This is a genomic window from Gloeocapsopsis sp. IPPAS B-1203 (assembly GCF_002749975.1).
Lineage (GTDB): Bacteria > Cyanobacteriota > Cyanobacteriia > Cyanobacteriales > Chroococcidiopsidaceae > Gloeocapsopsis.
Window position 1 is genome coordinate 230,687 of record NZ_PEIG01000004.1, and the last position, 57,671, is coordinate 288,357.

Sequence of the window (57,671 nt, forward strand, 5' to 3'; positions counted from 1 at the left end):
ATGCAACACGGGCAGGAGATTTTGATAGGGTATAAGCGTTTTGTTGGGCGCGTAAATTATCACAAAATCTACCTGAAGGTAATTCTACATCGTTGTAAGTAAGCACTTGATCTTTGGGGATATCTCGCAGCAAGCGACATCCTTCGGCTAAGCCCATAGGTAGTAAGTTTTGCTGTAGAGTAATGTTGGAGTTTTCACATTGCCCATAAGTCATATAGTAACCAATGCCATCAAGTACGTCTCCAGCTTTTAAGTTAGTTTTGGCAGTTGCAACGACATCTACTAAAGGTCCGCTGAGTGGAGTCATGACGGCATCTTGAAATATAATAGCCCTCGCGACTGACAACGGCACTTCAAAGTGACACAAGTGATACGGCGTGTAGAAGCTATAAAGTGGACCTTCACCTAACTTATACAGGTTTAAATAGTGACATTGCTGAGGATCGTTATGAGTAGCAAACACAAATACACCAGGACTCGGTTTCGCACCAACAACATAATCTACAATTCCGCCCCATTCGAGTAGTTGCTCAACATTGTATATTTTGGTCATCTCATCAACATGACCATGGTAGTTGTAGCCCAGCATACCGCGCTTAGCTACTTTCATGCCTGTTGCATTAGCAACGATCGCTTGCTCAAAAGAAATTTTAGTACCATCAGCAAAACTCGTTACCATATGGTTTTTTTGCCCCCAGCGCTGAGCAAACGCTTCTTGGGTTGTCGGGTTGCGGTAAGGGTCTTGGAGTCCTTTGATGTTACCGCATAATAGTGGAGTGAGACCGATGCTTTTGACGAAGCGGTAGAGATTCATTTGGAAGCCAGGCTGATCGCCATCACATGCACTGAGAATAACTCCAGCACGATCGGCATACACTTTAAGAATTGGACCAATTGTGCCGTCAAGTTCTGCATTCATGAGAATAATTATGTTTGCGATGGGCGATCGCGGACATCACGATCTGCGCAGCAAACTCAATTGTGCCAGTTACTTCAATGAGTGCATCAATCCCTTCCGCTTGACACAGCAATAGTGCATCTTCAGTGACTGCATATTGTCCACCAGCGATCGCATCTTCTAACTTACTAACACATGAAACTACTTGGACATCCTCTACACCAGCCTCAGTATAAGCTTGTTGAGCGCCTTCTAGATGGCGATTAGCAATAGCGACTATCTCCATTCCAGGAACAAAGTTAACGATCTGATTGGTAATTCCTCGCCCCATAAAGCCAGCGCCAATCATACCAACTCTAATTGGATTATCAGCAGCAGCACGGGCTTGCAGCGCCCTATCGACAATCATCACGATTTAACTCCTATAAAAAAAGATTGAAATAAACACCAAGCCATATCTTTCTGGGAAATTTCACTAACAGGGAGAGGCCATGCAATACTAAAGGTTGGGTCGTCATAGCGCAGACCACGCTCATGGTTTGGAGCATAAAATCCACTAACTTGATACACTACCTCAGTGTTATCAACGAGAGTTTGATAGCCGTGGGCACACATTGCTGGTACATATAAAGCCCGACGATTTTCAGCGGTTAGTTCTACGCCAATATGTTCTAAAAAAGTTGGAGAATCAGGACGCATATCGATAATGACGTCATAGATCGCACCCTGAGTACAGCGAATCAACTTTACTTCGCGGGCTGGAGCAATTTGATAATGCATTCCCCGCACTGTTCCCTTTTTATAGTTGAAAGATAAATTGCCTTGTGCAACAACTGGTTTAAGACCATGTGCTGCAAATTCCCGCGCACAGAAGGTTCGTGCAAAAAAACCTCGATGGTCTTGTCGTTGTTCTATGTCAATAATGAATGCATCTTTGAGCTTCGTTTTGATGAATTTCATGTGTGTAAAATTTATATACTAACTCTGACTTTTAAATGAGATTGTTCAATAATTTGCCTAGCGTTAGCGAAGATGTCGCTGCGGGAGAAGGTGCATTGCAGACATGGATTGCGTGTTGACTTTTCACAATCAAGAAATCATCGCTGTCTTAGTAAACGAGTGAATCATTTCTGCAATAGCTTGATCTGCATACTTTGCTGCTAGTTTCCAAAGACCTGGGTAGGTGATAATTTCAGTAAAATCGCGTAGGTCAAAATCTGTTTTGATGTAACGCCCAACTATTTTCTTTTTCTAAAACTAGAATGCGTACACTTGGGTAGAGTTGACCTATACCAACAATACCTCCACCTATAATTGCGAAATCATACATTATTCCCTTTCCTTTGACATATTCTTCCCTAAATACAGATGACGTTTTGATTCTTTAGGTACTTGAGAATTAAACCTCAATAAACTCATAATCAAGACAGAAAGTATAAACGAACTGATAAAAGCAGTAGCAAAACCAACCAAGAACCCTGTTATAAACATTGAATTTGCCTGCTAAGTTTAAAAGAAATGAGATCGCTTTATTAAAACTAAATCTTAAGATAGTGGTACTTTACTACCAAACTTTCCAAGGAGCTTGACCATTTTTCCAGAGATTCTCTAAGTAGTTTTTATCTCGTAACGTGTCCATTGGTTGCCAAAAGCCAGTATGTTTAAAAGCAGATAGCTGTTGCATGTAAGCTAATTTTTCTAGTGGTTCTTTTTCCCAAACGGTAAAGTCATCTGCAATATAGTCAATAACTTCAGGTTCTAAGACAAAAAAACCACCATTTATCCAAGCACCATCCCCTCCAGGCTTTTCTTGAAAACTAATGAGTTCTTCAATATTGACACTGCTGACTCCATCTCCATAAGTGAAACAAAATGTTTGGTTGCCAATATGTTCTCTGACTCGAAGAAGTCGTCCACCAGTCATCGTTAGTTCACCCGTATCTACAAGCGTGCTTCGCCAAGGTTCAGCATAACCACAGTGAATATTCATTTGATTGAAACGTACATCGAGAGTAATATCAGACATATGCAAAAAGTAATTTGCAAAGTATTCCTTAATTACATAGCCTTTGTAGCCACAGCAAATAATGAAATCATTAATGTTATAGGTGGAATATATTTTCATAATGTGCCATAAAATAGGACGGCTCCCAATTTCTACCATGGGCTTTGGCTTAAGTGAAGTTTCTTCACTAATGCGAGTGCCAAGTCCGCCAGCAAGAATGACTGCTTTCATAAAACAAAAAGATTTAAATGAGTAGAGTTTTTTGTAAGTGGTATATTCAAAGTTTATAAATTTCAGTTCAAATAAAAAAAAATGTATCTCAGCCATTACAAAGTTACATGAAATTAATAGCTCGACATCAAAAATGAAGTTACAACGAGCAACCTGTCATGTATTTATAGAGTTAAGATATTTCTATTTACAGTTCAAGTTTATCTAGCTCTAAGTTAAGATTAACAAAAAAAATCTCCTCCTTGACTACGTAGAAGCTTTAAATTATTCTATGTTGTTAAATTCCAACAGAATAAAGATGAAAATGATGAGTAGATGTGAGCTGCCTAAAAATTGTTTTTCATTCAAAAGAAACTAAAACTGAGTTACCAATAATAGGTCAGTCAATATTCTTAGAACATCACTATTGCTACCAAATACTGTTTCTTACTTGAATTAGCATCCTCCTTTGTACATCTCGGTTAGTAGTACTCTTAACGATTCAAATCTAACCGGAAATCATTGCTCACATACTCTTTGAAAAACTGAAGCTTGTCGATACAGATAAGTTTAGGTTTTATTCAGTCCGAATAATCTTTTATGACAAAAGCAGAGTAAAACGACCTTAACTATGCCAAAACGTTTAACACTTGCACCACATCTCAACTTAGAAGAGTTGGAACGTCACTATCGCCAAGCTTCAAATGTTACTGAAAGCCGTCACTATCAAGTAATTTTGCTACTAGCAAAAGGCTGGAAAAGTGAAGCAGTTGCTGCTGTAACAGGATATACTCGTACCCGTATTTATGGAATTGTCAAAGCCTACAACGATCGCGGTGCTGAAGCCTTAAGCGATCGCCGCCAACAAAACTCTGGTGCACCTACACTAATTAGTGATTTTCAGCAAGCACAGCTTTGGCAAGTTCTTCAAAGCAAGTCTCCTGACGAAAAATTGTGGAATGGGCGTGAAGTAGCCGATTATCTCAGTGAGTTAACTGGAAAACGGATCAGCCGTCAACGGGGATGGGAAATCTTGCGTCGCATAAACTTTGCGCAGACATCGACGCAGCAAAAACAGTGGAAAAAAGCGAACAAGCACAACTGCACAGATCAAGAAAAGCTTATTTAGAGTTAGCGCTGCGATACTTCTTTTATTTTACTTACAAATTTACAAGCTTAATTACAAATAATTTACCGGACTTTATATGTCCTCGAAGCTAATTTCAATTTTTTTTACATAAGTATTATGATCTTGCAAGAATTAACTATCAATGGTGTTTCCACAGTCACTTAGTTTTCGTTCTGTATTAAATAACAGATTTTGTTTGAGAAAGTGTGATTCTATTAGTGCCCAACTCTGTTAAATCTCAATTCAAAAGTTATTAAGTTTTTATGCTTCTGTCTTGTGACAAGGTTGGGCTACCTCTATGCTCTTTTGTAGAAGGCGTAAATACTCCCACCCTCGTTGAACTGCAACAGGACGCTTGAGAAGTTTGCTCATCCATTCAGCTACCCTACGGCTATTCCATGCTTCTCCATCAGGCGCAGGTTTTTGCAAAGCTTGGGCTAGTTGAGCTTGTTGCCCTTTTGTGAGCAAAGTGGGTGCCCCAGGTTGGTTACGACGGCGGTTTCTGAGCACCTCTGGTCCATGTTGATTATACTGACGAGTAAGGCGACGAATTGAATTAGGAGTATAACCAACTACAGCGGCAATGTCTTTTGTCTGCTTACCTTGTGCTAGTAACCAGATAGTTTGATAACGCGTTAGTTCGACACCATCTCGCGCTTGACGATAGCATCTTTCTAGTTCTTCTAGGGTGAGGTGGGCTTTTACAGTTAAGCGTTTCGGCATAAAAGAAATTGCGTTCTTTGTCAGATGGCTGCACCAAAGTAATACTTCAATCTACAGTACTACTTCAAACCACATTGTGCTTGTGATCGTCAAAATTTGTCGATACGGATTTATTCAGGAGTAGCGGATGAGCTACATTCACGCGAATCTAGCTTTGCGATCGCCTATTGACACAAAAAATGTATTACTCACTGCATTTTTATTCTTGTACTAAACTTAAATTCAGCAACATTGGCTGAATAGGGTTAGCTTCAAGATTATGGCAGGTAAACTGACTACTCATGTTTTAGATACAGCCCACGGCTGTCCAGCTGCCAATGTAGGTGTTGAACTGTGGCTGGTGGATACTCAGTCTGGACAAAAAACACTGCTCAAAGCGATCGCAACTAACCATGATGGTCGCACCGACGTACCATTGTTATCTGATGAAGAACTCAAAGTCGGTACTTATGAGTTAGTTTTCGTAGTACACGATTATTTTGCAAAAATTTTAGATAATTTACCAAATCCGCCTTTTCTCAATCGTATTCCTATTCAATTTGGTATTGCTGACCTTGCAGCACATTATCACGTTCCCTTACTAGTTTCTCCTTGGTCATACAGTACTTATCGCGGTAGCTAATTTTTGAAAATCAATGCCAATGACGATAAAGTCTTAATAATTTTCAAGCGATCGCAATTCCAATGCTTCGCCGAGGTAGTCGCTTCTAAACAACGAATTGCTATATCAGTCTTGAAATTAATTTGTTAGTTGGTTTGCTAGTATCTCTAAGCACTACTTCTAGCAAGGATTTGCACAATTAGTTTTATGAAGCAACGCAAGTTTTGTTATTTTAAATACAAAAAAATAGGCAAACATAGTTATAACTTATGATCTGTACTGTTATAGCAGTATACAGAATACATTAAAACTTAAATCTGTTAAGTAACTTAATGATATGCATGCTCAGCAGAAAGTTCAGCACTGCTAAACATTGCTGACATTCAAATTACCATAATTTTGTAGATTTACAAAGTCAATAATTAGCTGAAAAATATTTTTTTTGTAACCCAAAAATGCTAACAAAGCTACTAACATGTAGCCAATTAACAAAAAAAATCTCAATTTTGTTTTGATACATTGATTAATTTAAAATGACAAAAGCTGAAGTTAGATCAGAAGAACGTGTTGACGTCAAACCTACGCACGGATTAATTTATGGTCTAAATGATAGACCTCCATTCGTTGAAGCTGCGTTAGCAGCAGCACAGCACGTATTAGCTATCTTTGTCGGTATCATTACGCCACCACTATTGATTAGTAGCGCGTTGCAATTAAATCCAGTCGATACTGCTTATATCGTTAGCATGTCGCTGTTTATTTCAGGAGTTGCAACATTTATTCAGGCAAAAAAAATTGGACCTATTGGTTCAGGTTTACTAAGTATTCAAGGCACAAGTTTCTCGTTTTTAGGGCCAATTATTGCTGCAGGAACAGCAGTCATTGAAGCTGGCGGTACGCCTGAGAATGCACTGAGTTTGATTTTTGGTTTATGTTTCTTCGGTTCATTTATTGAAATTTTCTTGAGTCGCTTCCTGCATTTGGTAAAAAAAATTATTACTCCATTGGTTACTGGTACGATTGTCAGCATCATTGGTCTGACGCTAATCAAAACAGCCATAATTAGTATTGGAGGAGGGGTAGTAGCGCAGCAGAATAATACATTTGGTAGCCCTCAAAATTTGGGAGTTGCAGTGCTGGTACTTTTCACAATTATTGTGCTCAATATCAGCAAAAATCCGATGTTACGCATGAGTTCTGTTGTAGTGGGACTTATCGTAGGTTACGTTGTTGCTAGTTTCTTGGGAATGGTTAACTTCAGTGGTTTGCAAGGACTACCTGTGATTGCAGCGCCCATTCCCTTTCGATACGGGCTAAGTTTTAACTTTGCCGCATTTATTCCATTCATTCTGCTTTATCTCATTACAACAATTGAATCGATTGGCGATTTAACTGCGACATCGGCGGTATCAGGTGAGCCAATTAAAGGCAGCCTCTATATGCGTAGAATCAAGGGTGGAGTACTAGGAGATGGAGTCAATTCCCTAATTGCTGCGGTATTTAATACATTTCCAAATACAACATTCAGTCAAAATAATGGTGTCATTCAAATTACAGGAGTCGGTAGCCGCTACATCGGTTATTTTATCGCTGCTATTCTAGCCTTACTAGGGTTGTTTCCATTGGTTGGCGGTATCTTTCGCAGCTTACCTCAACCTGTCCTAGGTGGCGCTACTATCATTATGTTTGGCTCAATTGTGGTTGCAGGTATTAATATTCTTTCGTCGGTTCAGCTTGATCGCCGTGCGTTAATCGTCGTGGGAACATCTTTAGCAATTGGCTTAGGCGTGACGTATGTGCCTGAAATTCTTGATAATATGCCAACGCTAGTTAAGAGTATCTTTTCTTCGGGAATTTCAGCAGGTGGACTTACAGCGATCGTATTGAATTGGGTGCTTCCCCAAGAAGTGAACGAAAGTAGTGCAGAAGAAATGAGTTCTGAAGACTTAGCTTCAGAAGCTTAGAACTTCATAAAGAGGATACCCGACGCGATCGCACCCGAATTCAATCATATAGAGACTACAAGAACTCATTGTCAGCGGAGGCAAACACAATGTATAACCTCAAGGTTGTCGTTATTGGTGCAGGAATCGGTGGTTTAACGACAGGAATTGCACTACGTCAAGCAGGATTCGAGGTAGAAGTTTACGATCGCGTTAGGGAATTGCGTCCTGCAGGTGCAGGAATCTCGCTTTGGTCAAACGGAGTCAAAGTCCTTAATCGTCTTGGTTTGGGTGAGAAAATGGCTCAAATCGGCGGACAAATGGATCGCATGCAGTACCTAACTAAAACAGGAGAATTGCTCAACGATATCGATTTACAACCCTTAGTTGAAGAAGTCGGACAGCGTCCTTATCCTGTTGCGCGGACAGACTTGCAACAAATGCTGTTAGATGCCTATCCAGGTGAAGTGAAGCTTAATCACAAGTGCATTGGAGTAGAAGAAGATGCGCAAGGTGTCACCGCCATCTTTGAAAATGGACATCGTGCTACTGGCGATCTGCTTGTTGCTGCAGATGGCATTCATTCAATGTTGCGGCAGTATGTCTTGGGAGAAGAAATTCAACCCAAGTATGGCACTTACGTTAACTGGAACGGTTTGGTACCTGCTAGCGAAGATTTAGCACCTAAGAATAGTTGGGCGATTTATGTAGGAGATCACAAGCGCGTGTCGATGATGCCTGTAGCACGCGATCGCTTTTATTTCTTTTTTGATGTACCTCTACCAAAAGGCACGCCCGTCAACCCAGACTACAATAGTGACCTAGCAGAACACTTTCAGGGATGGGCAAAACCTGTTCAGTTACTCATCGAGCGATTAGATCCAGCAAAAACAAACCGCGTTGAAATTCATGATGTTGGACCGATAAACGGTATGGTGCGCGGTAGAGTGGCTCTTCTAGGAGATTCTGCTCACGCAACCTGTCCTGATCTAGGGCAAGGTGGTTGTCAAGCAATGGAAGATGGACTTGTCTTAACGCAATATCTGCTCACAACTAATATGGGTGTAGAATATGCCTTGCAGCGATACGAAGCAGAACGCAAGGAACGAACAAGCTCTGTTGTTCAAAAGGCGCGCAGACGAGCAGAAATGATTCACGGTGTCGATCCTGATATTACTCACAAATGGTATCAACAACTCGCGCATGAAGACCCAACAGATGTCACCAGTGCAATTTCTAAGGTGATATTGGCAGGACCATTACATTAAATTGCCTTGTTCCCTATGGTCGAGTCAACCAAAATAATTTTTGCTCGAACGCACAAAATCCAACATAGAATTACTTCAGTAATAGACTACTTTGAGAACCATTGCTATTTTGTTGTGAGTTGAAATAGTAGAAAATCCCAAGACCTAGCAAGCTGACTATTGCAATAGCAAGCATGATGAGCTGCCAATCTAGACCTGACGTAGTAGGTGGAACAGATATCGGATCGCTACTCTCCACAGGTTGAATGTAAGGTTGTGCCTCATTTTGTGGTCGATATTTCACTTGAGAGTAATTTTGGCTTGATGCATCGGATGTTGCTCCTTGCGGACTAGCAGCCATTTCCGTATTTAGTTGAGGTACATTTGGTGATATCAATATTTTTTCAGTAGCTTCTGCTCCTTCCAACATCATCTCAGCAAGTACTCCATAAGCATCTGCCCACGCCTGCTTGACCTCTGGTGTCCAGTCTGTGCCCAAGTAAGATTCAAAGGTTTTTAACAGCGCTGCACCTACCATAGGATAGTGTTGCTGTAGTGTGCCATAACCTACGTGCCTTTCACCCAAGTTTTTGAGCGTGATCTTTAAATATTCGGGGTTACGAAGATTTCCAATCACTAATATCAAAGACATAATTAATTTTTGGTGCTGCTGCTCCATATCAGTTTTGGCAAACAAATGCTGAAGTTGAGGATAGTCAGTCAGCAGATTATTATAAAAGCTAGCAGCAAACTCATTAGCATGAGGTTTAACACGTTCAAAACTTTGTTCTAAAACTTCAACCTGAAGAGACATAGTTTATCACCAAACTTTATTTTTGTTAAAAAAATGGAATTATTTCAGCAAAAAGATTCTGTCAAATAAGCAATTAGGTTAAATCTAAATAGCCTTAATGTTTAGATGTCAATTTACCTATTTTAGTAATACCTCGATAAATTACTAATAACCTCCTGAATTTTACGGATAAATTTTAAACGGTACGAATAAGAAAGCAAAATAACCGTATAAATAGCCACATGCAACACTAAATAAGTAAAAAGTCTCAGTATAATTCGCAAGACAAAGGCAAGCTTTTATGACTTAAACAACGCAACAGCGTAACAACGTTGTTAAGATATGAGTCAGTTGAGACGCCCGAAAAACAAGTTTATCAGTTGTAAGTGTGACTAGCTCAAGTAGAAAGTTATGAAAAATGCCACTGTAATTAGACATCTGGCTTTTGAAGATTTAGGAACTTTAGAATCAGCTCTACATCAGCACAACTATAAAATTAAATATGTAGAAGCTGGAATCGATAATATTAGCAGTATTGATGCAAATACTGATTTATTGATAGTTTTGGGTGGTCCCATCGGAGCCTATGATGAACAAGATTACCCTTTTATAGTTGATGAATTACACCTACTAGAACATCGTCTTCAAGCAGATTTACCGACATTGGGGATTTGTTTAGGTGCTCAATTAATGGCGCGATCGCTTGGTGCAAAAGTCTATCCTGGCGATTATAAAGAAATTGGTTGGTCTCCCTTAAAACTCAGTGTTGAAGGGATGAATTCGCCTCTAGCTCATTTAGCAGCAGAGCATACTTTTGTTTTACACTGGCACGGAGATACGTTTGACTTACCTACTGGTTCTCTTCACTTAGCTGCTAGCTCAAAATACCAGAACCAAGCTTTCTCTTGGGGTAAATGTGGCTTAGCACTACAGTTTCACCCTGAAGTCACAGTTTGTGGGCTAGAACGTTGGTTTATTGGTCATGCTTGCGAAATTAGTACAACTTCTGATGTCAGTGTTGCTCAGTTGCGTCAAGACACAGCACGATATGCTAAACAATTAGAACAACAAGCCGCTAAGCTATGGCAAGCATGGTTGGAATCCTTTTAAGACACAACAGCTTTCAAACACATGAGTAAGTCTACGGAGATAGACTTTGTTTGTATAGTAGCGAATTCATTCGCACTCGCATCCTTCTTAATTAAGCTACAGCAGCAACTGCTTCCTGTCCGTGTCTGCGCAGTAACTCCATCAATTCGTCGCGGTAATCATGGAAGATTGAGTGGCGTTTTACCGTGTGGCTGCGATTGGGTAGGTTGATGACCATTTCTTTACGTACAGTACCAGGACGCGCACCTAGAGCATAGATGCGGTTTGAGAGAAAGACAGCCTCTTCGACATCATGGGTAATCATAAAGATTGTCAGATTTGTTCGTTGCCAAAGATCGAGCATAAATTCGTGCATCGATTCTTTAGTGTGAATATCCAACGCACCGAAAGGTTCATCCATCAACAAAACATCAGGTTCAGAAGCAAGCGCACGGGCGATCGCAACTCGCTGCTTCATACCTCCTGAGAGTTCTTTGGGTAAAGCTCTAGCAAACTGTGTTAGTCCCACAACATTAAGATAGTAACTAGCTTGTTCGCGGCGTTCTTTTTTGGGTACGCCTTGTAGTTTCAAGCCAAACTCTGTATTTTCCTGGACGTTCATCCACGGGTAAAGCGTATAGTGCTGAAACACCATACCGCGATCTGGTCCAGGTGATGTCACTCGTTTACCATCAATTCTCACTTCTCCTGTGGTGGGAGTATCAAGCCCCGCAATCTGGCGCAACAATGTAGACTTACCAGAACCTGATGCACCGACAGCACAAATAAATTCACCACGCTCAATTGCCATATTAATGTCTTTAAGAACAACTAAAGCGCCTTCTTTTGTACCAAAGTGCTTATTTAGATTATGAATTTCCAAAAACATAGATTGAATTTCCTTATTGTATCTAGATAAATAAAACTATCGTTTTTGACTTGCCCACCTACAAGAAACTCGCAATAGATATTGAAACAGCAAGTCGAATGCTAACCCGATAACTCCAATCACAATCAATCCGACAAAAATTTCATCAGTTCGTAAGAATCGTCCCGCTACACTGATCCGACGTCCTAAGCCTTCATTTGCTGCAATTAATTCCGAGACAATCACAAGTTGCCACGCAGCTGCTAAGTTAATACGGCAAGCATCGATAATTCCTGGTAAAACATGAGGTAAAATGACTTGAGTCAGAGCCTCCCAGCGAGTACCTCCTAACATATAGGTAGCTTCAATCAGGTCTTTGGGGACGAACTTTACCGTATCCATCACCATCAACGAGTTAAAGAAAAACACCCCGATAAAAATGAGTGTAATTTTTGGCTCCTCGCCAATGCCCAGGTATAAAATGAGTAGAGGAATAAACGCTGGAGCAGGCATGTAACGCATTAAGCCAAAGAGTGGTTCGAGCAAAGCGCGAATACTCGGAAAGCTGCCCATCAGTACCCCAACCGGAATCGAAAGCAGTGCAGCAAATAGAAATCCGACTCCGACTCGCCATAAACTTGCTACTGTGTCTTTAAGCAGTTCGCGAGTACTCCAAAGTCGCCCAAAGGCTTCGAGGACATCCGCAGGCGAAGGTAAAAACGTAGGCTCAATATTGCCTAATGTTGTTACTAACCACCATAGTATTAATGGCAAGGCAATTGATGTAACCATTAATACAGTACTCAGGGATTTGGGAATGTCCTCAGTTAGTCGCCAGAAAACCGTGGGGCGCATTGTTTTAGGCTTGATTAGCGAGCGAATGGAGCGGTGATTAACGCTTTGACTCATGGTTTTCCAGTGGTGAAGAGTGGATGATTAGGATCTGTTAACTTGTGCAGCGTGGGCTTTGACAAAGCGATCGTCAAATAACCTGCTGGTATCAGGTGAGGCTGCGGCTAAACCAGTTTCGGTGAGAAATTCACTAAGTTGTTCTGCTGCAAACTGCAGCGAAGTCATGTCGTTTCCTGGTTGAAAGGCTTGTAAGTTTTCCTCAATCGTGAATAACTTAGTGCCATCGGCGTATTCTTTATATTCTTCAACACTGACACCAGCGCGTTGTGCCATAATTTCGTATGCTTCGTCTTGATTTTTTTGGATGTAATCTAATGTGGCAAACCAAGAATCGACAACAGCTTGTACGCGATCGGGATTTTGCTCAACGAACTGACGTGTAAATACCAAATGATCCGAAATAGCCCCTGGAAAATCTGCGGAACTGAAGAGTTCTCTGCTACCTGGACGCTTTAATGCTTGGGTTGTAAAGGGCGCAAATACAGCAACAGCATCAACTTGTCCGGCGACAAAAGCAGCAGCAGCCCTTCCTGTTTCTAAGGGGACAAACTGAATGTCTTGTGCTGATAGTCCTTCTCTTTCTAGCCCCAAGAGTAACAAAAAGTGATCGACAGTACCTTCTTCAGCAGCAACTTGTCTACCTTTGAGATCGGCAACTGAGTTAATACCTTCTCGGACGATGACTTTATCATTACCAGTTGAGTTGTCATTAACAAGTACAATGACTTGATCGGCCCCACCGGATACTGAACTGACCGTATCGCCTAGCGTTTGACTGTTCGCATCAATTTGTCCAGCAGTTAAAGTATTAATAGATTCAAGATAGCCATCAAACCACCTCAAGGCTACGGGAACATTGTGTTTATCAAAGATTCCCTGTTCTTGGGCAACTTGCCAAGGAAACCAACCAGGCCATGCACTGAATCCTAAACGAACTGCACCCGCAACTGTTGAAGAGCCAGCATTACTTTCGGTTGTGGTTTTGATATAGATCGCAGGGTTGACGCATCCTACAACAATCAATGTGATGCAAAAGAGAATGCAATAGGATAAGAGCGATCGCTTCTTCATGAGCTTTTTAATAAAGAAATTAACAATCAGTTATTCAGAACTTTTATTAACTGCAATTAAGCTTTAATTTTGATTAATATACCTCTCGCTACCTGTACTTAAAAAATATTTCTCGTCATTATAATTACCCTCAAAAATTTACACTGTAATGATTGAATCAGGACGTAAATAACCCAAAGAGAAAACCCGAAAGAAAAAGTCAGTTGCAATAAACAACTACAATTTCTCCCAGGTTTTTCTCCCGCCGTGTGGCTAGCAAATTTCTAAATAAACTTGTGATATGGCACTAGCCTGCCTCTCTTGGACCAGACATTCAAATCACTAACTCAATACCATGAGTAGCTTGAATCGGAACCCTAGAGGCAATTAAGTTGTAGATATAAATAAGAGATACCAGTGGTTTAACTTCAAAGGTGTATCAACAGCTACGAAATTAAAGTTTGCTTAATAGTCTAGTCAAGATTTCCTGACACAATTGAATAATTTAAAACTCATTAAATTGTTTAGCTGAGTGATGTTTCTTATCTTGTCCTCAACAAACAAGATTCATTGGATTTAGATTTTCTCTAAGTACTTTTACTTCACCAATTATTTGGCAGTTAGAATAACCTAGTTTCTGCAATGCAACCATACACTCATTAGCTTTGTGCTTTGGTAATGCTGCTAAAAGCCCTCCCGATGTTTGCGGATCGAACAGTAAAGGATAACAACGATGACTCTCAACCCGATCCAGGCTAGAGATATAGCGCGAAACTCGCAAATTCTCTGAATGTAGCGAACTAACAATTCCTTGCTGTGTTGTTTCAATTGCACCATCCAAAACTGGAATCGCTGACATCTGTAATTCAACAGCAACGTGAGAAGCTTGCACCATTTCCATCAAATGCCCTAGTAACCCAAAACCAGTAATATCAGTACAAGCAGTTGCTTCGTGTTCTAAAAAACAAGTTGCAGCAGCAGCGTTAGACAATAGCATAGACTCCACTGCAGTATCGATCCATTTAGCTTTAGCTTGCTGGCGCATTTGTGCAGCGAATAACGTTCCTGTTCCTAATGCTTTGGTAAGAATGAGGACTTGACCAGGTTGCATCCCACTTTTACGTAATAATTTATCAGGATGAACTAGACCGTTACACGATAAACCAAATGCAAGTTCTGCACCTTCGGTCGTGTGTCCGCCTACTAAGGGTGTATTAGATTCTGCTAAAATTTTGAGTGCACCTGATAAAAGTTGAAACAGTGTTTCTGCGACTTTTGCTTCTAACGCATAGGGTAATGTAGCGATCGCCAACGCACTTTGCGGTACCGCCCCCATTGCAAAAATATCACTCAAGCAGTGATTTGCACTAATCTGCCCAAACAGGTAGGGATCGTTAATCAAAGCACGAAAATAATCAATTGTATGCACCATTGCCATATTTGCAGGAACTTGCACCACCGCAGCATCATCCGGCGCATCTAAACCAATCAAAATATCTTGGCGATCTACCTGTGGTTGTTCGTGTTGAATTTGCGCTAAAATACGCGCTAAAACTGTACTTCCTACTTTAGAGCCACAACCAGCACAGCGCATTGTAGAGGAGTGAGGGGAAGATAGAGTGAGTTCTGGATTCATTTGTGGTAAATCGCTAAAACGCTGCATAAAGCGGCGATCAATCCAGTCTTTCCAGTGCCATAGTAGTTGAGAAGGACCAAAGCCGAAAAGTCCTCTAGCGGCGATCGCTTTGCCATCACCTGTACCGATTAAACTTAAATATTGTTTTTGTGGCTTGTAAGGTTTTAGCGACTTCTGTTGTAAACTTCGCTGCAAGTTCTCAAACAGTGGTTTCCCTTGACGAACTGCAAACACGCCTGCTTTCGGGCGGGGATGATCAACCATTGTCGCCACATCACCAGCAGCGAAGACATCAGGATGCGAAATTGACTGTAAATTGTCATTGACTTGCACAAATCCATCAGCATCTGTTGCAATTCCTGATTCGCGCAACCATTTCGGGGCGGATGCTTGCGTTACCCAAAAGATGCGATCGCATTCTACTTTTGATCCCGACTCACAGACGACTTTGTGGAGTTGAACTTCTGAGACAGTTTCTTGTAGATGTAACTGAACTCCTCGCTGTTGCAAAATTTTGTGAAAATGACGCCTGACCCACGCGTTATAGGTAGACATGACTTCTGCATCGCGATGAAACAAGTGAATTTCTAAATCCAAGCCATGCTGCTTGAGAATACTTTGTAAATGACTTTGCAGCGAAAGTGTTAATTCCACACCACCCGCGCCCCCACCAACAACACCGATGCGAATGGGTTGCTGAGGATTTTGCTTGACATTTTCAACAAAATGATCCCAGTGTGCGAGTAAGTGCGAAATTGGCTTAGCAGGAATTGCGTATTCAGTTGCACCAGGTACAGATACAGTTGCTGGAGTACTACCAATATCAATTGAGACGACATCAAACGCCACAGGTGGACGATGTGCACAAATCACCTGCTTGTTTTCTAAGTCTAAACCGATTGCTTGGTCAATATATAGCTGTGCTTGGGAAAATTGCGCTAAGCGACGCAAATCAATATGGCATTCTTCTCGCGAGTAGAAACCGGCAACATGACCTGGTAACATTCCCGAATAAGGCGTATCCGATGCTTCTGTAAGTAATGTAATGCGGACTCCAGGAAGCGGTTTCATCCCAAACATCCTTAAGGCGATCGCATGGCTGTGTCCACCACCAATCAACACCAAGTCTTTGACAATCGGATGCGATGCTTGCATACTCTAATTCAATAGATTATCCCTGTACTTCCACGTTAAGACAATTTTCGGGTGGTTGACCTTGCGCTACGCGTAGAATATTTGCTACGACAGCCTTAGCAATTCCCGTTGCAGCAGTATCGGTGTGTCCGCCTAAATGCGGCGTCAGTGTTAAATTCAAGTTTGCTTGCAATAGTGGGGAATCGGGTGCTAATGGTTCTTGTTGAAAGACATCAAGTCCCGCACCTGCAATGACTTTATTTTGCAAGGCTTTTACCAATGCGTTTTCATCTATCCACGCACCGCGAGTCACGTTAATCAGATACGCATTAGATTTCATTTGTTGAAAGTCTTCCCAACCAAAAGGCTGCGTGACATTATCCGCTGAAGCCGCAATAATCACAAAATCGGAGTGTTGTAGTAAGTGCGATCGCTCTTTAGGTGTTCCCAACCACTCCAAACCAAGCGTATGCGCTAATTGTGGATCGAGTTGTCGCTTAATTCCTAATAATTGAACCTCAAAAGCCCGTAATCTGCGTGCAATTGCTTGTCCGATACCTCCTAAACCATATATACCAACCCTTTTTTTCCACAAACTTTGTCCTTCAGGTTGATTCCAGTCAAGTTCACTACCGCGATAGTTACGCGCTAAAGCTAGCATATGTAATATTACAAGTTCTGCAACTGATTCAGCATTACCCGTACCAGGTGAAGGAACATTGGCAATATAAATCCCGCGCTGTGTCGCCGCAGCAATATCAACGTTTTCGACACCAACTCCTGATCGCTGAACAAGACGCAACTGCGGTAAGCGACCCATCAGCGCAGCATCAACAGGTTGAATACCTGGAACTAAAACAAACGTATCTGGTGCATCGAGAACAACGCGATCATGCGGTAATGTAATGACAGTCCCAGGAGAAAAATGATCAGCAATCCGCTGTGCTAAGTCATCAGAAGATGTAACAACAACACGCCCAGGAAGATTTTCAGACTCGTGTATGCGATCGCTCATTGTTAATTTAGCAAGACTTAACTTAATTTACTATCATGATTGACTTGTATACCTTTACGACACCAAACGGACGCAAAGCTTCAATTATGTTGGAGGAAGTCGAACTTCCTTACAACGTCCATGTAATTGATATTACAAAAAACGATCAATTTACACCGGAATATGTAGCGATTAATCCCAATAGTAAAATTCCCGCAATTGTGGATCAAGACACAGGTATAACAGTTTTTGAATCAGGAGCAGTACTGATTTATCTCGCTGAAAAAACCGGAAAACTGCTACCTACAGATCAAAAACAACGCTTTCAAGTTTTGGAATGGCTCATGCTACAAATGGGAAGTGTTGGACCGATGTTTGGTCAACTTAATCATTTCAAAAAGTTTGCTCCCGAAAAAATTCCTTATGCAATTCAACGCTACGAAAAAGAAACTTTACGACTTTACGGAGTATTAGACAAACAACTGGCAAGTCATGAATTTTTTTGTGGTGACTACTCGATTGCAGATATTGCCACATATCCCTGGGTCGCTATCTATGACTTTCAAGGCTTAACGCTAGACAATCACCCGAATCTCAAACGCTGGGTAGAAACCATGCAACAACGTCCAGCAGTACAAAGTGGGATGTCAGTACCTTAACCAAAATTCTCCACACAACGCACAAAAATTTCTACGCCCATACCCAACGCCGTTTCATCAAAATCAAAACGGGGATGATGGTGAGGATACGCTAAATTTCGACTTAAATTTGCCGAACCTAAAAAGAAATAGCACCCAGGAACTTGCTGCAAAAAGAATGACATATCTTCGCCGCCCATCGTTTGACACTCAGGGACAATTCCTAAAGGCGTTTCCACAACTCTGACAGCTTGCGATCGCACAAATTCTGCCATGTCAGGATTATTAATTACTGGGGGATACAGGTGCGAGTAATTTAATTCATACGTTGCGCCATGACTTTGACAAATTCCCGCAATAATTTGCTCGATGCGTTGAGCAAAATATCCCTCTAACTTCGGGTTAAAATATCGTACTGTCCCACTCATGTTTGCTGTATCCGCAATCACATTGAGTGCTGTTCCTGCATGAAGTTTACCGACAGTCACGACGGCTGATTCGATTGGATCGACATTTCGTGCTACGATTGTTTGCAATGCATTGACAATTTGGGCAGCTACTACTATAGAATCAACAGTCTGATGTGGCATTGCACCGTGTCCGCCTTTACCCAAGATTGTGCAGCGAAAAGTCTCTACGGCTGCCATCAATGCACCGCTACGGATGCCTACTGTACCTATTGGTAAATTATTCCACAGATGTAAACCAATAATGGCATCAACATCGGGGTTCTTGAGCACCCCAGCCTCAATCATTGGCTTAGCGCCTCCTGGACCTTCTTCTGCTGGCTGGAAGATGATTTTTACAGTACCGCTAAACGTATCAGGGTGTTGCGAAAGATAGTAAGCTGTACCAAGGGCGATCGCGGTATGTCCATCATGTCCGCAAGCGTGCATGACACCATCATGCTGGGAACGATACGGAACCTCATTTTCTTCCTGAATTGGTAATGCATCCATATCCGCCCGAATCGCCAACACAGGTAATTTTGAGCTAGTTTTCTTCCGACCTCTAATAACAGCAACAATTCCCGTTTTAGCAATTTCTGTTTGATGCTCAATTCCCCATTCTTGCAGTTTTTCAGCAACAAATTTAGCCGTCAAGTGTTCTTGAAAACCGAGTTCTGGGCGTTGATGTAACTTGTGCCGCCATGCAACTAATTGCGGCTGTAAAGCTTGAATATCTGAGCGAATGCGAGATAAATCAATGCTGAGGGGTTGTGAAGGAGTAGAAACCATTACTACTGATTAATTAAATAAAATGTGCAAAGCATATAATTAATGCTGCTTACTCTATCTGTAGCCTAACCCATTCACGGAAAGCACGGCGCATTGCTTTTTTTCCTGAGGCTTGATGTTGCTGAATAAAAGGAATAATTTGCTGTACTCGAATCAGAGGAAAAGCAAGACTAATGTCTGTTTCAGTATATGTCTCGCCCTGAAGTTGATAGATCTTAATTTGTCCTTTGTCGTAACGCCAAATCTCAGGAACGCCTAATCTTGCATAAATAGGCATGCGATCAAGTGACTTGCTTGTAATGTCAATTTCTAAGACTAAATCGGGTGGTGGATCTTGGGTAAGATCAAAATCTAATTTACCGCGAATTTCTAACTCATGCTGAAAGTAAAAACAGTTATCAGGTTCTACTCCTGCTAGCAAATCTGGGCGTTTCCAAGTTGTCGAACCAAGCGTTTCGTAATCAACATCGAGGACATCTGCAAGATCTTTAACTAAATCTCCAACTGCTTCTTTGTAGTATTCATGTTCGGGTAATGGAGCCATAATTTCTAGAGTTCCTCGGTCATACGCAAGTCGAGCAGCACGATGATCGCCCAATTGAGTTAGTATTTTTTCAAAAGTCTGCCAGTCAACATTTTCTAATAAGACACTTTTTCCCGTTGGTACACTTAGCAGAATATCAGTGTCAGATGTTACGGTTGCTATGTCTGGAGTAACCAAGTATTTTAAGGCAAGCTGCATATCTTTGGTGGTAATGGGTAATGGGTAATGGGTAATGGATACATAGATATTCTTGCCAACTGCCAGTTACCAATCAACAGCTTTCAAGTTAACCTTATTCTCATTTACTTAATTTTTAGTATAATTTTCAACTTGGCAACATGAGATCTAAGTCTAAAGCTGCAGCAGCTTGTGATAATTTGTCCAAGTTGGTGGGGTCAGCAAAATAAGGTAAGCAACCGAGAACTGGGATATTTGTGAGCGATTGAATTAATTCAGGAGGAGTTAGATCTTCTATTTCTTGTGGCGATCGCGCTTGAACGCAATTAAGTATAATTCCTTTAAGTGAAACGCGAGCTTGTCGTGCTAAAGCTACATTTGCTACTGCTTGGGCGATCGCACCTAAACGTACAGGAACAACTAGCACAGTCGGTAAGCGCCATTCAGCGGCTAAGTCTGCAACAGTGAACTCGGCGGTTACGGGCGAACCTAACCCTCCCAAAGCTTCTATTAGAACAAAATCTCGCGACGCCCTTAAGTTTTGCAACGTTTGCCATACGAGTGCTAAATCGATATCGCGATTTTCCTTAGCGGCGGCGATTGGTGGTGCTAGCGGTGCTTCAAAGTAAAGTGGTGTGATTTCTGTTATCGATTGATTCAGCGATAGCTGCGAGTATAATTCGCGATCGCCTGTTCCCGATTGAATCGGCTTCATAATACCCAAATTGCGAAAATGTTTTCGCCAGTAAGCAAGCAACGCTGTTGTAACAACAGTTTTTCCTGCATCAGTATCAGTTCCCGCAATTAGTAATGCATTCACATCAATTCACTTGAGTAGTGGGTAATAGGTAATGGGTAATAGATCTTCTTGCCAATGACCAGTTACCAGTTAACCTATTGTAAATTTTCGATACCGATATTCACAGTAAACTCGATATCCTCGTTCGCCGTCGGAATCATGTCAATTTGATAATCACCGCTACGCGATACTTGCGATTGCCAGTTCAACAAATTGGTAGCGCCTTCAATTAATTGACCATCCGGATCGCGAATATCTAAAGTCACTGCACCTTGGGTTACTGCCACCGATAAAACTTGCCCTTCTTGTACGTTAACTAAGTAGCGTGTTATTTGCTGTGGTTCTGTGATCCCTGATGGTGTGACTACTTCTCCAGGATTGACACTAATTCGTTCGGGGACGACTGTGGGGATAACTGTTGATGGTGGCGTTTCTGTAGGCGTTGGTGTCGGTAAAACTGGATTTTCCAGTAAAACATCAAGTTGATAGTTGCTTTCCTCAATTCCTTGCACAGGGCTTAATTGAATCGTATATTCTCCAGTAAATGGCAATGTGCCTTGATAGCGCGTGACTCTTCGGGCTAATTCTTCGATGGGTGCTTGATTTGGTCCTAACACAGTCAACAGAACGCCTTCTTGTGCAAGAGCCGTACTAAGTTGTTGTCCTTGTTCGCCATTAAAGGTGTAGTTAGCTGTTCCGTTAGCTTGTAGTGTACCGGAAACACTTGCTGTTGCGCCAGGGACAAGATCCAACTGTTGACTAAAAGTTGTCGGTTCAGGAGAAGGTGTTTCAGTGACCGTTGGAGTTGGTGTCGGGCTTTCGGGAACTATAGGAGAGGGAAATGATTGTGGTTCTGGAGTACGGTTGCTCAAAAAGTAACTGACTAAGAACAATGAACCAAAGCCAGCCACCAAAGCAACACAAAGCCCAATTCCAATCACAGCCCAAGGATTTTCCCAAATTTCGCGTTTTCGCGGTACAGGAATTACTGGATCAGACTGTCTAGATTGACGAGAATTTGAACCAATTAAATTAGGACGACGACCTACAGCAATTGTTTGAATTTGCGATACTTCCGGCGTAACAGGTTCGGAAAGACTTGATGATTCTTCAGTATTGGCGATCGCCTTGCGGTGTAGATTGGGAAGTTGCGGATTTGTCGCGTTGAGACGATCAACTGAAGATAAAGCTTTCGCAACTTCTACCACTGATTGGTAGCGATCGCCTGGTCTTACACTCAACATGCGATTTAAGACTTCAGTAAATTCTGGCGTGATAGTTGCCCATTGTTGCCAGTTCCATGTCAGTTCGGTATCGTCAAATAACTCTTGAGGCTCTTTTCCTGTCAGCAGGACAATGGCAGTTACAGCTAAAGCATACAGATCGCTATTAGGGTAAGCTTTTCCTGTTTGCAGTTGTTCGCTTGGTGCATAACCTAATTTACCTACAGTTGTAGGTTGTGGTGAATTATTGGCTGATTGAAATTGCGTTGCTAATTCTTTGACAACACCAAAATCAATCAATACTGGTTTATTATCACTTTCGCGCAAAATAATATTGTCTGGTGAAATATCGCGGTGAATAATACCACGGGTGTGTAAATGTGCTAGTACAGGTAATAATTGTCGAATTAACTGTAAGACAGCCACCTCTGAAAAAGTTTGTCCCTGGGCAATGCGTTCTTCCAACAACTCGTGATAGGTTTTTCCTTCAACATAATCCTGCACCAGAAACAAACGTTGATCCTCTTCAAAATTGGCACGAAATTGTGGTACTTGAGGATGCTGTATCTGGTACAAAGTCGCTGCTTCGCGTTGAAATAACTCTTTTGATTTTTCAAGATGAAAATCGTCGTTTTGATTAGGTATTAATTCTTTTAATGCACATAGTTCATTGAAGCGTCCTTGATCTTGCGCTAAATAAGTACGACCAAATCCTCCCTGACCCAAAACTTGAATTATTCGGTAGCGGTTTTGTAGTACACTTTCCAGTGGAATAGGTGGTTGCATCGTTTTTGCTAAATCTTAAGCTATTCTGTAAAAGTTCAACGGTTCACTAACAATTAAGACCAAGTAATTTTACCTAAAAATTTCTCGGTCAACTGATAACTTCGCGATTAAATTCTTTGTTACTCGCTGGATTCAAGGAGTGGCAATTATTCAACATAGTTCCTACCACAGTTTGTGCTCCAAATCTGCCGACAAGTCAATCAAAAAAAATAGTTTAACTTGCTATTACTAAAAACTTTATACAAGCTTATAATTAAAATTCCCCGTTATGTCCAAGAAGTCACTAAAGCAGTGATGATAAGATTTTCATGAAGGTGCTCCGAGGGTCTGCCGTGCTCAGTTCTGCAACTTTGACACTTCAGTCAGCTCCTACTGCGGTTGCTGATAATAACCGTCTGCGTCTATTTTCTGGCTCTGCTAATGTACCGTTCTCCCAAGAAGTTGCTCGTTATTTGGGCATGGAACTGGGACCGATGATTAGAAAGCGCTTCGCAGATGGTGAACTTTACATTCAAATTCAAGAATCAATTCGCGGTTGCGATGTTTATCTCATTCAGCCGACTTGCCATCCCGTTAATGATAATCTGATGGAATTGCTGATTATGATCGATGCCTGTCGTCGGGCTTCGGCGCGGCAGATTACAGCAGTGATTCCCTACTATGGTTACGCGAGGGCTGATCGCAAAACGGCAGGGCGCGAGTCGATTACAGCTAAGTTGGTGGCTAACTTGATTACTCAAGCAGGCGCTAATCGCATTGTAGCGATGGATTTGCACTCCGCGCAAATTCAAGGTTACTTTGATATTCCCTTCGACCATGTTTATGGTTCTCCAGTTTTGATTAATTATTTAGCTAGTAAGCAGCTTGCTGACTTGGTGGTCGTTTCGCCTGATGTCGGAGGTGTTGCTAGAGCAAGAGCATTTGCGAAAAAGCTAGATGATGCACCGCTTGCAATTATCGATAAACGGCGTCAAGCACACAATGTCGCTGAAGTCCTCAATGTCATTGGTGATGTTGAAGGCAAAACTGCGGTACTGGTAGACGATATGATTGATACTGGCGGTACGATTACAGAAGGCGCCAAGTTATTGCGCGAACAGGGAGCGCGTCAGGTTTATGCTTGTGCAACGCATGCCGTGTTTTCACCACCAGCAGTGGAACGTTTATCGAGTGGGATATTTGAGGAAGTGATTGTTACTAATACGATTCCTGTCCCTGAAGATTATCGTTTTGCACAATTAACAGTACTCTCAGTGGCAAATCTCATCGGTGAGACTATCTGGCGCGTTCACGAAGATAGTTCAGTAAGTAGTATGTTTCGTTAGTTAGCAAGCAATCTGAGGGGCAATAAATGCCCCTATTTTGTGTCTTAAAAAAAGATGAATGTTCAAATCTAATATCAATAATATTGTGTAGCAACGTAGTCCCATGTCAATACCAAAGCACTTCACAGTTGCAGACGGGCGTAGGCTTCAATGCGTAGTATGCGAACATGACTTGTTTTGGCGTCGAGAAGCGCAGCTAAATACTGCGATCGCTACCTTCTTTAATATAGATTGGGCGAATTAAATCTGCTGTCTGTTTGGTTTGTGACTATTACGGCTATATTCATTGGTTCCTTCCCTCATGAATTAACATCAATGTTAATTGCTTTGAGTTTTAACCGCTTAGATCACCTCTAGTGAAATAAGTTAACAGTCGTTATAAATAATTGAGAAACACTTCAGGAACTAACTTGAGTTCTCCAGTTTTAAAACGATCGCACTCTACCCAAAGTGCAGTCTTTTTCCGTTTACCTTCTTTAAAATCAAGCGTATCTATTTGATAAAATTTGGGGTCTACAAAATCGCATTCATAGATAAAAAGAATTTCGTGACCTGGTTTATCGTTGTAAGTAAACAAACTTTCGTTACAGTCAAGGTAGCGAATATTGGTAATTTCCGCTTGAATTTCTTCGTAAAACTCCCGTTGTAAGGCTTCACGGCTAGTTTCTCCAAAATCAACACCGCCGCCCATCGCGCGATAAAAAGTTTGTTGCTTACCAGGATCGTAGCCTTGAGAAAGAAAAATGCGTTCGCTATCTCGCACCAATCCCAAGGCTAATACCCGAATTTCACCAGGTTTGTGCATTTTAGTTGTTACTACCGTCGTAGATAAAACCAGAACGATCGCTATCTTCTACTGTCCAGTCTTCGTTTTCACCACCAATGAATAAAGTGGCAATATTAACATATTCCTTGCTCAGCTGCTTTAAGGCATTGATGAGAATATCAAGGGCGATCGCATCACTCGTCCCTATGTCAAACCAGCAACGTCCCCATGTTCCTTCATATTCAAATTCTCCCATATTATGCATCAGTGCCATCAAACTGTTATCAGCCGTCTGCTCGTCGTAATGCATATAGCTGAGATCGAGTCCTTGTTCCTGCACTTGCAGGTTTTCCGCGTTGAATGCTCCAAGTTTACCTAAATAGAACCAAGAGTTAAACACTTCTTCGACATATCGTTTCTCCATTTCTGAAGGAACGGTAGCAAACTCTAACCAAATCCATACATCAAAAGGATCGAACTCACGGAACTGTACCTGCATTGTTTTGAGATTAACGAGCAACGAACATTGACAATACAATAATCTTAATCAATTATGAGATGCAGTTGTTTTTGGTAATAGGAACAGGTAATAGCAGGGTTAGCTACTGGCTTGACTTGCCTACGTTAGGGATGTGAGATTATCTAGCACTGCTGACACGCTGAAATGCCCTACTGCGTTCGCGTTCAATTTGTTTAACTAAACTAGATGGCAGTTGATCTTTCTTAGCAAGCGAGCGATCAAAATTTTCCACTGCGGCTTTGATTGCGGAGGGATTATTTTGCTTATTGCCCTGTTCGGCAAGAATTTGAGCTTTGAGATAATACAATTCAGGATTCTCAGGAGTTGCTTGTAAAGCTCGCTCTACATAAGTTAAAGCTTGGGTATACTGATCCAAATCGCGGTAGCCAATAGCCAAACCACGATCTGCTAAATACCGAGGACCTGCAAATTTTACCAGTCGATCAATGGCTTGTTGTGGGCTAGAAAATGGCAGATTGACTGCTAGCATCAAATCCATATAGCCCCGTAATAGATTCAGTTCTGGGTCATTAGGGGCAACGGCTTCTGCTTGATCTAAATAAGAGTAAACTTGTCTTAATTCTGATAATGCTCGTGGTGTACCGCGAACAGTTCCCTCCTGTGCTAAAGCGGCTGCACCTTGCAAAAAATGACCGACAGCAGCATATAAATTACCTCGCAGAGGATCTTGACTGATCAACTGCCTTCCAGTTTCTAAAGTTTGCTTGCCATAGTTACTGAATGCGTTAATATCATCGTTCAATGTATATGCTAGTGAAGCTCTCATCGCATAAGCTAAAGGTTCATTCGGTTCGCTAGCCTCAGCTTGATTAAGATAATTTGCAGCGGCTTGATAATTACCCTGCTCGAATATGGCTCTAAATGCTGCTTCTGTGTTGTCGCCAATTTGACGTGGGTTAGTAGCACGGAACGGATCTTGAGCTAGAGTTGGATTAAACCCCAAACTAAGTGTCACTAATGTTGTGCTAGCCAAAGCAGCGAACGCGTGTTGTACAGCTAAAAACCATTTTTTACGCATAATCAACCTCTCGATTGTTCTCTGACTAATGCCTCAGCCTCAAATCAGGACAGCAATGCCAGAATAAAAGCATCATGACAAAATGCGTTTGCCAAAATTACAGTACAAGAACTCATGAACTTCAAACTATTATCAGTGTTCCCTCTAAGGTGGAGTTTAGCTTGAGTAGATCAGAAGTTGAAAGCTCATATTTAGAAATTGGTCTGAATTCTTTGGTAATCTTAACGGATGCTCTACCTCAAAAATCTTATCTATCATCCTCCAGCAAGTCCCACTGCTATTCTCAAGTCAATTAATCTACAGTTAGCGCCCCAAACCTTGGGATTGATTATTGGGCGGAGTGGTTCGGGTAAAAGTACGCTATTAGAAATTTTATCTGGACTTGTTGAAGCAACGACAGGTCAAATCTCTTGGCGAGATCAAGAACTTACTACTGATTACCTACAACAATTAGCGGGCTTGGTTTTTCAATTTCCCGAACGTCATTTTTGTGGTGGTACAATTTTGGAGGAATTGCGCTTAGGACATCCTGAAATAGGCTCAGAACGAGTACGACAAGCTTTGCAAGAAGTTGGATTAGAGCATTTATCTTTACACGCTGCACCTCATGCTTTAAGTGGCGGACAGCAACGCCGTTTAGCATTGGCTGTACAACTGATTCGTCAACCACACTTACTGTTATTAGATGAGCCAACCGCTGGTTTAGACTGGTCAATGCGGCGACAGCTAGTTAATTTGTTGGCAAAACTGAAACAACACTGGACGTTGTTAGTGGTGACTCACGATGCTAGCGATCTAGTGAGTATCGCTGATAGTTGTTGGACGCTGAATCATGGAGTATTGGAAGCTGTACCCGATCCTGCTTTACTCGAAGCAAAAGCGCAAGGTGCGATCGCAATCAATAAAATCTCAGTTGACAAAATTGAGGAAGCTTCAGAAGCAGGATAAAGTTAGTGATGAAGAATTAGTTCAGGTATGGTAACATCACCACTGCTGCCGCAAATGTTGGATGTATGGCAGCAAATGAATTGGCAACCGACAGCAGCACAACAAAAGAAGTTTCAACGCCTTTACGAATTGATTTTGGCAGGTAATCGTCAGTTGAATTTAACGCGAATTACAGAACCAATCGAGTTTTGGGAAAAGCATTTGTGGGATTCACTGCGCGGAATTGCCCCCTTACTATCTACTCAAGACACTGATATTAAGATCATTGATATTGGTACAGGTGCAGGTTTTCCAGGAATTCCCGTGGCGATCGCCCTTCCCAATCACGTTACCCTCCTCGACTCAACACGCAAGAAAATAACTTTTCTCGATAACCTCTTAGCAGAACTTGATATCCAAAATGCGACTACCTTAGTGGGTAGAGCAGAAACGATCAATAAACTTCCTCAACATCATCAAAGCTACGATGTTGCACTAATTCGGGCTGTAGGTTCGCCATTACTGTGTGCTGAGTATACCTTGCCATTGTTAGAACCAAATGGTTTAGCCGTTCTCTATCGCGGACAGTGGACAACAGATGAAACTGAAGCTTTGCAAACTAAGGTTAAGCAGTTGAGTGGTGTAATCGAGAAGATTGAGGAGTTTGTTACGCCTTTAAGTAATAGCGTTCGCCACTGCGTGTATTTACGGAAAATTTTCTGAGTTGGGGTTTAGCAATGCCAAACCCCAAATTCTTATGTTGTTTTTGTAACTTGTGCTAATCGCTGATTAATCTCATTCCAATTAACCACATTCCACCAAGCATTGAGATAATCTGCACGACGATTTTGATACTTAAGGTAATAAGCGTGTTCCCACACATCATTACCCATAACCGGATAGTTGCCTTCCATAAAAGGACTATCTTGGTTTGCAGTACTGGTAATTTGGTAGTTGCCATCACGAGTACGGATTAACCAAGCCCAACCACTACCAAAACGCCCCTCACCAGCCGAATTGAATTGTTTTTTAAATTCTGCAAAGCTACCAAAATTTTGGTTAATGATTGTAGCAATTTGTCCTGTTGGTTCACCACCACCATCTGGACTCATAATTTGCCAAAACATTGTATGGTTGACGTGACCGCCACCATTATTGCGGATGGAAGTGCGAATATCTTCTGGAACCCGATCAAGATTGAATAAGAGTTGTTCTACAGTTCTACCTTTAAGTTCAGGATGCTTTTCTAGCGCTGCATTTAAGTTTTTGACATAGGTTGCATGGTGGCGATCGTGATGAAATCGCATTGTTGCAGCATCAATATGTGGTTCGAGTGCATTGTAGTCATAAGGTAAAGGTGGTAACTCGAAACTTCCACTGCTACTAGGAGGAGTTTCCGCAGCTAAAGCAGTCTTGAGTAAACTGTGCGGACGCAATGTATCAATTGCAACTGCACCAGCACTTGCTCCTAGTATAAATAGGAAATTTCGCCGATTAAGAGTCATAAGTTATAGATGCTACTCAACTAATCAGATATCTTCTCAGTTCATACACATAATACATCTATCGTTTACATGATTTTTAAATTAAGAAGAGGTCGGAGGTCAGGGATCAGAGGTCAGAATAGGAAAGCGGGAACTTAAAAAAGATGACTTATTGCGATAACCGCTTGACGGCAGCACCGCTTAATAATTGATGTGCTTCTTGTAAGATACTTGGAATATCTGCTGCGTGAGGGCTATTTCTCAGACAATTTTGTAAATTGAGTTGATTGATTTTGGCAGCATTCGCACCTGGAAACCAGCTACCACCATTGCCTAAGAGGTTGTAGCGCATTTTTGCATATTCAATCATATCGTAGGCGATCGCTAAATTTCGCAACCACAAAATCACAGGAATATTCACATCGCCTGGTGTTTCACTGTGTTTAGGTAAACCAACGTGCCAAGTTTTTGCCCAACTTTCTCCTAATGAAGCGATCGCAGCTTGTTCTAATCGTGCCAAAATGGGTGGTAACGTTTCATCAGCACGATCTAGTAGAGTCAAAGTTTTCAAGTGTTCGTCAAAATCCTGCGGACGTGCTGCACCAACACTCAGCGTATGTACTTGGGAATGACTTAGACAAAATAGATTGTTAAACACGATTGGACTTAAAGGGGCGCATAAATCTACGAGTTTTTGTGGTGGTTTATAGAGCATTCCGCCTTTATCTGACGGACTAATAATAAACACGCCCATGTCGTGACGATTCGCTGCTGCAATTGCCGCCCAGTTGTTTTGATTAATGTAGTACCAGTGTAGGTTAACGTAGTCGAATAAATTAGTTGCGATCGCTTGTACAATAATATCCGTAGGTCCATGTGTAGAAAAACCAAGAAACCTTACTTTCCCTTGGGCTTGTAACTTTTGCACAATTTCCACACAACCGCCAGGACAAACGCTTTGCTGCAATGTTTCAGGATCGTTAATGCCGTGAATCGCCAGTAGATCCACGTAATCTAATCGGAGATTTTTAAGTGATTGCTCAAATTTTTGCTGAAATTCTTTCGTGTTGTCACTCGGATTAATTTTAGTTTGAACAATGATTTGTTCGCGCTTAAGAGTCGGCAAAATTTTTCCTAGCTGAGACTCCGAAGTGCCATAACCACGAGCAGTTTCAATGTGATTAATGCCAACTTCTATTGCTCTACGAATCGTTGCTTCCAGATTTTTTTGATTATTCCTGGGAATTTGCCATGCTGGGACATCTTGCCATTTAAATTGATAGCGCATTCCACCGCAGGAAAACACCGGCATTTGGATATTTGTGCGCCCAAATCGTCTGTATTGCATCATTAACTAGGAGCGAGGAGCGGGGATTAAGTAATAGACTCACAATTACCCATTACCTATTACCCATTACCCACTTATTGTTACATCTCCTTCACAACTGGCTTACCATCTTGAACTTCACCAACAAGAACTAAATCTGTCACGCCGACAAAAATTCCGTTTTCTAAAACACCAGGGATGTTGTTGAGCGTTTTTTCGAGATCGGCTGGATCATCAATACTATCAAATTTTACATCTACCACCATGTTGCCTTGATCGGTGATCACAGGTCCAGCCTTTTTCACCCCCATACGCAACTCTGGTTTACCGCCAAGTTTCTCAATCGCCCGCATAACTGGAGAAATTGCCATTGGAATAACTTCGACAGGAACCGCAAAGCTAGAACCCAAGCGATCTACAATTTTAGAGCTATCAACAACAACGATAAACTGATCGGCAAGGTAATCAACAATTTTTTCACGGGTATGCGCCGCGCCGCCACCTTTAATTAAATTCTTTTGTGGATCGACTTCATCAGCACCATCGATCGCAATATCAATATGGTCAACTGCGTCTAGAGTTGTTAAAGGAATACCATATTGTTTAGCAAGAACTTCGGCTTGAAAAGAGGTAGGAATACCAATAATATCTTTGAGTTCACCAGACTTGAGGCGATCGCCTAAAAATTGAATTGTGTACGCTGTGGTTGACCCCGTTCCTAGCCCAACGATCGTACCAGATTGTACGCGATCGGCAGCAGCTTTACCGACTTCTTGCTTCATCAATTTTATGGGATCTACGCCTGCGGTCATTCGCCAAACTCCTCAAGATAAAAATGAGCTATAGTTCATCTTACCTGCGAGCGCGAGCAGGCAAAAGAAAATTTGTAGCGTAAGCTGCAGTTAAAAGCTATTTCAATTTTTCTGTGTGTTAAAGACACGCCACATGACAAAAACTGTGAACCCTATATAAGACAAAACTGTTAGCCAATCTTGCCAACTACCATAATCATTCATTTTTGCTACTTTAAGTTGATAAATAGAGTGTAAGCTGTATGGAACTTACACTACTTTTGTAGTACACAAAATTATGCTGCCATTTCGCGACAAAGTTGAGCGCAGCGACGACAAGATTCGGCACAACGTTGACAGTGATCGTCATCGTGCTGACTACATTCATTAGCACAGCGATCGCACGCTTCGGCGCACACACCACACATTTGCTTGTGCAGTTCCGATCTCCGCGACATCAAACGGGCGCAAAGGGCACAAGTATCAGCACAATCACGACATCGTTTAATACATTCAGCCATCATCTGCACCATATCTTCACTTAAGCAAGCATTGGCACAGTATTCACAATCGCGTAGGCAGTCTAGACACGCTTGAATACAAGCATCAAGTTTAGATTCTGCAGTAGTCATAATTCAACCTCCGATATGTTGCACTACCCTTTTAACTCAGATTGACATATGCACATGAAATCAGGATGAAATCATCCTATTTGATAACTTCACCCTGAGAAACTACGCAGGTAGATGAGGTTACTGAAAATGCTTGATAATCGCCTTAGCAAACTCAGAACACTTCAGTGGTTCAACGGGGGGTTCCATTAACCGTGCTAAATCGTAAGTAACTTGACGGTTTGCGATCGCATCACTAATTCCCTGTTTGATCAAATCTGCAGCTTCTTGCCAACCCAAATACTCCAACATCATCACACCTGAGAGAATCACCGAACCAGGATTGATCCGGTCTAATCCAGCGTGTTTTGGTGCTGTACCGTGAGTAGCTTCAAAAATGGCACACTCATCGCCAATGTTAGCTCCTGGCGCCATGCCGAGTCCGCCAACTACAGCAGCTGCAGCATCAGAAACATAGTCACCATTGAGGTTCATCGTTGCTAACACCGAGTATTCATCTGGTCGTGTTTGAATTTGCTGAAAAACGCTATCGGCAATTCTATCGTTTACCATCACCTTATCTTTCCATTGACCGCTACCGTGCGTAGACCAGATAGAATCAAGAACTGTTTCAATCTCTTGACAAATTACAGCTTTTTTCTCAGCAGTGAGAGCATTGTATCCTGGTTCAATCATCTGAGCATTTTCGCCAATAGAAATATCAGGATTAACTTCTTTGTTGCTCAAAATCCAAGACTCGCGTTCTGTAACGCATTCATTACGAAATTCAGTTGTTGCCAGTTCGTAACCCCAATCGCGGAAGGCACCTTCGGTATATTTCATAATATTTCCTTTGTGTACCAAAGTGACCATTTGCTTATTTCTCGGCAATCGAAGTGCGTGTCGAATTGCCCGACGAATCAGGCGTTGAGAACCTGTTTTACTAATTGGTTTAATGCCAATACCAGAATCGAGACGAATTTGCTTTTTACCATGTTCAGGGCTAGCAGGAATCAATTCATTGTTGAGTAAATTAATAATCCGTTCTGCCATTTCCGTACCCTGACGCCACTCAATCCCTAGATAAATATCTTCGGTATTTTCGCGATAGATAATGACATCAAGTTTTTCAGGATATTTGTGTGGGGAAGGTGTTCCTTCGTAATAGCGACAAGGACGCACACAGGCATACAAATCGTTAATTTGTCGCAATGCTACATTGAGCGAACGAATTCCACCACCAACAGGCGTAGTTAATGGTCCTTTGATGGCAACACCATATTCTTTGATAGCTTGTAACGTGTCTTCAGGAAGATATTGATAAGTTCCGTAAATATCACACGCTTCATCCCCAGCATAAACCTTAAACCAGCTAATTTGCCGCTTTCCTTGATAAGCAGTTTGTACAGCCGCGTCAATCACCATTTGACTTGCGGGCCAAATATCAACACCAGTACCATCGCCACGAATAAAAGGAATAATTGGATTGTCTGGTACTACTGGTTCACCATTCTTGAACGTAATGCGCGAACCGATATCTGGTGGGGTAATTTTCTCGTACATGATCTCAAACTCCTAGAGGGTGGCTGCTGTGATAGGTGCTGGGTGATTAACACCGTTACAAAAAATCCTTCTTTGGAAGGCTACCAGATTTCATCTTTGATGTAGTAACTTTTTTTCACAAAGTTCTGACAAGCTGCGTCAGACCTGTAAAGTCAAAATTTAGAATAAATAATTGATCTGGTAAGCGTTTAGAGCGATCGCATTCAGCTAATACTACGCTTTGATACGCGCTGTCAGGTTAAATTAATGATCGAGCTGTAACCGCAATCCTCAAATAAGGCATGACTGATCCCACTATCGTTGACACTAATTTTGACTCTGCTTTAGCTTTGCAGTTAACCACAGGGTCAGAAAAAGTACAAGCGCAAACCATTGAAAAACTCGCTACGCTTGGTACTGCGGGCGAAGAGCTACTCATGAAGTTTTTACTGCAACGCCAGTCTAACCCACCTACCTGGATTGATGGCAAAGCTTACCAAGTTCTCTACAGTGCTGATTCGCTAGAGACTAAGAATTTTCTCCAAACTAATTTCCCGACTGGCATTGTCCAACTCAACTCAGAGCAAGGTATTGACTATACTTCATTGCAAACACTACTTGCAAAGCAAGATTTTCAAGCTGCTGATCGTCTTACTCTGCAAAAACTTTGTGAATTAGCAGGAGCTGCTGCAATGCAAAGAAAATGGTTATATTTTACCGAAGTAGAAAATTTTACCAACACTGACCTACAAACAATCAATCAACTATGGTTAATTCACTCAGAGGGGAAATTTGGTTTTTCAGTTCAACGAGAAATCTGGCTTGCTGTCGGTAAAAACTGGGAAAAACTATGGTCAAAAATTGGTTGGAAAGCAGGCAACAATTGGACTCGCTATCCTGACGAGTTTACGTGGAATCTCAACGCTCCTAGAGGTCACTTACCATTATCCAATCAGCTACGCGGCGTGCGAGTGATAGCATCTTTGCTGTCGCATCCTGCATGGGAACGCCGAGGTTGTTAGTAAAACACCTTGAAAATGCCACTTCTTAGACTCCAAACCCTTGTCTGAACGTTCTCTCAAAGATTGTTCATCTCGATTGTAGATGGGGAATCTTAAAGGAAGTAGAAACCCTAATACCAGGGTTAGATCAAACACATTTCGTTCAACATTGAGCCAGGGGTAGTAACAGTGGAGCCTGAGAGAAAAACAGCACAAGAACTACAGCAGCTAAAAGTCTTCTCAGATATAGGGATCTTAGAAGCTCAAACAATTCCTATTTTTGACGCAGCTACGCAAACATCTGCCGATTTTTTAGAAGTACCAATTTGTATCTTCGGCTTTTTGAATCAAAATAGTTTTTGGTTTAAATCAGCTGTAGGTTTAGCGCGACTCGGATTGAGAAGTAAAATCGCCCAAGAGCGGCAATTATCAAGGCAAGAAGCTTTTATAGCTCATGTGGTAGAAAATCATAAGATTTTAGCAATTGATGACACTCTTAAAGATCCGGTATTTGTTAACAGTGACTTAGTGCAGCAGTATGGTATCCGCGCTTTTATGGGAGCACCACTGATGAATACATCAGGGCAATGCTTAGGAGCGATCGCTGTCATGGAACTGAAACCACGTAATTTTACACTCAGAGACATGAAGTTTATAGAACTCATGGCTTGCTGGAGTATGAGTGAACTTGAGCGCCATCAACTGCTCAAAGGTATCAATCCTAATAGTCCTTATTTGAATTCTCCCTTAGTACAAACAGATTCTGTTTTAAGCGGACATTCTGGCATCCTACCAAACAATAAGCATCCAAATCCTGTTGCTGCTGTTACCGATAACAATGACAAAATCACACATACAATTGCTACAGCCAGCGAATATCTTTCTACCAACCAAGTCAAAGTCGAACTTCTCTCCCAGCTCACTCAAGAATTACGAACGCCTTTAACTTCGGTTTTGGGTATGGCGAGTGTTGTCAGCCGCGAAATTTATGGCCCTCTCACCAATAAGCAAAAAGAATATCTAGAAATTATTGAAAATAGCGGACGTCACTTGTTAACACTCGTTAACGAAATTTCTGAGCTAGGAACATTAGATAGTAGCTTTGCAGCACTTAATCTCACTGCTGTAGAAATTGAAATGTTGTGTCAGCAAGTGATTAGTGCTCTATCTGAGACAACTAAACGGCGAGATCAACAAATTAATTTGTCTTTAGAACCAGGATGCAACCGACTTTGGGTTTTAGACAAAGATAAAGTTAAACAGTTACTCTATCAGCTTATTTTTTACATTACTCAAATTGCTGCAAATGGAAGCGTGATTCATATTCATGTTTCACATAAAAGTGATGGGCTACACTTTGCCATCTGGGCTTCTCATCCTTGGCTAGAACAAGGCTTAACCCTAGCAGAACCATTACTGTGCCAGTTATCACCGTTTGCTGCTGATAGTGGAACTCCACTCGATGGTCTTTGTGCTGAATTATCAAATTCAACTGCTTTACCTGTCTTAGCCACTCAAGTGTTAGATGTTGCTACTACCAATCCAGAAGTGACACAGCAAGATGCCAACCATCCACTACACAAGCACAATCCTTTAGAAGGTATCTACCACTCTAGCAATAGTCTACGTTTGCTATTAAGCTGCGATCTGGCAAAATTACATGGAGGAAGAATAAATCTGCAAGGATCGCCAGAATCAGGCTATCGTTATGTAGTTGTTTTACCTGAACTTGCGGCTCCTGCGGAGGAAACTGTCTAGCATTTGGTTGGGGGTGTTGTGTGCAAATAATATAGCTATCACAAAAAGATTTGTTTGTCAGCAAAACATTTACTATTGGTAATTTGGAATATCTTATTCAGCGGGCATGACGACACTGTTTGCTGGAGTATGAGTACACAGGAACCCTAACACCCTAAATGATTTCATCATGAATGCATGGCAACAATTTACGCTCACTCATGTGCCGTTGCAAGATTGGCGCAGTGGAAGTTACTTACACCGTTCAATAGTAGGAATACTACGTTCTTGGCGACAGAGTAGCTTGCTGATTCAGTGGGCAGATCAAATCGCAGCAGTGCTTCTCAGTTTGATATTTGTTTTAGCACCTTTTGTCTCAAGCACGCTGATAGGCTTACTTTTAGTGGCTTGTGGTGGATTTTGGCTATTGGTCACTCTCACAGATATCCGCGATCAAGCGAAGTTGACTTCTGTTCATCTACTCGTGTTGCTCTATTGGGGAATTGCTACTGTAGCGACAGCAGCGTCACCTGTAAAATCAGCAGCTTTTGTGGGATGGACAAAATTAACGTTGTATTTGTTGATGTTCGCCCTCGCTGCTAGAGTTTTACGCTCTCCTCGAATTCGTACCTGGATGATTGCTATCTATTTGCACGTAGCACTCCTTGTTAGTGTCTATGGGCTGCGACAATGGTTTTTTGGAGCAACTGCGCTAGCAACTTGGGTAGATCCCGAGTCGCCTCTATCGAAAACAACTCGTGTTTATAGTTACTTGGGTAATCCTAATTTACTTGCAGGATATCTTTTGCCAGCGATCGCATTTAGTGCAATGGCAATTTTTGCGTGGCGCGGCTGGATTCCTAAGGTTCTAGCACTAACCATGCTTTTAGTCAATATGGCGTGCTTAATCTTAACTTTTAGTCGTGGTGGCTGGATTGGTTTACTGGCGTTGGTTGTAACGCTGTTGGTATTACTAGTTTATTGGTTGAGTATACAACTACCACCGTTTTGGCGAATGTGGTCGTTGCCAATTTTGCTGGTTGGCATGTTGAGTGTTTTAATTTTGGCAATATTATTTGTTGAACCAGTACGCGATCGCGTGTTAAGTATTTTTGCAGGACGAGGTGACAGCAGTAATAACTTCCGCATCAATGTTTGGCTAGCTGTCATTGACATGATTCGCGATCGCCCAATTTTAGGTATTGGTCCTGGTAATACTGCCTTTAACAGAATTTATCCACTTTATCAGCAACCTAAGTATACTGCTTTGAGCGCTTACTCAGTTCTCTTAGAAATTGCTGTAGAAACAGGCTTAATTGGCTTTTTCTGTTTCGTTTGGTTGATTATTGTTATGCTCAGCCAAGGATTGACACAATTACAGAGGTTACGCCAGCACAATCACCGAGAAGGGTTTTGGTTAATGGCAGCGATCGCAATCGTAGTAGGTATGCTAGCCCACGGCACAGTAGATACTGTTTGGTATCGACCTGAAGTTAGTACGTTATGGTGGTTGACTGTTGCGTTAATTGCCGGTTATCTCAACGCTTCTGTCTCAGAACCAAATCCAGGCAATTCCACAGTAGCTACGCAACAGTATTAAGTCATTCTGTTCGCGGTAGGTATAAAACAAAGCCTTAAGCTGAAACACTTAAGGCTTTTGATTTTGCGATAATTTGGTAGACACCAATGCTTATGATCAACGCTTCTATGCAAATGGATTTTATTTAAATGCACCCAGATGAAAGGAGAGTAAACAATCTACGGTTCTCGATATGTAGAGGAGGAAGTTGTTCCTGTTGTTCCTACAGTATCTGGCTCTCGGTAACGTGTAGGTTCCGACTTATTACGACCCAATAAACCAGCTAAACCAATTAAACCAAGTAATCCTAACCAACCCCAATCAAAACCATCGTCTGTCTCAGTTGTCGTGGTGGTCGTTGTTGGTGCAGTAGTAGTAGTCCCAGGGGCAGTATCAGTTGTTGTTGCTGACGCAGGAAGCGCAGAAGGTAATGCTGCTAGGCTTAAACTTAATACACTAGCGCTAAACAATTTGGATAATTGAGAATATTTCATAGCCACAAGCTCCTTATCTCATCTCTTCATCCTCACCTTAACGATTGAGTACTTGAGTAAAATCACCCTTGAGCTAGAAACCTCGGTTCTCTAAAGTCCTACTGAAGAAATACTTGCATAATATTAAGCTACATTAATTTCTATCTCAAGAAGAGATATCCTTAATAGTTTTTCATAGCTCTTTGCATATCTCGCTGATCTTGACGGCGCTTTAAACTTTCTCGCTTATCGTGCAGCTTTTTCCCTTTACCAAGCGCAATACTAACTTTAACTAAGCCTCTTTTTAGATACATTTTTAAAGGTACTAAAGTCAAACCCTGCTGTTCTACTTTTCCTATCAGCTTGCGAATTTCTTCTTTGTGCAACAACAGCTTGCGTGTCCGGCGAGGTTCGTGATTAAAATACTGTCCGCTACCCGTGTACGGAGATATATTTACATTTATTAACCACGCTTCGCCATTACGAATCAAAGCGTAGCCATCTTGCAAGTTGACTTTGCCTTCTCGAATAGACTTTACTTCTGTTCCGGTTAGTTGAATACCTGCCTCATACGTTTCTAGAATTTCGTAGAGAAAACGTGCCTGTCGATTCTCGCTAATAACTTTATAACCGTCGTTGTCACTCATTGAACACTTATCTCACTGCCAATGGTAGATAATCCTACCTTTAACTGAAGTTAACATTTTTCTGCCCGTATTGGGCGTATTGCAGTAGGTTAAAGCCACAAACTGCATTGCTAGTGCCACTCTTTATACTGTAAGCCAATACAACTTAATAATTAAAAGCTTCTCTACTTTACTTATAAAAGTTTGAATAACATATTAATTCGTAAAAGTATGAAAGTTTTTTACGTCCAAAAAATGAATTTTTATTACAAGTCAAAACAGTAGGATTTCTTGCCTCTATATTTGGTGATGTAAAAGCTCTTTTACTAAGTTTCAATTTCTTGAATTTGAGAGTAATACCATTCAACAATCAACCAAAATTTAGTTTCACTTTTAAGCTTATCTTAAATGAATTTTTAGTTTGCATATTTGCAAGTTTAATAGATTGCTGCTCAGACGTTTTTAGAAGTAAACTCCGTTACTTGTACGGCTATTGCTTTGTTGCTTAACTAGAAAAATCAACATTGAGTTGCTGCTTTATTTTCAGTTGAATAAAACAAAAAAAATAATGTCTGTAACTTAGTTTCTATTATTTAATTTTTGCAAGGGAATAACTATGCTACGTAATTTTTTACTAAAATCTTCGACTTTTAGCCTTTGTTGCTTGTTTACTGTGTCAAACAGCGTTAGCGCCACACAAGTTATTCTATCCAATCCAGCAGCACAAACTACTACAAATACAGTAAAAAATCTGGAAGTATTCAATCCAGGAATTATCAATAACTTACCATCTGGTCAGAGATGGCTACGACATATAAACCAAGAGATTATGCCGTTTTGGACAATGCAATCAGCTCTTGGTAATCCTGTTGGTAATTTTCCTACTTTCCGCTGTAATAATGGTTTGCGTTGGAATCCTAGTAATCCTTGTCCAGAAATTTTAAATGCATCATCGTGGGTAAAAAACGATCTCAATAAAGAATATGTAGTAGCTAAGTCTCGGCAAACATACGTATATGGTGTTGCTTATCATCTGACTGGTAATGAAAGAATGCTTCAATTAGCTAGAAATGGAGTAAATTACATCAGAAAAAATGCCTTTGAAAGTAATGGTAGTGTAGTAACTTATTGGGAAAACGGTGTTCCTGGTCCTGCGCAAGCTCAAAGAAATACCCAGCACCTAGCATATGCTGGTTTGGGTTTATCATTTTACTATTATTTAACAAGAGATGAAGCAGTTTTACAAGATATTATTAAGTTGAAAAATCATATTTTTAATAACTATTATGATGCTGATCTTGGAATGCTTAAATGGAGCAAAACATCTAATATCAAAAATCTAACAGCACAACTAGATCAGTTAAATACTTACATGGTTTTGACAATTCCTTTATTGCCAGAACCCCTACAGTCACAATGGAAAGCAGATGCCCTACGCATTGTGCAAATTATGAATGATAAGTTTTATAGTTCACAATATAACTTGTACTGGCGAGAAGGCAATGTAGGAGAAAGTTTTCAACAAGTTGATTTGGGACACACTTGTAAAGCTTTTTGGTTTATCTACTTAGTAGGAAAACTAACTAACAATACAGGGTTAATGTCTTTTGCTGAAATTCAAGGTCCAAAAGTTTTAGAAAAAGCTTATGTGAGCAATACAGGTTCCTGGGCAACACTGCTCAATTCAAATGGTTCTGTAAGTACGAATGGTAATAAAATCTCGTGGATGTACAACGAGATGAATCAAATGACAGCGACATTCAGTTTAAGAAATCCAGCTTTAGCTCAGTATTTAGTCAAAACATATCCATATTGGCTAAAGCATATGGTGGATTATCAGTATTATGAAACTTATCCTGAAGTTAATGCTGCTGGTGTTAGAGTTCAGTGGCGTCCTAAAATAGATGCCTGGAATCACGGATATCATGCAACAGAACAAGCCTTAGTTGCTTACATTACAACCCAAGCACTGCAAAATAAGCCAGTGGTGCTTCATTATGCATATAAAGGACAGCCATCTACGGCAACTATTCGCCCTTACTTTTATTCAGGAAGAATTCAAAGTCGGCAAATCAGTAATTTGAATACTTTTCCGAATCATAAAAAGCATAAAATTACTTTTGCTAATGTTCAGTGATTTTTTCGGATTTAGTGTTGCTAATGAAGTAAATAGGTGAAAATCAACGTAACTTAAGGGCTGTTATTGATCAATAGTCAATGATTAGTGGAGTCACAATTAGTCATTGGGTAACATAAAGCGTGCGAGCAATCATTACGCTCACATACTTAATGATCTTATTGGTAACATTCATTTTTATTCAAGATGAATACTCAACTTGATGGCAATAAAGAATAGGCTCATGAAGCCGCTGATTAAAAGAAATGCTAATTGTTCAAGGAAAGTGCAAAAATAATTATGTTTGAGCCAAGTTAAGCTAAGACAAGAGGGACATTGTGCATTTATTGATTCCAGCAGCTGGAATAGGACGTCGGATGGGTAGCGATCGCAATAAACTGCTGTTATGCTTGCGATCGCAATCTTTGATTAGCTGGACGCTACTTGCTGCAGAAGCAAGTCACCAAATTAGCTGGGTAGGTATTATTGCACAGCCTTCAGATTGGTCAGATCTTAAAGAAAATTTAGCAAGTTTATCACTCACGAAACCGATACAACTGATTGTCGGGGGAACTACCCGTCAAGAATCTGTTTACAATGGCTTGCAGGCTCTTCCAAACGCCGCAAAACAAGTTCTGATTCATGATGGTGCGCGCTGTCTTGCTACGCCAAAATTGCTAGATCGTTGTGCAGAGGAAATTCGTCATTGTTCGGGTTTAATTGCGGCTGTACCTGTGAAGGACACAATCAAGGTTGTTGATACTGCCAAAATGATTCAAAGTACACCTGACAGGCGTAACCTTTGGGCGGCACAAACTCCCCAAGCCTTTGATGTTGAACAACTCAAACAATGTCATGAAGTCGCACGTCGCCAAGGATGGGAAGTGACTGATGACGCTGCTTTGTTTGAAAGATGCGGTCTTACAGTCAAAATTGTTGAAGGAGAAGAAACAAATTTAAAGCTGACAACTCCGGTGGATTTAGCGATCGCAGAATTTATTCTGCAACAAAGGCTACAGAATGTCACAACCTGAATCGACAACCTTAGTCAAAGATATCGGAGAAAAAGGGCTATTAGAGCGCTTACAGCAATTTTGTCCGCCAGAAATCGTCGGTGATGATGCAGCAGTAGTTACAACTCAACCAGGAAAGTCTTTAGTTGTAACAACAGATATGTTAGTTGATGGAGTTCATTTTAGCGATCGCACGACGACTCCTGAAGCAGCTGGGTGGCGTGCTGCTGCTGCGAATTTATCTGACTTAGCTGCCATGGGTGCTTCTCCTTTAGGTCTCACGATTGCTCTAGGGGTTCCTAACGATACTCCAGTTAACTGGATTGAGCAACTGTACCAAGGAATAACACAATGCCTGCAAAAGTTTGATACTTTCATTCTTGGAGGCGATGTCTGCCGCTCTCCAGTGATGACAATATCGATTACAGCATTTGGAGAAGTTCATCCTGAACGAATTATCCGTCGTTCTACTGCTCAAGTAGGAGATGCCATAGTTGCAACTGGAGTTCACGGTGCTTCTCGCGCTGGATTAGAGTTGTTACTACAGCCAGAAACAAAACAAAGCTTCAGCAACAGTACTCAGCAAAAGTTGATCCAAGCTCATCAATATCCGCAACCGCGATTGGACGTGCTACCAATTTTGTGGGAAATAATATCTCAATTTCAACTTGAAAGTGCTTCTGAGTGTAAGATACACGTTGCAGGAATGGACAGCAGTGATGGTTTAGCCGATGCCATAGTACAACTGTGTCAGATGAGCCAAGTTGGAGCAAAACTTGAACGCAGTCAAATTCCTCTAGCCGACGAACTTAAAGATTGGTCATCACCACAAGCGTTAGAGTGGGCGTTATACGGTGGTGAAGATTTTGAGTTAGTTTTATGCTTGCCTTTGGTTATTGCTCAAGCACTAGTAGAACGCCTAGGCAACCAAGCAGCAATTATTGGTGAGATTATTGAGGAACCTGTTGTTTATTTAGCTGATCGTGCAGGAAAAACCCCCGATGAATTGAATCTCAATCGGGGATTTCAACATTTTTAAGTTTCTTAGGCAAGATAGGTTTCAGGGTTATTTCTGACCTCTGAACCGTAGGTCTGCGCGAAGCGCGTCCTCTCTAAAATTCACTTAGTTCCACTTCTCAGCGACAAGTTCTGCTAAGTCTAATACACGCTGGCTATAACCCCATTCGTTGTCATACCAAGCCATGACTTTCACCATGTCACCACCCATGACCAAAGTCAAACTTGCATCAACGATAGAGGAAGCGTCGTGTCCTTGATAATCAGAGGAAACGAGTGGCAAATCGCTGTATGCCAAGATACCTTTGAGTGAGTTTTCTGAAGCATCTTGGAGTGCTTGGTTAACTTCTTCTGCAAAGGTTGGATTCTCTACCTGAATGACAAAATCTACCATTGATACGTTGGGAGTAGGAACGCGTAACGCAACTCCATTGAGCTTACCTTTAAGATCTGGCAAGACAAGCGCAACTGCTTTAGCTGCCCCAGTCGAAGTGGGGACAATATTCATTGCTGCGGCTCTAGCACGCCGCACATCACGGTGACTCGCATCAAGTAAACGCTGGTCTCCAGTGTAGCTGTGCGTGGTGGTCATTGTTCCCTTAATAATGCCGAATTTCTCATTGAGAACTTTAGCAATGGGAGCAAGACAGTTGGTAGTACAACTCGCGTTACTAATAATAGTGTGTTTATTGTGGTCGTAGTCGTGATGATTTACACCAAACACAAATGTACCGTCATCGTTTTTGCCAGGAGCAGTAATCAAGACTTTTTTAGCGCCAGCATTTAGATGCTTCGTTGCCCCTTCTCTACTGGTAAAAACACCTGTTGATTCAATAATCAGGTCAATTTCCCATTCTTTCCAGGGCAAGTTTTCTGGATTGCGATCTGATGTACATTTAACGGTCTTACCATTAACGATGATCGAATTATCATCAGCACTGATATCAGCATTTTTCAACGTCCCCAGCATGGTGTCATACTTGAGTAGGTGAGCGTTGGTTCGTGGGTCGGAAGTATCGTTGATAGCGACCAGATCGATGTTGCTATTTTCTCGACCTACCCAGCAGCGCATAAAATTGCGCCCGATGCGTCCAAAACCGTTGATCGCGACTCTAATCACAGCGTCTTGCCCTCTAGTATGTACTAAACAATGATTACCTATTCTTGAAGCAGATCATATCGCAAAGGGCGTTACATTATAACCTGCCTACGACAAGACTATGAAAAACCTCAGATTTTATCAAAAATCAGTGTGAATAGAGCCTGTGTTTTTCAATGTACAACCGCACGGCATCTGGCACCAAATATCGAATCGATAGGCGATCGCGACACAAAGCCCGAATTAAACTTGAGGAAATTCCGACATAAGGTAGATGCAAAATTTGCCAGTTGATAGATAAGCCTTGCGATGCTAATTTTTGCACAATTTGTTCGCAACGTAGCTGACTATGAGTTGCGATCGCTGTAGACTGCTCTATCTTGAGCGTTGCCGGAAGTCGGGGTGCAACTAACCATTGGCACTCAATTGCTAGTTCCTGGCGGCGATACCACTGAGGCAAAGTTTCAAAGGCATCTAAACCCACAATCCAACACCATTGAGTATTGGGATAAAGTGTTTTGAGGTCAGTAAGCGTCTGAACTGCATAAGATTCTGTACAGTTCACCGTTGCTGGAGCAATCTTAAACGCCGGATTATCCGCGATCGCCATTTGCGCCATTTGCCAACGATGCTCAAATGCGGTGGCATTTTTGTAATGCGGGTGACGCGTGGGTACCCAAATCACTTGTTTAAGATTAGCTTGACTGACGGCTGCTTCAGCAATCAGCAGATGTCCCCAATGTACAGGGTCAAAAGTGCCTCCTAAAATTCCTACTTTATGCCTTGAGTACTGCATTTCATCGCGGCTAGGGTCAAAGTTTAACGGTTAATATTGCTGATTTTTCCTATTTTAATTTTTACCTTTGGTGATTTTAGTAAATTGCCAATAATTTAATCAGAGTGCAACTACAGTTATTTACACACAAGAAAAATGGCTAGCTATTTTTTATGAATTGTACTGAATCAAACAGAGTAGCAATAAAGTTATTCCTTACGGAGAACAAGAAATCTCAAAAAAGAGAGTTCCCGAAAAAAAGAAATTCTTGATATGATATCGCCTAACATTTGTGCAGTATGCTGTGGTGTGGTGTGGAAGGAGCAAAAATGCTACTGAATTCTGTTGATTTTAGCGGTAAGCCTTTTCATTTTATTGGTATTGGTGGTATTGGAATGTCTGCCCTTGCCTACATTCTTGCCAAACGTAAACTCCCTGTGTCAGGTTCAGATATTCGTTCTAGTCATATTACGCAACGCTTGCAGGCATTAGGAGTTAATATATTTGACAAGCAAGAAGCAACAAACTTGACATTTTTTCAGCCACAAAGTACATCTGATTGTCAAGAACTGCTAACTCCCAAAAAACGGCTTAATAGTACCTCTGTACTATTAACTGAACCTTATAACTCTGTAGAAAGTTTAATTACGAATACACCAGTTTTACCTCAAGTTATTTGTTCAACTGCCATCAATACAGGCAACTTAGAGTATCGTGCTGCCCTAGATTTAGGCTGTCCAATTTTTCATCGTTCGGATCTGTTAGCAGCATTAATTCAAGATTATCAAAGTATTGCTGTTGCAGGAACTCACGGCAAAACAACGACAAGTAGCATGATTGGGTATATGCTACTGCAAGCAAAGCTCGATCCCACAATTGTTGTTGGTGGTGAAGTCAACGCTTGGGAGGGTAATGCCAGGTTAGGACAAAGCCCGTATCTTGTTGCTGAAGCAGATGAATCTGATGGATCGCTCGTCAAACTATCTGCCGCAATTGGTGTAGTTACTAACATTGAACTGGATCATCCCGATCATTACGGAACGTTAGAAGAAGTCGTGCAAACGTTCCAAATTTTTGCCGATCGCTGTCAAACTCTAGTCGGGTGTATTGATTGTGAGACAGTTCGCGATCGCCTCCAACCCTCGATCAGCTACAGCCTTCGTCCCGATGCTAATGCAGATTACACAGTGACTGATGTCGAGTACAGTGCAGATGGTACAATTGCCCGTGTTTGGGAAAAAGGCGAAGTGCTTGGTGTCCTCAACTTACGTCTTTTAGGTCAACATAACCTAAGCAATGGTCTTGCTGCTGTCGCTGTAGGTAGATTACTGGGTTTAGACTTTACAACAATTGCTGAAGCCATTGCATCCTTTACGGGTGCCCGCCGCCGATTTGAACTGCGCGGAGAAACAAACGGTATCTTGTTTATTGATGATTACGCACATCACCCAAGTGAAATTCGTGCTACTCTTGCTGCTGCTCGTCTACAAGCAAAAGACCTGAGAATTGTTGCGGTGTTTCAACCACATCGTTACAGTCGTACCCTAGCCTTTCTACCAGAGTTTGCGCAATCTTTCACTCATGCTGATATCGCCGTTATTAGTGAGATATACAGTGCTGGTGAACCTAACTTAGGACAAATTAGTGGCGAAAAACTTGCCGAGATGATTGGCGAACATCACCCACAAGTCACTTTTCAGCCTACCTTAACTGCCATATGTGAATATCTAACCCAAACGTTACGCCCAGGGGATCTTGCTTTATTTCTTGGCGCTGGAAACTTAAATCAAGTGATTCCAGAAGTGATGAACTCGATTCGCCAATCTAGGGGAGCCGAGGAGAAGTAATGAGCAGGGAACCTTAACTTGTGTATTGTCTGCTGTTCGCAGTTTGAATTTATTCTCCTCATACCTCCACCTTTATTTATTGTGCTGTTATGAATATTTCGCAAGCAAATCTGAGTATTGATAGTCAGGCTTCTCCCTTACTGGTGACTAAAGCGCTGAACAATAGCGTTAGTGGAGCTAAAACAATATTACCTAATACTAATTGTGTCATTAAGTCTCAAATTCCCTTAGCAACGCTTACTTCATTTCGGGTAGGTGGTCCAGCAGAATGGTATGTAGCACCACGCAATTTAGCAGAACTACAAGCAAGTTTATTATGGGCAAAGACTGAAGGTTTAGCAGTAACGCTGTTGGGGGCGGGTTCCAATTTACTCGTGAGCGATCGCGGCATTCCAGGGTTAGTAATTAGCACGCGTCACTTGCGTCATACTGAATTCAACTTTATAACAGGGGAAGTGACAGTTGCCGCTGGAGAGCCTTTGCCGCGTTTGGCATGGCAAGCAGCTGAGCGTGGCTGGCAAGGTTTAGAATGGGCTGTGGGCATTCCTGGTAGCGTTGGTGGTGCTGTCGTGATGAATGCTGGCGCGCATAGAAGCTGTATAGCTGATACTTTGGTGAGTGCGCAAGTTTTGTCTGTTGACGGTGAAGTAGAAACTCTCACACCTGAACAATTAGAATATCGCTATCGCACATCTATACTGCAAGGACATATTGCTGCTAGCTTGGGTAAACCACTGCGCTTTGTGACTCAAGCAACCTTTCAACTGCAACCTGGTGCTGATCCTGAACAAGTACTAGCAACAACTAGCCAACACTTAGAACAACGTCGTGCTACTCAGCCATACCATCTACCAAGTTGCGGTAGTGTATTTCGCAATCCTAGACCGTACACTGCCGGATGGCTAATTGAGCAAACAGGTCTCAAGGGCTACAAAGTTGGCGGCGCACAAATTGCTGAACGGCACGCAAATTTTATCCTTAACTGTGGTGGTGCTAAAGCTAGTGATATCCTGCAAATCATTAATTATGTGCAAGACCAAGTACAGCAGCACTGGTCAATTCTATTAGAGCCAGAAGTCAAAATTTTGGGTGAATTTGAATAAAAAACAAGAATCAGAGTTATTTTCTGACTTTGCTATCACCCTGACCTCAGACCTCTAACCTCTGACCTCTTCATAAATCATCTCAACTCGATGCAGGGCATCTATAATTTAATGGAACTTTGTATCCAATTTGCAACGCGATCAATCTTTATATGACACAAGGACAAGGAAAAGGTTTTGGCTTCGGTATAGGCAAAATGAAAGAACTAGCCGATGCTTTCAAAAAGGCACAGCAAGTCCAAGAAGGTGCCAAAAGGCTCCAAGAAGAACTAGAGCAAATGCAGATTGCTGGAGAAGCAGGTGGTGGTCTAGTGAAAGTTGTTTTAAGTGGCAACCAGGAGCCTCAAAGTGTTGAAATTGCGCCAGAAGCTCTAAGTGAAGGGGCAGAAGTCCTTTCCGATCTAGTCACAATAGCAATGAAGGACGCATATAACAAATCTACAGCAACGATGCGCGATCGCATGGAAGAACTCACAAGTGGTCTAGAGCTACCAGGAATGGGAATGTAAACCACGGGCTAGGGGCGATTCAGGAGTTTTGAGTTTTGAGTTTTGAATTTTGAATTAAAAGAATTTTCTTAACTCATAACTCAACCCTCAACATTCATAACTTTCTTAAACTTATAACTTTTAGTCCTTCCCTAACCTCTGACCTCTCAAAATGCCTTACAAATTGCTATTTGTTTGTCTTGGAAACATCTGTCGTTCCCCAGCGGCAGAGAATATCATGAATTATCTACTTGATAAAGAGAACCTAAAAGGAAAAATCGTTTGTGACTCAGCAGGTACAGGAGGTTATCACGTTGGTAGTCCACCAGATCAACGTATGGCGATCGCTGCAGCCAGTAAATTAGGCATCAAATTGCGTGGTAGTGCGCGTCAATTACAAAAAACTGATTTAGCAGAATTTGATCTGATTCTGGCAATGGATCGCGAAAATTATCAAGATATTTTAGCGCTCGATGCTCATGGTAAGTATCACGAGAAAGTACAACTGATGTGTAACTATTGCTCGCAGCATACTGTGGAAGAAGTTCCAGACCCCTACTACGGAGGAACACAAGGTTTTAATCATGTCATTGATATTCTCCTTGATGCTTGCACTGGCTTACTACAAGAAGTCAAAAACTAAAGATTCCCTGGGCAACTTTCTTACTGCAACAGTCGATATTTCATCACAAAACCAACTAATTCTGCACGATTACTGGTTGAAGTTTTCCGAAACAAGCTGCTAACATACTTCTCGACTGTCCGAGGACTCAGATGTAACCGGCTTCCTATTTCTGCATTGGATAAGCCGTGAGTTAATAAAACTGCAACTTGTTGCTCTCTTTGAGTTAGCTTAATGTGGATCTCTGTGTCTCCTTCATACCCAAGCGTGTGAGAATTAGCCCGCAAACCTTCTTCGTAAGATAAACGAGTTTCTGATTGAATAATTTGCGATCGCTCTAGTAAATTGCGAATAGCAGCTCCCAGTTCATTCAACTCAAATGGCTTAGGTAAATATAAGTCAGCGCCTGATTGATATCCAGCAATTCTTTCCTCTGTTTTATTTCTTGCCGTCAAAAATATCACTGGCAATAAGCGAAACTTAGGATGTTGACGAACATGACGCACTAATTCATAACCATTCATTCGTGGCATGACAATATCTGTCACCATCAAATGAGGATGATATGTTTGTACCATAGCCAATGCTTCTTGACCATCAGCTGCTGTGAGCACTGAATAGCCAGACATTTCCAAATAATCGCTGATTGACAAACGAGTTCCGAGATCGTCATCAACGATGAGAAGTGTCAAAGGCATGGATAATAAGTAGTTAACATCTCTAACCAAGGAATATACAGTCGCTGCATTCTACTACCGTAAGTAGATATAAAGTGTGTTCATACATTGTATTAACAATCCTAAACTAAAGCTAATGATTTATCTTCTAGCAAAAGTTAGGTGTAACAACTACATAAAAACCATTCCTGACACGAATTGTCTCCACTCATGGTAATGAGGGATACTCTAATAAAAAACTACCACTCGATAAAAATCAATAGAAAAATCAAATGGAAAGTTGATTCATGTTATTGTGCCAAATTATAGAATAGGTAGCCTAGCTATCCAAGCGCCCGTTAACTCTACCATTGAAACCGTAAATTTGACGACTGCCAACAACTGGTACTAAAACAACTTCTTTTTCATCTCCAGGCTCAAAACGTACTGCTGTACCAGCAGGAATATCGAGACGCATTCCGCGTGATCGCTCGCGCTCAAAGTCCAATGCTGAATTGACTTCATAAAAATGAAAGTGCGAACCTACTTGAATAGGGCGATCGCCACGATTAGCAACCTTGATGCGTACAGTTGGACGCCCTGTATTGAGTTCTATATCACCTTGTTGTACTAATAACTCTCCTGGAATCATTTTTTTTGAATTGATAGTTAATTCTTTGGATTCTACTATTGTGTCAATGTGGGCGCAAATCTCTATATGTCAATAAACTCATAGTATTTTTATTATCATAAGTGATTCAAAACACACACTATATCAGTTTAATATTGTGCATTGCTATAATGATTTTGACATTGATAATCACTGGTTTACTTTGTCGCTTTAATGAGTAAAACGAATATCATGAAATACAAAAAACTCTCTATTTTCTCATCAATGAGAAGATGTTAAATCTTTACTATCTGACAAAATCTCAATTAGTGAATCGGATTATGAACCGTGACTAGTTTTGTTCCATCAGGAAAAGTTGCTTCAACTTGAACTTCAGGTATCATCTCAGCTACGCCATCCATTACATCTGCGCGTGTCAATAAATTTGTGCCATAACTCATTAATTCTGCAACTGTACGCCCGTCTCGTGCGCCTTCTAAAATTGCCGCAGAAATATAAGCAATAGCTTCAGGATAGTTTAATTTCAATCCTCTTTGTTTGCGTCGTTCGGCAAGTAAAGCAGCAGTAAAAATAAGCAATTTATCTTTTTCCTGTGGTGTCAGTTGCATAGCAGTTCAGTCCTTTAGATTTGCCAAACACGCGATCGATAGGCTGGTTTTCCTAGAGAGGAAGATCGTAGCAGATGCCAGACCTCAGTGAACCAGTTTCGCACCTCAGTTGTAGAATTACCACGATAGCGGCATAATAAGCCTGCATTTAAGCGCGTAACGCCGATTTCGCCTTGTTCTACAGTAGAATTGAGGGTTCTTATTTTTTCTACCACGTCGGCTGATAGAGATTGTCCAATCCAGACAAAACTACCCACAATAGAGTTTCCCGCTAAACCGTGGGGGCTATTAATGATTTGCTCGTCTCCATGTAACCATTGGCGATCTATCCATAAAGGGTGTTGTTGTTGCCAAACTTCAGTATGCGATCGCCAGTTACCTTGTAAAAATTTTTCTCCTCTAGCACTGCGACCAAAGCGAGTAATCTCCCAACTTGTCCAAGTAGCCCCAGGTGCCAATTCTACCTGTAAATCCTGTCGATAAATTGCCCCATTAAACACAATTGTTTCTTGAGGAAACCATTCTAAACAAGCATCAGTATCGACTTGTAGCAAAATATTTTGCCTAGCTTCCAAACCATTACTACGATAAATCTTACTAGCAGCAGCAGTTGTAATGAGTGTATGAGCTTGCGGTTGCAGATGAAAATTGAGTGATAGTTTGTCACCGCCAACAATACCTCCAGCAGTGTGTAAAATCACACTATGACAAACTGCTCCTTCTGGATAAAAAGGTCTTTGAACTTTTAGCGGTGCTTGCATTTGCTGGTGTGTCACCGCAGTTACACCATCTACTAACGCATAGACAATATTTAAACTACCGTGCCAAGAATTAAGCTTTTGAGACTTGTTGAGTTCTAGCAAGCGCAATATTTTGGATGAGATTAATTTTGTTATTGTGACACGTTATGCATAAATGATTTGAATTTTATAGGGTAAATTTGCTTAATTATAATCATTAACATAGTAGGCTTTCTCAGTAATATTGCGGTTGGACGCCTTGTCAAATTAGCGTTAATTTGCTTGTTATAACGAATGATCTATAAATTTACACTCGTGCGATCAGTCAATATGAAACATACTAATCCATTAACAGACTATGTGTGTTAGTCTGCAACAATGGAGCATAATTGGCAGCTTGAGTATATGGGTATTAACGACAACCCCAGCAAATGCTGTAATAGGGAAGTTTGCACAACAAAATGAATCGAATTTCCAATCAACGTTAATTGACCAAAATCCAATATTAATTGCTGCACCTGAAAACTTCAATCCTAGTTTGCGATCGCTACCACCGCCACCACCAAAACCTCCACAAGATTTAATACCACCTGCAACGACAGAATCAACTGGATCACCTGTATTAGAGAGTATTCAACTTGACTTTCGCGATCGCACAGATAATTTTGGCGGACGTAATTTATTTATTGAGCCAACAATTCAGTTTCGTTTATCTGATGATGAAATACTGACATTCAAGACAGGTTTTAATTATTTCGATGAGCCGGATATTGAAGCAATTACAACTATTCCGATTCAAGTAGGATGGACAGGAAAAATTGGTGAAGCAACACTACAAAGCACAGTAGGAGTTGATGTGTTTGATCGTCTAATTCCTGCCCTTAATTTTGGGGCAAAAATTGATGCTCCACTTGCCGTAAATGTTTCGTCTTCAGGACAATTCCGCTCGGGCTTAGTTCTTTCAAGTGCTTTAGAATATGGAGTTTATAAATTTAATGCGCAAACAATAGAAAATCAAATCACAACTTGGCGACTAGGACCAAGTATATATTGGCAAATTGAGCCTAACACTAGTTTTTTCTCAACATTACGTTGGGGTAGTTATAACGATGGTAATTCTGAGTGGCAGTCTTTTAGTAGGTTAGAACGCAAACTCGGTCAATTTAGCGTTGCAGCTAATTTATTTACTTGGAATTATGCCAGTGACTTTGAGCGCACTAGTGGCTATTTTTCACCACAAGATTTTTTAGTTTATAACGCTGAGGTAGCTTGGGAAGGAGATATTTTTGATTTTTTGCGTTGTCGATTCGCAGCGACTTTAGGACAACAACGCCTGCAAGGAGAAATAGATAACGCAAACGTTTATCAAGCGCAATGCACAGCAAAGATTTTTAGTAATGTTGAAGCAGATCTTGGCTATAGCTTTAGTAATGTCCGCAATCAAGATACTGGGGGAAGTGCTTATGGTGGTAGTTCACTAACAGGTCAAGTACAGGTGAGCTTTTAGTAAGTAGGTGGACATAATTAAATATCACACATAACATTTGATGGGTAATGGGTAATAGGAAAGCAATTAGCACTTAGCAATTCCCCTACAAGCTAATAGCCAATCGCCAAAAGCTAATCGCTAATAGTTACGAGCCTTTAAGTTATGTTTATTTTTACCTACTTACTTATTAGTGTTAATTCTATTTAATAACTGGGAAAAATGAAGTCGTAAGGCGGTCAAGGTGTTCAAAACTTGACAAAATTAACGAGGTTTCACTTTCATGAATTCTGATTTTGAACCACCACCTAAAATGCTGTCAATCCTTGCTTGCGTGGGAGGAGTCGTTACAGCTATTGTTGCGATCGCAGGACTAAATTCTTGGTCGAGACATCTTTATCAAACTGCTAAACTACCACAATCCGATCGAGCAGCTACAGCAAGTGTCCATACGATTGATATTGCAGCATTGGATGCCAAATCAGTTGTTTTACCAGGAACACCAGTTGATCTAAGTCAGCTAAAAGAAGCATCACCATACGCTGCACCGCACCTAGGTAGATTAACTGCTAATGAAATCGTAACCGCACATCACGCTTGGTCGTATTTTCAGCGTAACTGGAATCCAAAAACAGGTTTAGTTAATTCTGTCGATGGCTTTACCTCAGTGACAATGTGGGATCAAGCCGCAGCGATCGCTGCTTTGGTGAGTGCAAGAGAGTTAAATATCGTCTCTGCAACAGAATTTGATACTAAGATGCGCCAGATGTTAACAACACTCGCATCAATGCCGTTGTATCAAAAAGAATTGCCCAATAAAGTTTATAATGCAACAACGTTACTTCCGGTTAACTACGGTCAATTAGACAAACGCGAAGAAATTGGCTGGTCAGCAATTGATCTTGGGCGCATGGCAATATGGCTCAAAATTGTCGGTTCAAAGTATCCTGCATTGCGATCGCACACTGAAAAAGTTTGGCAACATTGGCAAGTGGATCGCTTAACTAAAAACGGGCAGATGTACGGTACTGCGGTAGTCAATGGTAAAGAACAGTACAACCAAGAAGGACGCTTGGGTTACGAAAATTATGCAGCTTTTGGTTTAAAACTGTGGGGCTTAGATGTTGAACGTGCTTTAGATCATCAATCGCAAACTGCGTTTGTGAATCTTTACGGACAAGGAGTTCCCTACGATCGCCGCGATTATGCATCTTCAGGGGCAAATAACTATGTCCTCAGCGAGCCTTTCATTTTAGATGGCATTGAGACAGGATTTCAAGCGCTACCCAAAGCTTATGCAGATCGCATCTTAGCCGCACAAGAAGCCCGCTACCGCGCGACAAAACAGTTCACTGCTGTAACTGAAGATAATCTCGATCGCCCGCCATACTTTGTTTACAGTGGCTTATTTGTCAACGGACAACCCTGGGCAACAATTACTGATACAAGACAACAGCATAACAATCTGCGGTTTTTGAGTACGAAAGCGGCGATTGGTTGGCATATGTTGTATAACACTTCATACACGCGCCAATTATACGATTTTGTCCAAGCAAATCTGAAATCTGAGCATGGCTGGTATAACGGCTTTTATGAATCGCTGCGTCAGCCAAATCGCGCCCTCACAGCAAATAATAACGGCGTAATTTTGGAAAGTTTACTCTACAAGCAAGTTGGCAAGCCATTAGTAGTATGGGCAGGCGTAGAAGAAGCAGAAGAGTAGAGAAGCAGAATATTTACTACCCATTACCCATTACCAATTACCAATTACCCATTACCTATTACCTACTAATTACAAGTTTTTAACTACTAACTATTTTTTTAAAGGTATAAATTTTTAATTATGTTTGGGAAACGCCATCAACACAAGTGGTTGCGATTAACCGCATTTTTTCTGATTGGAATTATTACACATTTTTCATTTTATATTCCAACACCATCCTTAGCACAAGCTCCAAATAATGCTGAAAGTTGTAGCAGTATTACAGCACCTTTAACAGAAGAAGAACAAACTTATGCGCGTAGTGCTTGGCAGTATTTTGTCAAAAACTATCAACCCGCAACCGGATTTACAAATTCAACTGGTGGTTATCCCTCTGGTACGCTTTGGGATATGGGTAATTATCTCACAGCATTGAATACAGCGCGATCGCTTAATTTAGTTGATCAAGCTGATTTCGATTCTCGTCTCAATAAGTTTTTAACAACACTCAGTGAATTAAAACTGTTTGAAGATAGCTTACCAAGTAAAGTTTACAATACATCCAACGGACAAATGGTGGATTATGGTAATAATCCGGTGGAGCGAGGTATTGGCTGGTCAGCGTTAGATATTGGGCGGATACTTGCAGCTTTTCATATCATCCGCACCTGTCATCCGCAATACAATGATTGGTTAACAGGAATTGTCTCAAAGTGGCAATTAGGGCGATCAATTCAAGATGGACAGATGTTTGGTGCTACTGTGCTTCCTGATGGTGAAACATTGTTAGTTCAAGAAGGACGCTTGGGTTATGAAGAATATGCTGCTAGAGGTTATGAACTCTGGGGTTTTTCTGTACCTAAAGCCGTTTCATTTGAACCATTTAAGTTTGTCGAAATCAACGGCGTACAAATTCCTGTTGATACTCGCGATTATCAGACAACGAACGCAAATAACTACGTCGTCAGTGAATCTTATATTTTAGATGGTATTGAATTTGGTTTACAAGGCGACTTAGCAGATTATGCAGCGCGAGTTTTAGAAGTGCAAAAACGACGCTACGAAGCTACTGGACAACTCACCGCAGTTACTGAAGACAATATCGATCGCGAACCTTATTTTCTTTACAATACGGTTTATGCCAATGGCAACGCTTGGGCAACGATTACAGACACCAATCAGCCTTATCCACAGTTACGCAGCTTGAGTACAAAAGCAGCTTTTGGCTGGCGCTATCTTTATCCACAAAATGACTATACACAAAAACTGTTTGAGACAGTCAAAGATCTCCGCAGTCCTGATGAAGGTTTCTATGCTGGAATTTATGAAGAAACCAAGCAAACAAATAATGCTTTAACAGGAAATACAAATGGCTTAATTTTAGAGATTCTCTATTACAAAGCCAGAGGAAATCGCCCTATAATTACAACACCGGTCAGTGTTTCGACCGGAAAACCAGGCAATAATCTAGAAACTGCTGCTAATTCTACTCCCCCACCCGCGCCGACAACACCAACCCCTAGCATCGAATCAACAGCACCTGTACAAACACCTCCTGTTGAACCGCCAACACCTGAAGTTACAGAAATTGTGGTTGAACCAATTCCACCAGTAAGTCAACCATTTTCTGCTAATCCGAATAAGCTAAATCGACCTCTGACAGTAAGCGAACGTCGTTATGCACAAGCCGCATGGCGGTACTTTCAAGCAAATTATCATCGCAGTGGGTTAGTTGACGATCGCAGTGACTTTAAAGGCGCAACATTGTGGGGCTTAGGTGATTATATCGCTGCACTTCAAGCGGCGCGATCGCTTGATATTATTTCAGCAAAAGAGTTTGACTACCGTACACGACATCTTTTAGGAGCCTTGACAAAATTACCATTATTTGCTGGGGAGTTACCCAATCGTGGTTATGATACGCGATCGCTGCAATCGGTTGATTATGGTGGCAATTCAGTTCCCGAAGGTACAGGTTGGTCAGCGTTAGATATTGGTAGAATCTTAGCCTCACTTTACAATTTAAAAACTGCTTATCCGCAATATACTCAAGCCATCGAGCAAATCGTACTTGATTGGTCGTATTTACGTGTCGTGCGGGATGGAATGCTCTCTAGTGCTACAGTGACAAAACAGGAAGAGCGATCGCTCACAAGAGTGAATCCTGAAACTCGCCTTGGTTATGAAGAATATGCCGCCCGTGCTTTTCAGTTGTGGGGATTTGATGTAGCAAATTCAGCAGTTGGTGGTAAGTATCAAACTGCTAAGGTTGAAGGAGTTGCAGTGCCGATTCAGCGCCTTCGTCGCGAGACAAACACCAAGGTGAATCAATATACAGTCAGCAATCCGTTTTTACTGTACGGACTCGAATTTGGTTTTGATCCGCAAATGCGATCGCTAGTACAACCTATATTAACCGCGCAAGCACAACGCTACCGTCGTACAGGCAAGCACACCGCCTCAGCCACAACTTTAATTGATCGCAAACCTTACACTGTCCACAGTTCTATTGTCGGTCAAGGAGAGCCTTGGGCAGCTTTAGCTGATGATGGTCAAGCTGTAGTAGATGGACGTTTGGTAAGTACAGCAGTAGCCTTTGCTTATCACGCCTTGCTACCAGAAGATCGCTACGCGCAAGAGTTAGTGAATGCAACGACTGACTTATACAATCCTTTACTCGGCTTTTACGAGGGCTTTTACGAAAACACTGGTAAAACTGCGATTGGCTTTACCAGCAGTACCAACAGTATGATTCTCCAATCTTTGCTGTACATGGCAACAAAGCAACCATTAATTCAACCAAACAACACGACAAATTCAAGATGGTGGGAGGAGATTAAAGCGGGTAATTCTGGTCGCGGTTTACCAACAACGGCAACACAAAAAGCCCAGATAGTTACCGATTCTTCTGGAACTTACTGGATGTCTGCGAAGTAAAGAGGTCAGAGTTAAACATCCCAGATGCCCTGCGACTTTCTTCGGGGCGCTACACAAACGAAGTGCCCCTGCGCACACTCTTAAATTCAAGTCGTATGAGTAAGTCCACGCACCATCTGGACTTTGTTTGTTTAGTTGCGAATTAATTTGCGATCGTATTTTTCCTAACCCAAGTAAGCAAGATCATTTTTCATTTTCTTCCGCCTAGGTGGTGGAACGCTATATTTCAGTCAGTTAAATGCGCTTCTTCTAACATCCTTATTGCTACTTCTGTGCCAAACATATGTTCTAAAAAGGAAGGTAGCCAAGTAATATTTATATTTTCAATTCCCCAAGTGTCTTTGCCTTCTTTAATAGAGTTTAAATAATTCTTTAACTGTTCCTCAATTGAAGGAATAATTTGGCAAACTCTATCAATATAACTGCCAGTACCTGCTAAAACTCCA

The 57,671-nt window shown here is 41.4% G+C and carries 53 protein-coding genes, 2 pseudogenes and 1 riboswitch (2 of these 56 running past the window's edge); of the genes and pseudogenes, 23 read left to right on the top strand and 32 right to left on the bottom strand.

Annotated elements, in window-relative coordinates; translation table 11 throughout:
- The 4 genes and pseudogenes from CSQ79_RS09140 to CSQ79_RS09155 all read right to left on the bottom strand — a co-directional run.
- Positions 1 to 1,310, bottom strand: a pseudogene (locus tag CSQ79_RS09140) (NAD(P)H-dependent oxidoreductase) (it extends 2 nt beyond the left edge of the window).
- Positions 1,307 to 1,858: a dTDP-4-dehydrorhamnose 3,5-epimerase gene (gene rfbC / locus CSQ79_RS09145; RefSeq protein WP_099700881.1), complete on the bottom strand. Its 552-nt coding sequence runs from the start codon at positions 1,856 to 1,858 to the stop codon at positions 1,307 to 1,309. Before rfbC ends, CSQ79_RS09140 begins: the two are co-directional and overlap by 4 nt.
- Before the next feature lie 31 nt (positions 1,859 to 1,889).
- Positions 1,890 to 2,128 (bottom strand): annotated as a pseudogene (locus CSQ79_RS28850) (L-2-hydroxyglutarate oxidase); the annotation flags it as partial.
- 334 nt (positions 2,129 to 2,462) lie between these two features.
- Complete coding sequence (locus CSQ79_RS09155; RefSeq protein WP_099700882.1) at positions 2,463 to 3,134, bottom strand: sugar phosphate nucleotidyltransferase; 672 nt, start codon at positions 3,132 to 3,134, stop codon at positions 2,463 to 2,465.
- A gap of 610 nt (positions 3,135 to 3,744) precedes the next feature.
- Here CSQ79_RS09155 and CSQ79_RS09160 point away from each other — a divergent pair.
- Entirely contained in the window at positions 3,745 to 4,242 is a 498-nt protein-coding gene (locus CSQ79_RS09160) for a helix-turn-helix domain-containing protein (RefSeq protein ID WP_099700883.1), read from the top strand.
- 261 nt (positions 4,243 to 4,503) lie between these two features.
- On the opposite strand, the gene CSQ79_RS09165 is transcribed toward CSQ79_RS09160, so the two are convergent.
- A complete protein-coding gene (locus CSQ79_RS09165; RefSeq protein WP_099700884.1) occupies positions 4,504 to 4,965 on the bottom strand; it encodes a helix-turn-helix domain-containing protein in 462 nt (153 codons plus the stop codon).
- Between the two features lie 259 nt (positions 4,966 to 5,224).
- On the opposite strand from CSQ79_RS09165, the gene uraH reads away from it, so the two are divergent.
- From uraH to hpxO, 3 genes are all read left to right on the top strand, one after another.
- Positions 5,225 to 5,587 carry a hydroxyisourate hydrolase gene (gene uraH, locus CSQ79_RS09170; RefSeq protein ID WP_099700885.1) on the top strand — a complete coding sequence of 121 codons (363 nt, stop codon included), beginning with the start codon at positions 5,225 to 5,227 and terminating at the stop codon, positions 5,585 to 5,587.
- Between the two features lie 512 nt (positions 5,588 to 6,099).
- A complete protein-coding gene (locus tag CSQ79_RS09175; RefSeq protein ID WP_099700886.1) occupies positions 6,100 to 7,530 on the top strand; it encodes a uracil-xanthine permease family protein in 1,431 nt (476 codons plus the stop codon).
- A gap of 89 nt (positions 7,531 to 7,619) precedes the next feature.
- Positions 7,620 to 8,777 (top strand): FAD-dependent urate hydroxylase HpxO, encoded by a 1,158-nt coding sequence (gene hpxO / locus CSQ79_RS09180; protein WP_099700887.1) that lies wholly within the window; start codon positions 7,620 to 7,622, stop codon positions 8,775 to 8,777.
- Between the two features lie 70 nt (positions 8,778 to 8,847).
- Here hpxO and CSQ79_RS09185 read toward each other — a convergent pair whose 3' ends face one another.
- On the bottom strand, positions 8,848 to 9,570 hold the full coding sequence (locus tag CSQ79_RS09185; RefSeq protein ID WP_099700888.1) for a globin family protein: 723 nt from the start codon (positions 9,568 to 9,570) through the stop codon (positions 8,848 to 8,850).
- 390 nt (positions 9,571 to 9,960) lie between these two features.
- Here CSQ79_RS09185 and CSQ79_RS09190 point away from each other — a divergent pair, with 390 nt between their 5' ends.
- On the top strand, positions 9,961 to 10,659 hold the full coding sequence (locus tag CSQ79_RS09190; RefSeq protein WP_099700889.1) for a glutamine amidotransferase: 699 nt from the start codon (positions 9,961 to 9,963) through the stop codon (positions 10,657 to 10,659).
- 91 nt (positions 10,660 to 10,750) lie between these two features.
- Here the strand turns inward: CSQ79_RS09190 and CSQ79_RS09195 are convergent, their stop codons facing one another.
- From CSQ79_RS09195 to CSQ79_RS09215, 5 genes are all read right to left on the bottom strand, one after another.
- Entirely contained in the window at positions 10,751 to 11,527 is a 777-nt protein-coding gene (locus CSQ79_RS09195; protein ID WP_099700890.1) for an ABC transporter ATP-binding protein, read from the bottom strand.
- 36 nt (positions 11,528 to 11,563) lie between these two features.
- Complete coding sequence (locus CSQ79_RS09200; RefSeq protein WP_099700891.1) at positions 11,564 to 12,415, bottom strand: ABC transporter permease; 852 nt, start codon at positions 12,413 to 12,415, stop codon at positions 11,564 to 11,566.
- Between the two features lie 27 nt (positions 12,416 to 12,442).
- Positions 12,443 to 13,489, bottom strand: a complete 1,047-nt coding sequence (locus CSQ79_RS09205) for an aliphatic sulfonate ABC transporter substrate-binding protein (RefSeq protein ID WP_099700892.1) — start codon at positions 13,487 to 13,489, stop codon at positions 12,443 to 12,445.
- Positions 13,490 to 13,712: 223 nt separating this feature from the next.
- Positions 13,713 to 13,860: riboswitch (guanidine-I (ykkC/yxkD leader) on the bottom strand.
- 161 nt (positions 13,861 to 14,021) lie between these two features.
- Entirely contained in the window at positions 14,022 to 16,259 is a 2,238-nt protein-coding gene (gene selD / locus CSQ79_RS09210) for a selenide, water dikinase SelD (protein WP_099700893.1), read from the bottom strand.
- Between the two features lie 16 nt (positions 16,260 to 16,275).
- Positions 16,276 to 17,253, bottom strand: coding sequence for an NAD(P)-dependent oxidoreductase (locus CSQ79_RS09215; protein ID WP_099700894.1), 978 nt, complete (start codon positions 17,251 to 17,253; stop codon positions 16,276 to 16,278).
- Positions 17,254 to 17,288: 35 nt separating this feature from the next.
- Between CSQ79_RS09215 and CSQ79_RS09220 the strand changes: the two genes are divergently transcribed.
- The gene (locus CSQ79_RS09220; RefSeq protein WP_099700895.1) at positions 17,289 to 17,891 is read left to right on the top strand and encodes a glutathione binding-like protein; all 603 of its coding nucleotides are present in this window, start codon (positions 17,289 to 17,291) and stop codon (positions 17,889 to 17,891) included.
- Here the strand turns inward: CSQ79_RS09220 and CSQ79_RS09225 are convergent.
- The 4 genes from CSQ79_RS09225 to CSQ79_RS09240 form a co-directional block, all read right to left on the bottom strand.
- Positions 17,888 to 19,108 carry a M20 metallopeptidase family protein gene (locus CSQ79_RS09225; protein ID WP_099700896.1) on the bottom strand — a complete coding sequence of 407 codons (1,221 nt, stop codon included), beginning with the start codon at positions 19,106 to 19,108 and terminating at the stop codon, positions 17,888 to 17,890. The genes CSQ79_RS09220 and CSQ79_RS09225 overlap by 4 nt on opposite strands.
- Positions 19,109 to 19,157: 49 nt before the next feature.
- The gene (locus CSQ79_RS09230; protein ID WP_099701025.1) at positions 19,158 to 19,787 is read right to left on the bottom strand and encodes a Uma2 family endonuclease; all 630 of its coding nucleotides are present in this window, start codon (positions 19,785 to 19,787) and stop codon (positions 19,158 to 19,160) included.
- Between the two features lie 190 nt (positions 19,788 to 19,977).
- A complete protein-coding gene (gene bioD, locus CSQ79_RS09235) occupies positions 19,978 to 20,649 on the bottom strand; it encodes a dethiobiotin synthase (protein ID WP_099700897.1) in 672 nt (223 codons plus the stop codon).
- 74 nt (positions 20,650 to 20,723) lie between these two features.
- A complete protein-coding gene (locus CSQ79_RS09240; protein WP_099700898.1) occupies positions 20,724 to 22,637 on the bottom strand; it encodes a serine/threonine-protein kinase in 1,914 nt (637 codons plus the stop codon).
- Between the two features lie 308 nt (positions 22,638 to 22,945).
- Between CSQ79_RS09240 and CSQ79_RS09245 the strand changes: the two genes are divergently transcribed.
- Both CSQ79_RS09245 and CSQ79_RS09250 read left to right on the top strand, forming a co-directional pair.
- Positions 22,946 to 23,962: a ribose-phosphate pyrophosphokinase gene (locus CSQ79_RS09245; protein WP_099700899.1), complete on the top strand. Its 1,017-nt coding sequence runs from the start codon at positions 22,946 to 22,948 to the stop codon at positions 23,960 to 23,962.
- A 103-nt stretch (positions 23,963 to 24,065) separates the two neighbouring features.
- Positions 24,066 to 24,206, top strand: coding sequence for a hypothetical protein (locus CSQ79_RS09250; protein ID WP_289500962.1), 141 nt, complete (start codon positions 24,066 to 24,068; stop codon positions 24,204 to 24,206).
- Between the two features lie 132 nt (positions 24,207 to 24,338).
- Here the strand turns inward: CSQ79_RS09250 and CSQ79_RS09255 are convergent, their stop codons facing one another.
- The 3 genes from CSQ79_RS09255 to CSQ79_RS09265 form a co-directional block, all read right to left on the bottom strand.
- A complete protein-coding gene (locus tag CSQ79_RS09255) occupies positions 24,339 to 24,767 on the bottom strand; it encodes an NUDIX hydrolase (RefSeq protein ID WP_099700900.1) in 429 nt (142 codons plus the stop codon).
- 1 nt (position 24,768) lies between these two features.
- A complete protein-coding gene (locus tag CSQ79_RS09260) occupies positions 24,769 to 25,227 on the bottom strand; it encodes a DUF3531 family protein (RefSeq protein WP_099700901.1) in 459 nt (152 codons plus the stop codon).
- Positions 25,228 to 25,366: 139 nt separating this feature from the next.
- The gene (locus tag CSQ79_RS09265) at positions 25,367 to 26,287 is read right to left on the bottom strand and encodes a Sll0314/Alr1548 family TPR repeat-containing protein (RefSeq protein WP_099700902.1); all 921 of its coding nucleotides are present in this window, start codon (positions 26,285 to 26,287) and stop codon (positions 25,367 to 25,369) included.
- A gap of 228 nt (positions 26,288 to 26,515) precedes the next feature.
- Between CSQ79_RS09265 and CSQ79_RS09270 the strand changes: the two genes are divergently transcribed.
- The gene (locus CSQ79_RS09270) at positions 26,516 to 27,235 is read left to right on the top strand and encodes an ABC transporter ATP-binding protein (RefSeq protein ID WP_099700903.1); all 720 of its coding nucleotides are present in this window, start codon (positions 26,516 to 26,518) and stop codon (positions 27,233 to 27,235) included.
- A 27-nt stretch (positions 27,236 to 27,262) separates the two neighbouring features.
- On the top strand, positions 27,263 to 27,937 hold the full coding sequence (gene rsmG, locus CSQ79_RS09275) for a 16S rRNA (guanine(527)-N(7))-methyltransferase RsmG (RefSeq protein ID WP_099700904.1): 675 nt from the start codon (positions 27,263 to 27,265) through the stop codon (positions 27,935 to 27,937).
- A 32-nt stretch (positions 27,938 to 27,969) separates the two neighbouring features.
- Here the strand turns inward: rsmG and CSQ79_RS09280 are convergent, their stop codons facing one another.
- The 5 genes from CSQ79_RS09280 to CSQ79_RS09300 form a co-directional block, all read right to left on the bottom strand.
- Positions 27,970 to 28,719, bottom strand: a complete 750-nt coding sequence (locus CSQ79_RS09280) for a superoxide dismutase (protein ID WP_099700905.1) — start codon at positions 28,717 to 28,719, stop codon at positions 27,970 to 27,972.
- A gap of 148 nt (positions 28,720 to 28,867) precedes the next feature.
- Positions 28,868 to 30,046: an aldo/keto reductase gene (locus CSQ79_RS09285; RefSeq protein ID WP_099701026.1), complete on the bottom strand. Its 1,179-nt coding sequence runs from the start codon at positions 30,044 to 30,046 to the stop codon at positions 28,868 to 28,870.
- Between the two features lie 80 nt (positions 30,047 to 30,126).
- Positions 30,127 to 30,837, bottom strand: a complete 711-nt coding sequence (rpiA, locus tag CSQ79_RS09290; protein WP_099700906.1) for a ribose-5-phosphate isomerase RpiA — start codon at positions 30,835 to 30,837, stop codon at positions 30,127 to 30,129.
- Between the two features lie 275 nt (positions 30,838 to 31,112).
- The gene (locus CSQ79_RS09295) at positions 31,113 to 31,448 is read right to left on the bottom strand and encodes a four-helix bundle copper-binding protein (protein WP_099700907.1); all 336 of its coding nucleotides are present in this window, start codon (positions 31,446 to 31,448) and stop codon (positions 31,113 to 31,115) included.
- A 120-nt stretch (positions 31,449 to 31,568) separates the two neighbouring features.
- Positions 31,569 to 32,990 carry an NADP-dependent isocitrate dehydrogenase gene (locus CSQ79_RS09300; protein ID WP_099700908.1) on the bottom strand — a complete coding sequence of 474 codons (1,422 nt, stop codon included), beginning with the start codon at positions 32,988 to 32,990 and terminating at the stop codon, positions 31,569 to 31,571.
- A 281-nt stretch (positions 32,991 to 33,271) separates the two neighbouring features.
- On the opposite strand from CSQ79_RS09300, the gene CSQ79_RS09305 reads away from it, so the two are divergent.
- The 3 genes from CSQ79_RS09305 to CSQ79_RS09315 all read left to right on the top strand — a co-directional run bounded on the left by CSQ79_RS09305 (position 33,272) and on the right by CSQ79_RS09315 (position 37,307).
- The gene (locus CSQ79_RS09305) at positions 33,272 to 33,991 is read left to right on the top strand and encodes a GUN4 domain-containing protein (RefSeq protein ID WP_099700909.1); all 720 of its coding nucleotides are present in this window, start codon (positions 33,272 to 33,274) and stop codon (positions 33,989 to 33,991) included.
- A gap of 168 nt (positions 33,992 to 34,159) precedes the next feature.
- Positions 34,160 to 35,728 carry a GAF domain-containing sensor histidine kinase gene (locus CSQ79_RS09310; RefSeq protein WP_099700910.1) on the top strand — a complete coding sequence of 523 codons (1,569 nt, stop codon included), beginning with the start codon at positions 34,160 to 34,162 and terminating at the stop codon, positions 35,726 to 35,728.
- Between the two features lie 169 nt (positions 35,729 to 35,897).
- Positions 35,898 to 37,307 carry an IctB family putative bicarbonate transporter gene (locus CSQ79_RS09315; RefSeq protein WP_099700911.1) on the top strand — a complete coding sequence of 470 codons (1,410 nt, stop codon included), beginning with the start codon at positions 35,898 to 35,900 and terminating at the stop codon, positions 37,305 to 37,307.
- 158 nt (positions 37,308 to 37,465) lie between these two features.
- On the opposite strand, the gene CSQ79_RS09320 is transcribed toward CSQ79_RS09315, so the two are convergent.
- Both CSQ79_RS09320 and smpB read right to left on the bottom strand, forming a co-directional pair.
- Positions 37,466 to 37,780, bottom strand: a complete 315-nt coding sequence (locus CSQ79_RS09320; RefSeq protein WP_099700912.1) for a WGxxGxxG family protein — start codon at positions 37,778 to 37,780, stop codon at positions 37,466 to 37,468.
- A 161-nt stretch (positions 37,781 to 37,941) separates the two neighbouring features.
- Entirely contained in the window at positions 37,942 to 38,406 is a 465-nt protein-coding gene (gene smpB / locus CSQ79_RS09325) for an SsrA-binding protein SmpB (protein WP_099700913.1), read from the bottom strand.
- 595 nt (positions 38,407 to 39,001) lie between these two features.
- On the opposite strand from smpB, the gene CSQ79_RS09330 reads away from it, so the two are divergent.
- The 3 genes from CSQ79_RS09330 (at position 39,002) to thiL (ending at position 42,553) form a co-directional block, all read left to right on the top strand.
- On the top strand, positions 39,002 to 40,522 hold the full coding sequence (locus CSQ79_RS09330; protein WP_099700914.1) for an AGE family epimerase/isomerase: 1,521 nt from the start codon (positions 39,002 to 39,004) through the stop codon (positions 40,520 to 40,522).
- A gap of 317 nt (positions 40,523 to 40,839) precedes the next feature.
- The gene (gene ispD / locus CSQ79_RS09335; RefSeq protein ID WP_099700915.1) at positions 40,840 to 41,535 is read left to right on the top strand and encodes a 2-C-methyl-D-erythritol 4-phosphate cytidylyltransferase; all 696 of its coding nucleotides are present in this window, start codon (positions 40,840 to 40,842) and stop codon (positions 41,533 to 41,535) included.
- Positions 41,522 to 42,553 (top strand): thiamine-phosphate kinase, encoded by a 1,032-nt coding sequence (gene thiL, locus CSQ79_RS09340; RefSeq protein ID WP_099700916.1) that lies wholly within the window; start codon positions 41,522 to 41,524, stop codon positions 42,551 to 42,553. The genes ispD and thiL overlap by 14 nt, the downstream gene beginning before the upstream one ends.
- A gap of 84 nt (positions 42,554 to 42,637) precedes the next feature.
- On the opposite strand, the gene CSQ79_RS09345 is transcribed toward thiL, so the two are convergent.
- Both CSQ79_RS09345 and nadD read right to left on the bottom strand, forming a co-directional pair.
- Positions 42,638 to 43,651, bottom strand: coding sequence for a type I glyceraldehyde-3-phosphate dehydrogenase (locus CSQ79_RS09345; protein ID WP_099700917.1), 1,014 nt, complete (start codon positions 43,649 to 43,651; stop codon positions 42,638 to 42,640).
- Positions 43,652 to 43,778: 127 nt separating this feature from the next.
- Positions 43,779 to 44,426 (bottom strand): nicotinate (nicotinamide) nucleotide adenylyltransferase, encoded by a 648-nt coding sequence (gene nadD / locus CSQ79_RS09350; protein ID WP_099700918.1) that lies wholly within the window; start codon positions 44,424 to 44,426, stop codon positions 43,779 to 43,781.
- Positions 44,427 to 44,734: 308 nt separating this feature from the next.
- On the opposite strand from nadD, the gene murC reads away from it, so the two are divergent.
- From murC to CSQ79_RS09370, 4 genes are all read left to right on the top strand, one after another.
- Positions 44,735 to 46,252, top strand: a complete 1,518-nt coding sequence (gene murC, locus CSQ79_RS09355) for a UDP-N-acetylmuramate--L-alanine ligase (protein ID WP_099701027.1) — start codon at positions 44,735 to 44,737, stop codon at positions 46,250 to 46,252.
- Positions 46,253 to 46,341: 89 nt separating this feature from the next.
- A complete protein-coding gene (gene murB / locus CSQ79_RS09360) occupies positions 46,342 to 47,355 on the top strand; it encodes a UDP-N-acetylmuramate dehydrogenase (protein WP_099700919.1) in 1,014 nt (337 codons plus the stop codon).
- Positions 47,356 to 47,507: 152 nt separating this feature from the next.
- Positions 47,508 to 47,864 carry a YbaB/EbfC family nucleoid-associated protein gene (locus CSQ79_RS09365; protein ID WP_099700920.1) on the top strand — a complete coding sequence of 119 codons (357 nt, stop codon included), beginning with the start codon at positions 47,508 to 47,510 and terminating at the stop codon, positions 47,862 to 47,864.
- A 151-nt stretch (positions 47,865 to 48,015) separates the two neighbouring features.
- The gene (locus CSQ79_RS09370; RefSeq protein ID WP_099700921.1) at positions 48,016 to 48,486 is read left to right on the top strand and encodes a low molecular weight protein-tyrosine-phosphatase; all 471 of its coding nucleotides are present in this window, start codon (positions 48,016 to 48,018) and stop codon (positions 48,484 to 48,486) included.
- A gap of 20 nt (positions 48,487 to 48,506) precedes the next feature.
- Here the strand turns inward: CSQ79_RS09370 and CSQ79_RS09375 are convergent, their stop codons facing one another.
- From CSQ79_RS09375 to CSQ79_RS09390, 4 genes are all read right to left on the bottom strand, one after another.
- On the bottom strand, positions 48,507 to 49,163 hold the full coding sequence (locus CSQ79_RS09375; protein WP_099700922.1) for a response regulator transcription factor: 657 nt from the start codon (positions 49,161 to 49,163) through the stop codon (positions 48,507 to 48,509).
- Positions 49,164 to 49,461: 298 nt separating this feature from the next.
- Positions 49,462 to 49,773 (bottom strand): urease subunit beta, encoded by a 312-nt coding sequence (locus tag CSQ79_RS09380; RefSeq protein WP_099700923.1) that lies wholly within the window; start codon positions 49,771 to 49,773, stop codon positions 49,462 to 49,464.
- A 284-nt stretch (positions 49,774 to 50,057) separates the two neighbouring features.
- Complete coding sequence (gene ureA, locus CSQ79_RS09385) at positions 50,058 to 50,360, bottom strand: urease subunit gamma (protein WP_099700924.1); 303 nt, start codon at positions 50,358 to 50,360, stop codon at positions 50,058 to 50,060.
- A gap of 14 nt (positions 50,361 to 50,374) precedes the next feature.
- Positions 50,375 to 51,232 (bottom strand): urease accessory protein UreD, encoded by an 858-nt coding sequence (locus CSQ79_RS09390; protein ID WP_099700925.1) that lies wholly within the window; start codon positions 51,230 to 51,232, stop codon positions 50,375 to 50,377.
- A gap of 226 nt (positions 51,233 to 51,458) precedes the next feature.
- Between CSQ79_RS09390 and CSQ79_RS09395 the strand changes: the two genes are divergently transcribed.
- From CSQ79_RS09395 to CSQ79_RS09405, 3 genes are all read left to right on the top strand, one after another.
- Positions 51,459 to 52,607 (top strand): hypothetical protein, encoded by a 1,149-nt coding sequence (locus CSQ79_RS09395; RefSeq protein ID WP_099700926.1) that lies wholly within the window; start codon positions 51,459 to 51,461, stop codon positions 52,605 to 52,607.
- A 262-nt stretch (positions 52,608 to 52,869) separates the two neighbouring features.
- Complete coding sequence (locus CSQ79_RS09400) at positions 52,870 to 54,309, top strand: DUF3131 domain-containing protein (RefSeq protein WP_099700927.1); 1,440 nt, start codon at positions 52,870 to 52,872, stop codon at positions 54,307 to 54,309.
- Between the two features lie 120 nt (positions 54,310 to 54,429).
- Positions 54,430 to 57,225: a DUF3131 domain-containing protein gene (locus tag CSQ79_RS09405; RefSeq protein ID WP_099700928.1), complete on the top strand. Its 2,796-nt coding sequence runs from the start codon at positions 54,430 to 54,432 to the stop codon at positions 57,223 to 57,225.
- A 226-nt stretch (positions 57,226 to 57,451) separates the two neighbouring features.
- On the opposite strand, the gene CSQ79_RS09410 is transcribed toward CSQ79_RS09405, so the two are convergent.
- Positions 57,452 to 57,671, bottom strand: partial view of a hypothetical protein gene (locus CSQ79_RS09410; RefSeq protein WP_099700929.1) — the end only. It continues 383 nt past the right edge of the window; 220 of the gene's 603 nt are visible here — the last part of the coding sequence; its start codon lies off the right edge, out of view; its stop codon occupies positions 57,452 to 57,454.

What these genes read in the sequence shown, in the direction of transcription:
- CSQ79_RS09160 (WP_099700883.1), top strand. Translation starts at nt 3,745, where the DNA reads ATGCCAAAACGTTTAACACTTGCACCACATCTCAACTTAGAAGAGTTG.
- CSQ79_RS09200 (WP_099700891.1), bottom strand. Translation starts at nt 12,415, where the DNA reads ATGAGTCAAAGCGTTAATCACCGCTCCATTCGCTCGCTAATCAAGCCT.
- CSQ79_RS09215 (WP_099700894.1), bottom strand. Translation starts at nt 17,253, where the DNA reads ATGAGCGATCGCATACACGAGTCTGAAAATCTTCCTGGGCGTGTTGTT.
- thiL (WP_099700916.1), top strand. Translation starts at nt 41,522, where the DNA reads ATGTCACAACCTGAATCGACAACCTTAGTCAAAGATATCGGAGAAAAA.
- CSQ79_RS09255 (WP_099700900.1), bottom strand. Translation starts at nt 24,767, where the DNA reads ATGCACAAACCTGGTGAAATTCGGGTATTAGCCTTGGGATTGGTGCGA.
- CSQ79_RS09250 (WP_289500962.1), top strand. Translation starts at nt 24,066, where the DNA reads ATGTCAATACCAAAGCACTTCACAGTTGCAGACGGGCGTAGGCTTCAA.
- CSQ79_RS09380 (WP_099700923.1), bottom strand. Translation starts at nt 49,773, where the DNA reads ATGATTCCAGGAGAGTTATTAGTACAACAAGGTGATATAGAACTCAAT.
- CSQ79_RS09220 (WP_099700895.1), top strand. Translation starts at nt 17,289, where the DNA reads ATGATTGACTTGTATACCTTTACGACACCAAACGGACGCAAAGCTTCA.
- CSQ79_RS09165 (WP_099700884.1), bottom strand. Translation starts at nt 4,965, where the DNA reads ATGCCGAAACGCTTAACTGTAAAAGCCCACCTCACCCTAGAAGAACTA.
- CSQ79_RS09330 (WP_099700914.1), top strand. Translation starts at nt 39,002, where the DNA reads ATGCTACGTAATTTTTTACTAAAATCTTCGACTTTTAGCCTTTGTTGC.
- CSQ79_RS09400 (WP_099700927.1), top strand. Translation starts at nt 52,870, where the DNA reads ATGAATTCTGATTTTGAACCACCACCTAAAATGCTGTCAATCCTTGCT.
- CSQ79_RS09405 (WP_099700928.1), top strand. Translation starts at nt 54,430, where the DNA reads ATGTTTGGGAAACGCCATCAACACAAGTGGTTGCGATTAACCGCATTT.
- CSQ79_RS09300 (WP_099700908.1), bottom strand. Translation starts at nt 32,990, where the DNA reads ATGTACGAGAAAATTACCCCACCAGATATCGGTTCGCGCATTACGTTC.
- ureA (WP_099700924.1), bottom strand. Translation starts at nt 50,360, where the DNA reads ATGCAACTGACACCACAGGAAAAAGATAAATTGCTTATTTTTACTGCT.
- CSQ79_RS09280 (WP_099700905.1), bottom strand. Translation starts at nt 28,719, where the DNA reads ATGACTCTTAATCGGCGAAATTTCCTATTTATACTAGGAGCAAGTGCT.
- rsmG (WP_099700904.1), top strand. Translation starts at nt 27,263, where the DNA reads ATGGTAACATCACCACTGCTGCCGCAAATGTTGGATGTATGGCAGCAA.
- CSQ79_RS09265 (WP_099700902.1), bottom strand. Translation starts at nt 26,287, where the DNA reads ATGCGTAAAAAATGGTTTTTAGCTGTACAACACGCGTTCGCTGCTTTG.
- CSQ79_RS09270 (WP_099700903.1), top strand. Translation starts at nt 26,516, where the DNA reads ATGCTCTACCTCAAAAATCTTATCTATCATCCTCCAGCAAGTCCCACT.
- CSQ79_RS09260 (WP_099700901.1), bottom strand. Translation starts at nt 25,227, where the DNA reads ATGCAGGTACAGTTCCGTGAGTTCGATCCTTTTGATGTATGGATTTGG.
- CSQ79_RS09195 (WP_099700890.1), bottom strand. Translation starts at nt 11,527, where the DNA reads ATGTTTTTGGAAATTCATAATCTAAATAAGCACTTTGGTACAAAAGAA.
- CSQ79_RS09305 (WP_099700909.1), top strand. Translation starts at nt 33,272, where the DNA reads ATGACTGATCCCACTATCGTTGACACTAATTTTGACTCTGCTTTAGCT.
- rfbC (WP_099700881.1), bottom strand. Translation starts at nt 1,858, where the DNA reads ATGAAATTCATCAAAACGAAGCTCAAAGATGCATTCATTATTGACATA.
- murC (WP_099701027.1), top strand. Translation starts at nt 44,735, where the DNA reads ATGCTACTGAATTCTGTTGATTTTAGCGGTAAGCCTTTTCATTTTATT.
- CSQ79_RS09365 (WP_099700920.1), top strand. Translation starts at nt 47,508, where the DNA reads ATGACACAAGGACAAGGAAAAGGTTTTGGCTTCGGTATAGGCAAAATG.
- CSQ79_RS09285 (WP_099701026.1), bottom strand. Translation starts at nt 30,046, where the DNA reads ATGCAATACAGACGATTTGGGCGCACAAATATCCAAATGCCGGTGTTT.
- CSQ79_RS09225 (WP_099700896.1), bottom strand. Translation starts at nt 19,108, where the DNA reads ATGGTTTCTACTCCTTCACAACCCCTCAGCATTGATTTATCTCGCATT.
- smpB (WP_099700913.1), bottom strand. Translation starts at nt 38,406, where the DNA reads ATGAGTGACAACGACGGTTATAAAGTTATTAGCGAGAATCGACAGGCA.
- selD (WP_099700893.1), bottom strand. Translation starts at nt 16,259, where the DNA reads ATGCAAGCATCGCATCCGATTGTCAAAGACTTGGTGTTGATTGGTGGT.
- CSQ79_RS09205 (WP_099700892.1), bottom strand. Translation starts at nt 13,489, where the DNA reads ATGAAGAAGCGATCGCTCTTATCCTATTGCATTCTCTTTTGCATCACA.
- CSQ79_RS09185 (WP_099700888.1), bottom strand. Translation starts at nt 9,570, where the DNA reads ATGTCTCTTCAGGTTGAAGTTTTAGAACAAAGTTTTGAACGTGTTAAA.
- CSQ79_RS09320 (WP_099700912.1), bottom strand. Translation starts at nt 37,780, where the DNA reads ATGAAATATTCTCAATTATCCAAATTGTTTAGCGCTAGTGTATTAAGT.
- CSQ79_RS09370 (WP_099700921.1), top strand. Translation starts at nt 48,016, where the DNA reads ATGCCTTACAAATTGCTATTTGTTTGTCTTGGAAACATCTGTCGTTCC.
- nadD (WP_099700918.1), bottom strand. Translation starts at nt 44,426, where the DNA reads ATGCAGTACTCAAGGCATAAAGTAGGAATTTTAGGAGGCACTTTTGAC.
- uraH (WP_099700885.1), top strand. Translation starts at nt 5,225, where the DNA reads ATGGCAGGTAAACTGACTACTCATGTTTTAGATACAGCCCACGGCTGT.
- rpiA (WP_099700906.1), bottom strand. Translation starts at nt 30,837, where the DNA reads ATGACCGCAGGCGTAGATCCCATAAAATTGATGAAGCAAGAAGTCGGT.
- CSQ79_RS09190 (WP_099700889.1), top strand. Translation starts at nt 9,961, where the DNA reads ATGAAAAATGCCACTGTAATTAGACATCTGGCTTTTGAAGATTTAGGA.
- CSQ79_RS09155 (WP_099700882.1), bottom strand. Translation starts at nt 3,134, where the DNA reads ATGAAAGCAGTCATTCTTGCTGGCGGACTTGGCACTCGCATTAGTGAA.
- CSQ79_RS09240 (WP_099700898.1), bottom strand. Translation starts at nt 22,637, where the DNA reads ATGCAACCACCTATTCCACTGGAAAGTGTACTACAAAACCGCTACCGA.
- CSQ79_RS09295 (WP_099700907.1), bottom strand. Translation starts at nt 31,448, where the DNA reads ATGACTACTGCAGAATCTAAACTTGATGCTTGTATTCAAGCGTGTCTA.
- hpxO (WP_099700887.1), top strand. Translation starts at nt 7,620, where the DNA reads ATGTATAACCTCAAGGTTGTCGTTATTGGTGCAGGAATCGGTGGTTTA.
- CSQ79_RS09395 (WP_099700926.1), top strand. Translation starts at nt 51,459, where the DNA reads ATGTGTGTTAGTCTGCAACAATGGAGCATAATTGGCAGCTTGAGTATA.
- murB (WP_099700919.1), top strand. Translation starts at nt 46,342, where the DNA reads ATGAATATTTCGCAAGCAAATCTGAGTATTGATAGTCAGGCTTCTCCC.
- CSQ79_RS09245 (WP_099700899.1), top strand. Translation starts at nt 22,946, where the DNA reads ATGAAGGTGCTCCGAGGGTCTGCCGTGCTCAGTTCTGCAACTTTGACA.
- CSQ79_RS09315 (WP_099700911.1), top strand. Translation starts at nt 35,898, where the DNA reads ATGAATGCATGGCAACAATTTACGCTCACTCATGTGCCGTTGCAAGAT.
- CSQ79_RS09375 (WP_099700922.1), bottom strand. Translation starts at nt 49,163, where the DNA reads ATGCCTTTGACACTTCTCATCGTTGATGACGATCTCGGAACTCGTTTG.
- CSQ79_RS09175 (WP_099700886.1), top strand. Translation starts at nt 6,100, where the DNA reads ATGACAAAAGCTGAAGTTAGATCAGAAGAACGTGTTGACGTCAAACCT.